General features: G+C 69.4%; 55 protein-coding genes, 4 tRNA genes and 1 pseudogene (1 of these 60 cut by a window edge). 16 read left to right on the top strand and 44 right to left on the bottom strand.

Annotated elements, in window-relative coordinates:
* From secE to R4I43_RS14875, 9 genes are all read right to left on the bottom strand, one after another.
* Positions 1-205 carry the 5' portion of a preprotein translocase subunit SecE gene (gene secE, locus R4I43_RS14915; RefSeq protein WP_324266218.1) on the bottom strand. The gene continues 170 nt to the left of window position 1, outside the view, so 205 of the gene's 375 nt are visible here — the first part of the coding sequence; its start codon is at positions 203-205; the stop codon falls past the left edge of the window.
* Positions 206-235: 30 nt separating this feature from the next.
* Positions 236-308: transfer RNA gene (locus tag R4I43_RS14910), tRNA-Trp, on the bottom strand.
* Between the two features lie 178 nt (positions 309-486).
* The gene (locus R4I43_RS14905) at positions 487-912 is read right to left on the bottom strand and encodes a MaoC family dehydratase (RefSeq protein WP_324266217.1); all 426 of its coding nucleotides are present in this window, start codon (positions 910-912) and stop codon (positions 487-489) included.
* Complete coding sequence (locus tag R4I43_RS14900) at positions 909-1,358, bottom strand: MaoC family dehydratase N-terminal domain-containing protein (protein WP_324266216.1); 450 nt, start codon at positions 1,356-1,358, stop codon at positions 909-911. Before R4I43_RS14900 ends, R4I43_RS14905 begins: the two co-directional genes overlap by 4 nt.
* 170 nt (positions 1,359-1,528) lie before the next feature.
* Positions 1,529-1,693 (bottom strand): 50S ribosomal protein L33, encoded by a 165-nt coding sequence (gene rpmG, locus R4I43_RS14895; RefSeq protein WP_132621563.1) that lies wholly within the window; start codon positions 1,691-1,693, stop codon positions 1,529-1,531.
* Positions 1,694-1,757: 64 nt separating this feature from the next.
* Positions 1,758-1,833 (bottom strand) — tRNA-Met (locus tag R4I43_RS14890).
* A 102-nt stretch (positions 1,834-1,935) separates the two neighbouring features.
* A tRNA-Thr gene (locus R4I43_RS14885) sits at positions 1,936-2,008 on the bottom strand.
* A 132-nt stretch (positions 2,009-2,140) separates the two neighbouring features.
* Positions 2,141-4,768: a putative bifunctional diguanylate cyclase/phosphodiesterase gene (locus tag R4I43_RS14880; protein ID WP_324266215.1), complete on the bottom strand. Its 2,628-nt coding sequence runs from the start codon at positions 4,766-4,768 to the stop codon at positions 2,141-2,143.
* 315 nt (positions 4,769-5,083) lie between these two features.
* Positions 5,084-6,058 carry an alpha/beta hydrolase gene (locus R4I43_RS14875; RefSeq protein WP_324266214.1) on the bottom strand — a complete coding sequence of 325 codons (975 nt, stop codon included), beginning with the start codon at positions 6,056-6,058 and terminating at the stop codon, positions 5,084-5,086.
* Positions 6,059-6,086: 28 nt separating this feature from the next.
* Between R4I43_RS14875 and R4I43_RS14870 the strand changes: the two genes are divergently transcribed.
* On the top strand, positions 6,087-6,500 hold the full coding sequence (locus R4I43_RS14870) for a TIGR03668 family PPOX class F420-dependent oxidoreductase (protein ID WP_324266213.1): 414 nt from the start codon (positions 6,087-6,089) through the stop codon (positions 6,498-6,500).
* Here R4I43_RS14870 and R4I43_RS14865 read toward each other — a convergent pair.
* Positions 6,481-6,732: a hypothetical protein gene (locus tag R4I43_RS14865; protein ID WP_324266212.1), complete on the bottom strand. Its 252-nt coding sequence runs from the start codon at positions 6,730-6,732 to the stop codon at positions 6,481-6,483. The two genes, R4I43_RS14870 and R4I43_RS14865, sit on opposite strands and share 20 nt — an antisense overlap.
* A 71-nt stretch (positions 6,733-6,803) precedes the next feature.
* Between R4I43_RS14865 and R4I43_RS14860 the strand changes: the two genes are divergently transcribed.
* Both R4I43_RS14860 and R4I43_RS14855 read left to right on the top strand, forming a co-directional pair.
* The gene (locus R4I43_RS14860) at positions 6,804-7,112 is read left to right on the top strand and encodes a hypothetical protein (protein WP_324266211.1); all 309 of its coding nucleotides are present in this window, start codon (positions 6,804-6,806) and stop codon (positions 7,110-7,112) included.
* 74 nt (positions 7,113-7,186) lie between these two features.
* Positions 7,187-7,271: transfer RNA gene (locus tag R4I43_RS14855), tRNA-Tyr, on the top strand.
* Between the two features lie 187 nt (positions 7,272-7,458).
* On the opposite strand, the gene R4I43_RS14850 is transcribed toward R4I43_RS14855, so the two are convergent.
* Positions 7,459-8,043: a TetR/AcrR family transcriptional regulator gene (locus tag R4I43_RS14850; protein WP_324266210.1), complete on the bottom strand. Its 585-nt coding sequence runs from the start codon at positions 8,041-8,043 to the stop codon at positions 7,459-7,461.
* A 68-nt stretch (positions 8,044-8,111) separates the two neighbouring features.
* Here R4I43_RS14850 and R4I43_RS14845 point away from each other — a divergent pair, with 68 nt between their 5' ends.
* Complete coding sequence (locus R4I43_RS14845) at positions 8,112-9,491, top strand: MFS transporter (RefSeq protein ID WP_324266209.1); 1,380 nt, start codon at positions 8,112-8,114, stop codon at positions 9,489-9,491.
* Positions 9,492-9,594: 103 nt separating this feature from the next.
* Here the strand turns inward: R4I43_RS14845 and R4I43_RS14840 are convergent, their stop codons facing one another.
* Positions 9,595-10,608, bottom strand: coding sequence for a tyrosine-type recombinase/integrase (locus tag R4I43_RS14840; RefSeq protein WP_324266208.1), 1,014 nt, complete (start codon positions 10,606-10,608; stop codon positions 9,595-9,597).
* Positions 10,580-10,975, bottom strand: a complete 396-nt coding sequence (locus R4I43_RS14835) for a hypothetical protein (protein WP_324266207.1) — start codon at positions 10,973-10,975, stop codon at positions 10,580-10,582. Before R4I43_RS14835 ends, R4I43_RS14840 begins: the two co-directional genes overlap by 29 nt.
* A gap of 538 nt (positions 10,976-11,513) precedes the next feature.
* Between R4I43_RS14835 and R4I43_RS14830 the strand changes: the two genes are divergently transcribed.
* Positions 11,514-11,696, top strand: a complete 183-nt coding sequence (locus tag R4I43_RS14830) for a MerR family DNA-binding transcriptional regulator (protein ID WP_324266206.1) — start codon at positions 11,514-11,516, stop codon at positions 11,694-11,696.
* Positions 11,697-12,154: 458 nt separating this feature from the next.
* Here R4I43_RS14830 and ku read toward each other — a convergent pair whose 3' ends face one another.
* Complete coding sequence (gene ku, locus R4I43_RS14825) at positions 12,155-13,093, bottom strand: non-homologous end joining protein Ku (RefSeq protein WP_324266205.1); 939 nt, start codon at positions 13,091-13,093, stop codon at positions 12,155-12,157.
* 125 nt (positions 13,094-13,218) lie between these two features.
* Between ku and R4I43_RS14820 the strand changes: the two genes are divergently transcribed.
* Positions 13,219-13,578, top strand: coding sequence for a hypothetical protein (locus tag R4I43_RS14820; RefSeq protein ID WP_324266204.1), 360 nt, complete (start codon positions 13,219-13,221; stop codon positions 13,576-13,578).
* Positions 13,579-14,240: 662 nt separating this feature from the next.
* A complete protein-coding gene (locus R4I43_RS14815) occupies positions 14,241-14,843 on the top strand; it encodes an MmpS family transport accessory protein (protein ID WP_324266203.1) in 603 nt (200 codons plus the stop codon).
* A 1,175-nt stretch (positions 14,844-16,018) separates the two neighbouring features.
* Here R4I43_RS14815 and R4I43_RS14810 read toward each other — a convergent pair.
* Positions 16,019-16,402 carry a VOC family protein gene (locus R4I43_RS14810; protein WP_324266202.1) on the bottom strand — a complete coding sequence of 128 codons (384 nt, stop codon included), beginning with the start codon at positions 16,400-16,402 and terminating at the stop codon, positions 16,019-16,021.
* Positions 16,403-16,536: 134 nt separating this feature from the next.
* On the opposite strand from R4I43_RS14810, the gene R4I43_RS14805 reads away from it, so the two are divergent.
* From R4I43_RS14805 to rfbA, 3 genes are all read left to right on the top strand, one after another.
* Positions 16,537-16,929, top strand: coding sequence for a VOC family protein (locus R4I43_RS14805; RefSeq protein WP_324266201.1), 393 nt, complete (start codon positions 16,537-16,539; stop codon positions 16,927-16,929).
* A 47-nt stretch (positions 16,930-16,976) separates the two neighbouring features.
* A complete protein-coding gene (locus R4I43_RS14800; protein WP_093414257.1) occupies positions 16,977-17,468 on the top strand; it encodes a YajQ family cyclic di-GMP-binding protein in 492 nt (163 codons plus the stop codon).
* 70 nt (positions 17,469-17,538) lie between these two features.
* Positions 17,539-18,414, top strand: coding sequence for a glucose-1-phosphate thymidylyltransferase RfbA (gene rfbA, locus R4I43_RS14795; RefSeq protein ID WP_324266200.1), 876 nt, complete (start codon positions 17,539-17,541; stop codon positions 18,412-18,414).
* On the opposite strand, the gene htpX is transcribed toward rfbA, so the two are convergent.
* Positions 18,411-19,286 carry a zinc metalloprotease HtpX gene (gene htpX, locus R4I43_RS14790; RefSeq protein WP_324266199.1) on the bottom strand — a complete coding sequence of 292 codons (876 nt, stop codon included), beginning with the start codon at positions 19,284-19,286 and terminating at the stop codon, positions 18,411-18,413. The two genes, rfbA and htpX, sit on opposite strands and share 4 nt — an antisense overlap.
* A gap of 195 nt (positions 19,287-19,481) precedes the next feature.
* On the opposite strand from htpX, the gene R4I43_RS14785 reads away from it, so the two are divergent.
* A complete protein-coding gene (locus tag R4I43_RS14785) occupies positions 19,482-20,390 on the top strand; it encodes a YceI family protein (RefSeq protein ID WP_324266198.1) in 909 nt (302 codons plus the stop codon).
* A 49-nt stretch (positions 20,391-20,439) separates the two neighbouring features.
* Here the strand turns inward: R4I43_RS14785 and ddaH are convergent, their stop codons facing one another.
* Positions 20,440-21,294 carry a dimethylargininase gene (gene ddaH / locus R4I43_RS14780; protein ID WP_407691250.1) on the bottom strand — a complete coding sequence of 285 codons (855 nt, stop codon included), beginning with the start codon at positions 21,292-21,294 and terminating at the stop codon, positions 20,440-20,442.
* A 74-nt stretch (positions 21,295-21,368) separates the two neighbouring features.
* Between ddaH and R4I43_RS14775 the strand changes: the two genes are divergently transcribed.
* Complete coding sequence (locus tag R4I43_RS14775) at positions 21,369-21,812, top strand: Lrp/AsnC family transcriptional regulator (RefSeq protein WP_324266197.1); 444 nt, start codon at positions 21,369-21,371, stop codon at positions 21,810-21,812.
* A 10-nt stretch (positions 21,813-21,822) separates the two neighbouring features.
* Here R4I43_RS14775 and R4I43_RS14770 read toward each other — a convergent pair whose 3' ends face one another.
* The 20 genes from R4I43_RS14770 to R4I43_RS14675 form a co-directional block, all read right to left on the bottom strand.
* On the bottom strand, positions 21,823-22,782 hold the full coding sequence (locus R4I43_RS14770) for a sunset domain-containing protein (protein WP_324266196.1): 960 nt from the start codon (positions 22,780-22,782) through the stop codon (positions 21,823-21,825).
* Between the two features lie 137 nt (positions 22,783-22,919).
* Entirely contained in the window at positions 22,920-23,948 is a 1,029-nt protein-coding gene (locus tag R4I43_RS14765) for a polyprenyl synthetase family protein (RefSeq protein WP_324266195.1), read from the bottom strand.
* Between the two features lie 45 nt (positions 23,949-23,993).
* Positions 23,994-25,535, bottom strand: coding sequence for an NADH-quinone oxidoreductase subunit NuoN (gene nuoN / locus R4I43_RS14760; protein ID WP_324266371.1), 1,542 nt, complete (start codon positions 25,533-25,535; stop codon positions 23,994-23,996).
* A gap of 26 nt (positions 25,536-25,561) precedes the next feature.
* Positions 25,562-27,139, bottom strand: a complete 1,578-nt coding sequence (locus R4I43_RS14755; RefSeq protein WP_324266194.1) for an NADH-quinone oxidoreductase subunit M — start codon at positions 27,137-27,139, stop codon at positions 25,562-25,564.
* A gap of 49 nt (positions 27,140-27,188) precedes the next feature.
* Entirely contained in the window at positions 27,189-29,171 is a 1,983-nt protein-coding gene (gene nuoL / locus R4I43_RS14750) for an NADH-quinone oxidoreductase subunit L (RefSeq protein ID WP_324266193.1), read from the bottom strand.
* Positions 29,172-29,194: 23 nt separating this feature from the next.
* Positions 29,195-29,494 (bottom strand): NADH-quinone oxidoreductase subunit NuoK, encoded by a 300-nt coding sequence (nuoK, locus tag R4I43_RS14745; protein WP_093414272.1) that lies wholly within the window; start codon positions 29,492-29,494, stop codon positions 29,195-29,197.
* Positions 29,491-30,450 (bottom strand): NADH-quinone oxidoreductase subunit J, encoded by a 960-nt coding sequence (locus R4I43_RS14740; protein WP_324266192.1) that lies wholly within the window; start codon positions 30,448-30,450, stop codon positions 29,491-29,493. Before R4I43_RS14740 ends, nuoK begins: the two co-directional genes overlap by 4 nt.
* A complete protein-coding gene (gene nuoI, locus R4I43_RS14735) occupies positions 30,447-31,013 on the bottom strand; it encodes an NADH-quinone oxidoreductase subunit NuoI (RefSeq protein ID WP_324266191.1) in 567 nt (188 codons plus the stop codon). Before nuoI ends, R4I43_RS14740 begins: the two co-directional genes overlap by 4 nt.
* Positions 31,000-32,307, bottom strand: a complete 1,308-nt coding sequence (gene nuoH, locus R4I43_RS14730; protein WP_324266190.1) for an NADH-quinone oxidoreductase subunit NuoH — start codon at positions 32,305-32,307, stop codon at positions 31,000-31,002. The genes nuoI and nuoH overlap by 14 nt, the downstream gene beginning before the upstream one ends.
* Positions 32,304-34,814, bottom strand: coding sequence for an NADH-quinone oxidoreductase subunit G (locus tag R4I43_RS14725; RefSeq protein ID WP_324266189.1), 2,511 nt, complete (start codon positions 34,812-34,814; stop codon positions 32,304-32,306). The genes nuoH and R4I43_RS14725 overlap by 4 nt, the downstream gene beginning before the upstream one ends.
* Positions 34,811-36,109: an NADH-quinone oxidoreductase subunit NuoF gene (nuoF, locus tag R4I43_RS14720; protein WP_324266188.1), complete on the bottom strand. Its 1,299-nt coding sequence runs from the start codon at positions 36,107-36,109 to the stop codon at positions 34,811-34,813. Before nuoF ends, R4I43_RS14725 begins: the two co-directional genes overlap by 4 nt.
* Before the next feature lie 8 nt (positions 36,110-36,117).
* Positions 36,118-36,873, bottom strand: coding sequence for an NADH-quinone oxidoreductase subunit NuoE (gene nuoE / locus R4I43_RS14715; protein ID WP_324266187.1), 756 nt, complete (start codon positions 36,871-36,873; stop codon positions 36,118-36,120).
* Positions 36,870-38,198: an NADH-quinone oxidoreductase subunit D gene (locus R4I43_RS14710; protein ID WP_324266186.1), complete on the bottom strand. Its 1,329-nt coding sequence runs from the start codon at positions 38,196-38,198 to the stop codon at positions 36,870-36,872. Before R4I43_RS14710 ends, nuoE begins: the two co-directional genes overlap by 4 nt.
* 19 nt (positions 38,199-38,217) lie before the next feature.
* A complete protein-coding gene (locus R4I43_RS14705; RefSeq protein WP_324266185.1) occupies positions 38,218-38,979 on the bottom strand; it encodes an NADH-quinone oxidoreductase subunit C in 762 nt (253 codons plus the stop codon).
* Positions 38,980-38,984: 5 nt separating this feature from the next.
* Positions 38,985-39,656, bottom strand: a complete 672-nt coding sequence (locus tag R4I43_RS14700) for a NuoB/complex I 20 kDa subunit family protein (protein ID WP_324266184.1) — start codon at positions 39,654-39,656, stop codon at positions 38,985-38,987.
* 82 nt (positions 39,657-39,738) lie between these two features.
* Positions 39,739-40,104 carry an NADH-quinone oxidoreductase subunit A gene (locus R4I43_RS14695; protein WP_324266183.1) on the bottom strand — a complete coding sequence of 122 codons (366 nt, stop codon included), beginning with the start codon at positions 40,102-40,104 and terminating at the stop codon, positions 39,739-39,741.
* A gap of 193 nt (positions 40,105-40,297) precedes the next feature.
* A complete protein-coding gene (locus tag R4I43_RS14690; protein ID WP_324266182.1) occupies positions 40,298-41,596 on the bottom strand; it encodes a geranylgeranyl reductase family protein in 1,299 nt (432 codons plus the stop codon).
* Positions 41,597-41,784: 188 nt separating this feature from the next.
* The gene (locus tag R4I43_RS14685; protein WP_324266181.1) at positions 41,785-42,084 is read right to left on the bottom strand and encodes an AtuA-related protein; all 300 of its coding nucleotides are present in this window, start codon (positions 42,082-42,084) and stop codon (positions 41,785-41,787) included.
* Positions 42,071-43,360 (bottom strand): acyclic terpene utilization AtuA family protein, encoded by a 1,290-nt coding sequence (locus R4I43_RS14680; protein ID WP_324266180.1) that lies wholly within the window; start codon positions 43,358-43,360, stop codon positions 42,071-42,073. Before R4I43_RS14680 ends, R4I43_RS14685 begins: the two co-directional genes overlap by 14 nt.
* Complete coding sequence (locus tag R4I43_RS14675; protein WP_324266179.1) at positions 43,361-44,632, bottom strand: CitMHS family transporter; 1,272 nt, start codon at positions 44,630-44,632, stop codon at positions 43,361-43,363.
* 97 nt (positions 44,633-44,729) lie between these two features.
* On the opposite strand from R4I43_RS14675, the gene R4I43_RS14670 reads away from it, so the two are divergent.
* Complete coding sequence (locus R4I43_RS14670) at positions 44,730-45,647, top strand: LysR family transcriptional regulator (protein WP_324266178.1); 918 nt, start codon at positions 44,730-44,732, stop codon at positions 45,645-45,647.
* Positions 45,648-45,665: 18 nt separating this feature from the next.
* Here the strand turns inward: R4I43_RS14670 and R4I43_RS14665 are convergent, their stop codons facing one another.
* Positions 45,666-46,355, bottom strand: coding sequence for a demethylmenaquinone methyltransferase (locus tag R4I43_RS14665; RefSeq protein WP_324266177.1), 690 nt, complete (start codon positions 46,353-46,355; stop codon positions 45,666-45,668).
* A 32-nt stretch (positions 46,356-46,387) separates the two neighbouring features.
* A complete protein-coding gene (locus tag R4I43_RS14660) occupies positions 46,388-47,518 on the bottom strand; it encodes a glycosyltransferase family 4 protein (protein WP_407691254.1) in 1,131 nt (376 codons plus the stop codon).
* Between the two features lie 170 nt (positions 47,519-47,688).
* Here R4I43_RS14660 and R4I43_RS14655 point away from each other — a divergent pair, with 170 nt between their 5' ends.
* Positions 47,689-48,540 (top strand): inositol monophosphatase family protein, encoded by an 852-nt coding sequence (locus R4I43_RS14655; RefSeq protein ID WP_324266175.1) that lies wholly within the window; start codon positions 47,689-47,691, stop codon positions 48,538-48,540.
* Here the strand turns inward: R4I43_RS14655 and R4I43_RS14650 are convergent.
* The 3 genes from R4I43_RS14650 to R4I43_RS14640 all read right to left on the bottom strand — a co-directional run bounded on the left by R4I43_RS14650 (position 48,533) and on the right by R4I43_RS14640 (position 50,698).
* Positions 48,533-49,036: a hypothetical protein gene (locus R4I43_RS14650; RefSeq protein WP_324266174.1), complete on the bottom strand. Its 504-nt coding sequence runs from the start codon at positions 49,034-49,036 to the stop codon at positions 48,533-48,535. The two genes, R4I43_RS14655 and R4I43_RS14650, sit on opposite strands and share 8 nt — an antisense overlap.
* A 125-nt stretch (positions 49,037-49,161) precedes the next feature.
* Positions 49,162-50,094 carry a 1,2-phenylacetyl-CoA epoxidase subunit PaaC gene (gene paaC / locus R4I43_RS14645; protein ID WP_324266173.1) on the bottom strand — a complete coding sequence of 311 codons (933 nt, stop codon included), beginning with the start codon at positions 50,092-50,094 and terminating at the stop codon, positions 49,162-49,164.
* 106 nt (positions 50,095-50,200) lie between these two features.
* A complete protein-coding gene (locus tag R4I43_RS14640) occupies positions 50,201-50,698 on the bottom strand; it encodes a DUF3592 domain-containing protein (RefSeq protein ID WP_324266172.1) in 498 nt (165 codons plus the stop codon).
* A gap of 88 nt (positions 50,699-50,786) precedes the next feature.
* Between R4I43_RS14640 and R4I43_RS14635 the strand changes: the two genes are divergently transcribed.
* On the top strand, positions 50,787-52,076 hold the full coding sequence (locus tag R4I43_RS14635) for an isochorismate synthase (protein WP_324266171.1): 1,290 nt from the start codon (positions 50,787-50,789) through the stop codon (positions 52,074-52,076).
* Between the two features lies 1 nt (position 52,077).
* Here the strand turns inward: R4I43_RS14635 and R4I43_RS14630 are convergent, their stop codons facing one another.
* Both R4I43_RS14630 and menD read right to left on the bottom strand, forming a co-directional pair.
* Positions 52,078-53,580: a M1 family metallopeptidase gene (locus R4I43_RS14630; RefSeq protein WP_324266170.1), complete on the bottom strand. Its 1,503-nt coding sequence runs from the start codon at positions 53,578-53,580 to the stop codon at positions 52,078-52,080.
* A gap of 252 nt (positions 53,581-53,832) precedes the next feature.
* On the bottom strand, positions 53,833-55,515 hold the full coding sequence (gene menD / locus R4I43_RS14625; RefSeq protein ID WP_324266169.1) for a 2-succinyl-5-enolpyruvyl-6-hydroxy-3-cyclohexene-1-carboxylic-acid synthase: 1,683 nt from the start codon (positions 55,513-55,515) through the stop codon (positions 53,833-53,835).
* A gap of 133 nt (positions 55,516-55,648) precedes the next feature.
* Here menD and R4I43_RS14620 point away from each other — a divergent pair.
* A pseudogene (locus R4I43_RS14620) lies at positions 55,649-55,780 on the top strand (1,4-dihydroxy-2-naphthoyl-CoA synthase); the annotation flags it as partial.

Raw genomic sequence — 55,780 nt, 5'->3', positions numbered from 1 at the left:
AGCGTCCGATCTTCCGGAACAGCGAAACCCGACCCTGCCGGCCATCCCGCGAGGGCGTCGGCCGACCCTTCGACTCAGTTGTGCGCGCCGGACCGGAGCCCGACTCGGAACGGGCGGAGGCACGACGCTCGCGCCGCGCCGCGGCGCTGGACGGACGAGCGCCCTCGCGCGCCCCGTCCTGGCCCTGCTCGCGGTCCTCGCTCACGACCATCCTCCGCTCACCGTCGCATCGACGCAGGGGTGACAGGACTTGAACCTGCAACCTGCGGTTTTGGAGACCGCTGCTCTGCCAATTGAGCTACACCCCTCTGCGGCCCGTGGAGCCCGACCGCAAAGTCGGGACGCCCTTCACCGTCCCTGAAACTCTGGGTTTCAAGGTGCTCGGGCATCCCAGGTTCGAAAGTGTACGGCACGTCGGGAACGCGCTTCCAACGGCACCCCCCGTGTTGGCGAGAAGACGACTTCGCCGCTGGTGAGCGCGGTGCGTCACGCCGGGATACGGACCGTGGCCGAAGCCCCGCCGAGCACGCCCTGCTCCGCCGACTTCGCCGTGATGTTGACCTTCACCGTGCCGTCTTCGTTGATCTTCGCGACCTTGCCGCTGAGCTCCACCACGGCGCCGCTGCCGTCGTCCGGGACGACGACCGGCCGGGTGAACCGCACCCCGTAGCGCACGATCGCGCCGGGATCGCCGGTCCAGTTGCTCACCAGCCGCCCGGCGACGGCCATCGTGAGCATCCCGTGGGCGATCACGTCCGGGAGGCCGACCCCCTGGGCGAACCGCTCGTTCCAGTGGATCGGGTTGAAGTCCCCCGAGGCCCCCGCGTACCGGACGAGGTCCGAGCGCACCAGCGGCACGCTCAGCTCCGGCAACTGGTCCCCGACGGAGATCTCCGAAAGCCGCACGTTCACGCCTCAGGCCCCCTCACCACGAGCATCGACGTGGCGGTGCAGACCTGCTCGCCGTCGGTGGTCGCGATCTCCGCGCGCACGGTCAGGAAGTCGTTGCCCGCGCGCGTCTTGATGTCGTCCACGTGCGCGACCGTCACCAGCCGGTCCCCGGCGCGGATCGGCCGGTGGTGGACGAAGTCCTGCTGGCCGTGCACGACCCGGCTGTAGTCCAGCCCCAGCTGCTCGTCGTCGACGATCTGGTCCTGGGCGGCCATCGAGAGGATCACCGCGAAGGTCGGCGGCGCGATCACGTCCTGGTAGCCGGCGGCCTTGGCGGCGTCGATGTCGACGTGCAACGGCGAGTCGTCCTTGATCGCGCGAGCGAACTCTCGGATCTTCTCCCGCCCCACCTCGTAGGGCTCGGTCGGCGGGTACTCACGTCCGATGAATGACTGGTCAAGCGGCACGAGCGAAGGCTACTAGGTCTGATCTGAAGCGGCGTAGCCGCTTGCTCCTCCTGGCGACCACCCCACCCGCACCGCCAAGCGAGGTGACCACTTGACATCCACAACGAGAAGAGCCCGTCCCCGTGTACCGGGGGCGGGCTCTTGAAGGCGTTCGCGAAGGAACCGCTGTGTCAGCGGGTCTCCTTGTGGAGCTTGTGCGTGCCGCAGTTCATGCAGAACTTCTTCATCTCCAAGCGGTCCGGGTTGTTGCGCCGGTTCTTGTTGGTGATGTAGTTGCGGTTCTTGCACTCCTCGCACGCCAGCGTGATCTTGGGTCGAACGTCGGTGGCGGCCACGGGGGTGCCTTTCTCTCGGTCGTAACGGGGCGGTTCGCTGGAGAGATCCTCGCGAACCCGTGACTGGTAGCGGTGGCCGGACTTGAACCGGCGACACAGCGATTATGAGCCGCTTGCTCTACCGACTGAGCTACACCGCCATGCCGAGGCCGCGGTGTGCACCGGTTGCCTCAAGCGACGCAGGATATCCCACGCAAAACAGCCACAGCACCCAGTTTACCGAGCACCGCGGCTGTCTTTCGAGCCCCAATACGGAATCGAACCGTAGACCTTCTCCTTACCATGGAGACGCTCTGCCGACTGAGCTATTGGGGCGTGCCCTTGCGGAGCGATTAGAACTTTACACACCCTCGGAGACCCCCGAAACAGGGGGGTACCTTTTCGCGAAAACGCAGGTCACGGCCGCCTTTTCAGGCGACACCCCACCGGATCGGGTTAAATCGGACATCAGTGCAGGAGTGTGAGCACGGTCTCCTCGCGGCTGCCGCGATCGCGCTTGGTGCGGGCCTGCAGCCACGCCTCGAAGCGCTCCTCGGACAGCGGGCGGGAGATCAGGTAGCCCTGGGCCACGTCGCAGCCCATGCCGACCAGCTGATCGCGCGCGGCGTCGTCCTCGACGCCCTCGGCGACCACCGCGAGGTCCAGCGAGTGACCGAGCTCGACGATCGTGCGGACCACCGCGAGATCGCTGAGATCGGTCCCCATGCCCAGCACGAAGCTCTTGTCGATCTTGACCTCGTCCACCGGCAGCTGCCGCAGGTAGGCCAGCGACGAGTAGCCGGTGCCGAAGTCGTCGACCGCGAGCACCACGCCCATCGCGTGCAGCCGCCGCAGGACCGGCAGGGACCGCTCCTTGTCGGCCATCACGCTGGACTCGGTCAGCTCCAGAGTGAGCAGCTCCGGCGGGATGTCGTGGCGCTCCAGCGCCTCGGCGACCCGGTCCGGGAAGGTCTCGTCGGCGAGGTTGCGCACCGACAGGTTCACCGCCACCGACATCCGCAGGCCGCGGTCCAGCCACTGCCGGATCTTGATCAGCGCGCACTCCATGACGAACGCGGTGAGCGCGTCGACCAGACCGGTGGCCTCCACCAGCGGCACGAACTCGTCCGGGTCCAGCCGCCCGTACTCCGGGTGCGACCAGCGCACCAGGGCTTCGGCGCCGACGACCTGACGTTCCGGCAGCGCCACCTTGGGCTGGTAGTGCACCTCGACCTGACCGGTGTCCAGCGCCTGCCGGAACTGCGTGACCAGCTGGAAGCGGCGCAGGAACACCTGGCCCATCGCCGGGGCGTAGCAGCGCACCCCGTCCTCGCCGTTGCGCGCGGCCCGCACCGCCACGTCGGCGCGCTGCAGCAGCGTGTCGACGTCGGTCTCGGCCTCCCCGTCCTCCGGCGCCGAGGAGGCGTAGCCGGCGACACCGGCGGCCTCGACGACGATACGGTCCAGCGGGTAGGACATGGCGATCACGTCGCAGAGCCGCAGCGCCACCTCGTGCGCCTGCTCCTCGGTGTGGTCGAGCAGCAGCATCGCGAAGGAGTTGGCCTCCAGGCGGGCCAGCGGTGCGTCGCCGAGGGCCTCCCGCATCCGCTGCCCGGCGGCGACCACCATCCGGTCGCCCCAGGTGTAGCCGAGGGCCTCGCTGACGGTGGTGAGCAGGTCCAGGTCGACCCGCAGCACCACGGCGGCTCGACCGTTGCGCAGTTCCTCGCCGGAGATCTCGCGGAAGCCGGTGCGGTTGAGCAGCCCGGTCAGCGGATCGTGGTAAGCGTCGTGCCGCAGCCTGGCCAGCAGCCTGCGGTTGTCCATCGCGGTGGCCAGGTGGCTGGCCAGCGTGTGCAGCAGCCGCACGTCGGCGCGGCCGAACCCGCGCCAGCGGCTGACCCGGTCGTGCACCTCGACGGCGCCGAGCAGCTGGCTCGCGCCGCGCAGCGGCACCACCAGCGCCTCGTAGGCACCGCGTTGCCGCAGCACGCGGCGGACCTCTTCGGGCGCTTCGAGGGTCCGGAAGGACCGCACGTGGCTGCCCGGCAGTTGCAGCAGCGGGTCGTCGCGCAGCGCGTCCGGCGCTGCCTGGATCGCGCCGTCCGGCAGCGGTTCGCCGGCGACGAGCGTGGTGACCTCACCGCGCGGGTCCAGCCGGAGCCGCAGCACCACCCGGGTGGCGTTGAGCTGCTCGCGGATCCGCTCGGCGACGGGTTCCCACTCGCCCACCGGAACGGCCCGCTCGCCGACGGGGTCGGGTGAGGTCGGCGCGCCCTGCCCGGACCGGGCCACGCTGAGGCTGACGTCGCTGAGCGCTTCCAGGTCGCGCTGCTCGCGCAGCAGGTCGGAGTAGGCGCGGTAGAGGCCGATCACCGCGACGGCGACGAGCCCGACCAGCAGCCAGCCCCACGGGGTGCCGATGGCGACCTCGTAACCGATGAGGCCGACGGAGGTGTTGAGCAGTCCGACGGCCAGGGTCCGCCCGGCCAGCCGCGCGCCCGCGGCGACCTTCATCGCACCGCCGAGCACCGTCAGGGCCGCCAGCGCGAACCCGCAGCTGATCAGCGGAGAGGTCAGGGTGCCCAGGACCGGGCCGAACCAGTCGGGGGCGACGCCGACGAGCGCCTGGTTGACCATGTTGGCGACCGCGAACGGCACCGCGATCTCCAGGCAGAGCACGCCGGCGTTGTAGACGACGTGGGTGGCCGCGCGCCTGCCCACCTGGGCGCCGAGCCCGGCCAGCAGGTTCGCCGCGAGCACCACCTCGAACGGCGCGGTGAGCAGTCCCAGCAGCAGCGGGATCTCGGTGAACGAGATCGTCCAGCCGACGCGCTTGACGTCGACGTCGATGGTCAACTGCTCGGCCAGCAGGAAACCGACGGCCAGCAGCGGTCCGATGAACAGCAGTTCAGGGCTGTAGCGACTGGGCAGGCCGCCCGCGGTGAGCAGCGAGACGAGGACGCCCGCCGCCAGCACCACGAAGGAGAAGATCGCGAACGTCCGGCGACGCACCGGATCGACTTCGGCTCTGACCGGAGGCCTGGCTGGTTCCAGGCCGGAATGCGGACCAAGGGAGCGGTGACGCTCGATCATCCACGCTCCTCCCGCTGGCGATACGGCCGTACCACACATGTCCGTCCGCCGATCGTGACTCACGCGAGCACGGATGGCCAGGGTTGAATGGACCTCCCGGCACACTCCGGATGCACGCATCAGATGAGTTCAACCGGCGGGTGGTGTGCTGGCACTTTCCTTCAGCACCTGCTTGACCTGCGGGAATTGTGCCGAACGCGGTGGAGCACCAGGAACGCTTGGGCTCCTCACAGCTGGCCCGCGACTTTGTGAGGATTACCGCAACAACACTGCACGACGGTAACGGTACGTGTTCGGTACGACCACACGAGGTCATCACTGGAGGTCGAACTCGTCCAAGAAGTCACGCACAGCGCGGTCCAGGTCGGCCAGTCCGGACTCCTCGACCGGCAAGTGCCCCGAGCCGCGCAGCACCGCCGCGCGGGTCGGCGCGGCGATCCGGTCGAAGAACTCGTCCGACAGCAGCGGTGGCGTCCAGCGGTCCTCGTCGGGGTGGGCGAGCAGCAGCGGTGCCGCGGTGAAGCGCTCGGGAGGCACGGCCGGTGCGGTGGCCAGGCAGCTGCGCGCGAACCGCAGCGAGATCCAGCCGCCGCCGGCGAGCTCGTCGGCCCAGACGAGGTTGGCGTACTGGCTCTGGTTGGACACTGCGGCGATGTTGACCAGCCAGTGCACCGGCACCCGGGCGGCCGACACCGGCTCGCGCACCAGCGACAGCAGGCCAGCCCAGCGCGCCATCTCGGGCCGCGCGGCCAGCACGCGGCGGACTTCGTCGCGGCTCGGGTCGGCCAGGCAGGTGGCGATGACCCCGTCGACCTGCGTGTTCGCCGCGACGTCGTAGGCCAACCGGCCACCGGTGCTCACGCCGAGCAGCACGATCGGCCGGGAATCGCGGGACCGCTCGTGCTCGACGAGGTCGCGCACGCACGCCACCCAGTCCGAGTACTTCGCGCCGAGCAGCGGCGCGCCGGTGAGCCCGAAACCGGGCAGGTCGGGAGCGATGTACTCGAGGTCGGCCAGCGCGGGCAGCCTGCCGTAGGGCGCGAGCAAGCGGCCGTAGGTGCCGACGCCGTGCAGCGCGATGACCTTGGCGGGAGCGTCGGGGCGGTCGACGCGGTCCACGTGCACCTTGAGCCCGCGCCACCGCCACCACTGCTCGTCGGGCGCGTTGTCGGCGTTCAGGCGCAGCGCGCCCGGGAAGAACGCCTGGTAACGCTGCCAGTGCAGGTGGTCGCGGTAGCCGGGGCCGACGTCGGTGGCGGACCCTGGGGTGGATGGAGCGCTCGAAGGCACACTTCGAACATACGGAGTCCGGGAGACCATGCGCATCAGCCGAGAGCAGGCACGTGACCGGTTCACGCGGGCCAGGGTTGCCCGCCTGGCCAGCGCAGACGCCCTCGGCAGGCCGCACGTGGTGCCGATTGTGTTCGCCGTCTCAGGGGATGAGCTGATCACAGCGGTCGACTGGAAGCCGAAGTCCTCGGCGACGCTGCGCAGGATCCGCAACATCGAGGAGAACCCGCAGGTGTCGATCCTGGTGGACCACTACGACGAGGACTGGGCGCAGCTGTGGTGGGCCCGCGCGGACGGCACGGCCTCGGTCCGCGAGAACCACCCGCTGCTCGACGCGCTCATCGCCAAGTACCCGCAGTACCAGGGCGAACCACCGGGCGGGAGCTTGGTCGCGGTGCAGGTGCAGCGCTGGTCGGGCTGGGCTACGAGCTCTGAGGTTTGATCCGCACGACGTCGGAGTCCAGGTCCAGCGGACCGGCACCGGATTCCCGCTCGTCCTCCTTGGCCACCTCGACCCAGGCGAGGTGGTCGAGCTGGTGCTTGACACCCACGTTGAACAGCCCTTCGACCTCCATCGCCGCGCCACCCACGCGGGAGGGCTCCGGCTTGGGCGCAGGCGCGGCCGCGCGCAGCTCTTCGCGCCGCTTCGCACGCGCCGCCCGATCGATGGCCATGCATCCACGCTAACCCGACGAACCGCCGCACAGCACCGTCGGCGCCAAGTGGCCAGCAGTAAGGTCGCACCGTGCTCGACCCGTACCACGTCCAGGTGGAGACGGCGGACCTCGCGGATCTCACGCGAGCCCTCCAGCTCCTCGACACCAGGGCGGACCTCAACGACCGCTACCGCAAGATGCTGCACGAGTCCCTGGCGATGCTCGCCGAACCGCAGATCCGCCTCACCCAGGCCCGCGGCCTCGCGAAACGCCTCATGGTCCTGATCAAGGCAGCGGGCCCGGACTTCCCCGCAACCCTCACCGCAGACGCCCGCGAAACGCTGGCCGCAGGCGAAGCCAAGGCCGACGACCTGGTCTTCCGCCCAGAGGAAACCTGACCCGGGACCCCGCCGAAGAACCCCGCGAAGCGGTCTGTATGCTTTTTCCCGCAAGCCAGCACGCTGGCGAGCACGCCGGGTTGCCCGAGCGGCCAAAGGGAGCTGACTGTAAATCAGCCGGCATTGCCTTCGGAGGTTCGAATCCTCCACCCGGCACCAGCAGGAAAAAGACCCCGTGACCAGCATCAAAGCGGTCGCGGGGTCTTTGCTTTGCAGTCCGGCTGTGTCCGGCGTCGTCCGGCCGTGTACGACCGTCCACGGCAAATACACGGCAAAGCTCAGGCCTGGGCTAGCGCTAGCCGTTGCCGGGGCAGGCGGTTCTTGACAGCCGCCGACACGTCCGGAGTTATGGAGATAGCTGCGGTTCGAGTCGTGCCAGGTAGTTCTTGATGAGCGTCTGCGCGTCGAGCTCCGAGAGCTGTCCTGCCATCAGCAGTGTCCCGAGTCCGTGAGCCAGCCCCATCACTTCCAGGGCGAGGCGACGTGCAGCTGTGGCGCTGAGGTCGTTGGATTGCAGGACGCCAGCAAGATGATCAGCAAGCCCACTCAGGTGCTTCTGGTAGGCCTGTCCGGCCATGCCGGGGTTGGTGATCGCCAGCCCTTCCAGGGAGACCCCAAGGCGATGGAAATCTTCGCTCGCCGAATCGGTCGGTAGTGCCTCGTCGAAGAACGCCTTGATGACCTCGAGTGGGCCTTCGCCTTCCCCATGTCGTCGGGCTCGGGCGTGCCAGCGTTCGACGCTTTTGTCGGCTAGTCGGTCGAGCGTGGCGCCGAGGAGCTCGTCCTTGGTGCTGCCGTAGTACTGCACGAGTCGGAGGGAGACATCTGCTTCGGCGGCTACGGCTCTCATGGTGACGGCGTTGACGCCGCCGCGAACCAGGAGACGCTCGACGGCCTCCATGATTTCGGTCCTGCGTCCGGACTCTTCCATCAAAAGGCTCCCTCCATCTCCACGATGATACGTTCGTATCAAATGATACAAGCGTATCAAGGAGGGCTATGTCGTCTCTGTTGCGACGGCTGGGGCTGTGGACGTCTTGTCTGGCTCAGCTCATCGTGGTCTTGGACATCTCGGTGGTGAACGTCGCGCTGCCTTCGATCCAGGCCGATCTCGGGCTCGGAAGGGTTTCCGCATCGTGGGTGGGGATGGCCTACAGCCTCGGATTCGCCGGATTGCTGCTGGCCGGCGCGCGGTTGGCTGACGTCGTGGGCACTGCGAGGCTGCTCGCTTGGAGCGTGGGGGCATTCACGCTGGCGAGCCTCATCGGAGGCCTCTCGACGGAAGGCTGGGTGCTCATTGCCGCCCGTGCCGCACAGGGCGTCTCTGCCGCCGCAGCGTCCCCGGCGACGTTCACCTTGCTAACAACCACCCATGCAGAAGGTCCTGAACGGACACGAGCCATCGCGGTCTGGACCGCCGTGAGCCTGGCGGGCGGAGGGCTGGGCAACATCGCCAGCGGTGTATTCACCGAGCTGGTCTCGTGGCGAGCCACGCTGTTGATCAACCTGCCCATCGGGGTCGGCGTTGTCATCGCGGCACTCGTTCTGCGCCGACGGGCCAGCGACCAGCGCGGCGCGGGGCGTATCGACCTGATCGGCGCAGTGCTGGCAACGGCCGCGTTCACGTGTGCCACCTATGCGCTGTCCATCGCCGGCGAACGGTCGATGAGCGGCCTTCCAGTCGTCGCCGTATCGGCCGCGGCCGCGCTGTTCATCCTGCTGGTCCTGCAGCAGCGCCGCACGCGCCACAAGCTCGTGCCGATCAACCTCGCACGAGACCGGCTGATTGTCCTCGGCAACATCGCGACAGCATTGACAGGCGCATGCTTCCAAGTCAGCCTGTGGTACTTCTTGACCTACCGGATGCAGTCTCAGTTCGGCTATTCGCCGACCCAGGCCGGTCTGGGCTTTCTCCCGCTCACTGCCAGCATGTTGGTCGTGAACCTCTGGCTCACTCCCCGCCTAATGAAACGACGCGCGCCCCGGTCGATGATCGTGGCGGGGGTCTTGATCACAGTTCCGGGTCTGATCTGGCTCACGGTCCTTGACCACGGTCCCTTCGCCCTCACCATCCTGGCGCCCACCGTCGTGATCGGAATCGGCGGCGGCCTGATGAACACACCGCTAGCCACGCTCGTCACCACAGGTGTCCGTCCCGAGCACGCCGGCGCAGCCTCTGGCCTGATGAACACCGCGAAACAGTTCGGTGGCGCGATCGGCCTCGCAGCCGCGACCACCGCCGCCGCCATCACCGGCACTGACAGAGCTGCTTTCGTCCTCATGACGGTGGCGCTTCTCGCAGTCATCGCTGCGGTGGCCACGATCCCCTCCCACCGCAGCGGGTCGCAGCGGGTCATGACGCCAGGGGCAGCGTCATGACCCGCTCCAACGCGCCGCCCAGCGTCGAGGGCCGCCGACTCATCGAGCGATGCAAGTCGCGGCCAGCCGCTCGATTCCACGTCGGCGTCACCAACGTCCAGCGTCATACAGCTAGCGCCTGTTCCACTCGCTGGCGGGCTGCCTGCTCGCCGCCGTCCAGACACTTCGCGTAGACGCGAAGCAGCACGCCAACGCTGTGGCCGGCCCATTCGGCGACACGAGTCGGCCCGACCCCGCCGTTGAGCCAGGTGGACACCGCAGCATGACGTAGGTCATAAGGCCGTTTCCCGAGCGGCGAGTGAGCCTGTTCAGGAGTGAGGGCGGTTTCCCGGGCCTTAGCCCAGGCCCGGCCGTAGACCGTGCTGGAGATCCGCCCTCCGTTCCGCCGTCCTCGGAAGAGACGGCCGTCAGCGGCGGTCCCGAACTTGTCGAGGTGGTCGTGCAGGTACTGCGTCAGCTCGGGCGGACACGGCACCTGACGACCACTGCCGTCCTCCCGGTGCTTCAGCGACCGCTGCTCGCTCCGGATCCGCGAGTCAGTCCACTCTGCTCCGATCTCGGGGGCCGACTGCTCAAGAAAGAGCTCACCCCACCCTGACCGCGGCAGCGACAAGTTGTGCTTGCGGAGGTTCGCGGCCTCCTCCGGACGAAGCGCCGCGAAGTACATCAGAGCGAAGAACGCCTGCAGTCGTTCATTCACCTCACCAACCGCTCCGAGGAGCTGTCGGGCCTGCGTTGGGTTGACGACGCTGCGTCGGTCAACCTGCTGCATCCGTGTCCGGTGTTTCTTCACCCGCACCTCCGTCAAAGGGTTCTCCGCCAGCACCTTCGTCTCGACCGCGTAATCCAGGGCGTTGCCGAGCGTTGTCCGCCGCAGACGGATCGTGTCCGCGGCTGCCCGGGCACCGTCGAGCTTGAGATCGAGGGCCGCCAGGAGCCGTCGAAGCACGTCCGGTTCAGAAAGCTCAGCCACCTGCCGGCTGTTGTCCTGAACCCACCGGAGCCGTCGCGTGGTCTCGGCCGGGTGCTCGTCGTCTCGCCAGCTGGGGTTCAGGCCGCGCCTCAACGCCGCACGCACGGCCTTCTGGTCACGCTCTGACGGCTGGGTCTTCAGCATCCAGATCGTGCAAGCGTCGTAGCACCTCGCCCAGCTCGCCGGAGCTGACCGGCTCATCGCTCTCTTCGATGAATTCCCAGAAGGTCACGACGAGATCCCCGACGGTCACGAACTCGCGGTCGGTCGGGGCAAGCTGAGCTGCGGGGAACTGGTGAGAAGCGAGCCAGGTAGCGATGCGCGCTTCCTTGCGGCCGGCCGTGATTGACCGCCCCACGCGGGCAATGATCGGGGCGGAGGCGAGGCGGAACATCGCGTTCTCGCCCATGCGCACCAGCTCGGCACCACTGGGGTCGACGCCGGCGCACTCGCAAGCGGTCTCCAGAACTTGGCGGGTGGTCTGCGGCGTGAACGTCGCGTTCTCCATCAAGCGCTGCTCCTCCTCGGCTCGCTCCAGCAGGCTACGGCCCGACCGCGCGGCTGCCTAGGCGACATACGGTCCTTCCCATGCCAGGAAGCGGCAGTGCCGCCACCGGCGTTCTCATGGACAGCTGAGAGCTTCATAGACGGACTGAAGGGCCCTTCCCTAGGGGTTGGGCCGCACGTCCGCAATCATCCGAGCTAGCCCGCCTCTTCATCATGCGGTGCTTGAGCCACCTGCTTGGCACTCCTCGTGCTAGTCGAGTCCGGGCGAATAGAGAGAGCCAGCTGGTGAGCGCTACGAACGTGCCAGTCGAGTGCATCCAGACCCATCGCGCCAAGGTCCACTAAAACGCGACCGCAGCGGTGCCCTTTAACCGGGCAGACGTACCACTCCCGATTGTCGATCAGTACAACGTCTAGCTCCACCTCGCCCACCCCAAATCGGACAACCGTGGCAATCGTGGTGAATGCGAGTATAGAGCTTGATCACTGCATACATGGCAGATGATGAGCGTTCACTCGAAGGGACGCATACGGTCCGATTCGTGGCGGACGAGCTACTGACATCAGGTCAGGTCGCGAAGCGTCTCGGAATCAACCCGAGCACGCTCGCCCGCTATGTCCGCGAAGGGAAGCTCAAGCCGTCGTTGACTCTGCCGAGCGGACACCACCGGTGGACCTGGGAAGACGTGCTTGAACAGCTGAGAGCCCAGCAAAGCGAGAACTAACCGCGCGAGCGGGGGTTCACCGCGTGCGCTGGCACCCACCACAGGTGCCGAACCCCGCCAGCTCCAGGTGCCACGCCTCGCTGCAGACGAATGCGGACCTCGCCCCACCAGCGACCGCCAGTGTCTCGCCGCCAGGCGACCAGCTCTCCGTCCACGGTCGCCGTCATGTCCCATCCGTCGGGCAACTCTGAGCCGGGCTCTGCAGGTCGGATGGCGAACACGACCGAGAGGTCCACGCGGACCGGGACCGGTGGGCGTCGCTCCCGATCGTCACCCGGCAGCGAGGCCGGATGCGCTTGGACGCGTTCGAACATGTGGTCTAGTATTGCCGATGTGTGCCTCGACAGCACACCCGTTCACCGAGGTAGGGGAAGTGCCGACGGTGGACACGACAGCGCCCCGCGCCACCTGACCAAGGCGACGCGGGGCGCTTCGTCGTCCGCTCGCCCCTGCCGCGTTCACCCGGTCTCACGCTGCCCAGCGCTGCGCGCCTGGCGGGCCTGGTCGAGGCTGACTCGCAGCGCCTCTTCCAGATCCGCGGCTTCCTGCGAGCGGGGCTCCGGGACGGCGATCTGGCGGTTGGCGAGCTTGGCGTCGATCAGTGCCTGCAGAGCCTCGCGTGAGTGGTCCCGGTAGGTCGCGGGGTCGAAGGTCGTGCTCGACAGCGACAGCACCAGCTGTTCGGCCATCCGCTGCTCCTGCTCGCGGGTCTGCGGAACCTGGTCGGTGAGCCATTCGAAATCCGGTTCCCGCACCTCATCCGGCCACAACAACGTGACCAGACTGATCCCCGGCCCATAGGGCCGCAGCAGTGCTAACCGCTCCCGAGTCCGGATCGCCACCCGCCCCAACCCCACGTGACCGGTGTCGGTCATGGCGTCGCGCAGCAGGCTGTAGGCGCTGAGCGCGACCTGGTGTGGCTGCAGGAAGTACGAGCGGTCGAACAGGATCGGATCCACCGCGCCGGCCGGGACGAACTCGGCCACCTCGATGGTGTGCGCACTGGGCAGCGGCAACTCCGCCAGCTCGTCCTCGGCCAACACGACCATGCGGCCGTCGGGCAGCTCGTAGCCCTTGGCGATCTCCTCCCACGGCACCCGACGGTCCTCAGCGGTGCAGACCCGCTCATGGCGCACCCGGGCCCCATCGGTTCGGTGCACCTGCCGGAAGCTGATCGAACGTGACTCCGTCGCCGCCGCCAACCCGACCGGGATCGCCACCAGCCCGAAACTGATCACACCGTTCCACAGCGTTCTCACAGCGCAAGCCTGCGCCCGGCTGGCTGGCCCTCCCAAGGCCCTTCGACCCTTCACACCCCCGACGCCATCTGCCGAGACTGGACCCGAGGTGATTACCGATGCGTAATGCTCTCGTCGCCTTAGCCCTGGCGGGCTCATGCCTGTGCCTCGGGGCTCCAGCCGCTGCTGCCGACCCCTCGGTTCAGCCTGCCCAGTCACAGAGCTCGGCGGTTCAAGAGAAAAGGGGCAACTGCTTTGCGACGTATCGGACCAAGCAGTCGCGCGTGCAGCTGTGCAAAGTCTCCGGGCAGATCTACTACCGCGGCTCTAGCGGGGCCGGGTCGATCACCCTGCCTGCCCATCGCATCTCCGCCGGGACATACGAGACCGAGGAGAACGACGGCCACGTCTACACCATCAACTCCAAGGAGTTGGTAATCACCCGCGACGGCGAGGTGATCTCCGAGCAGCCCGTGATCTCCAAGAAGAAGAACAAGTCCACGACGCAGAAGCCCAGTTCGAAGACCCCGCGCGACGAGGGCTCCTTCAGCTACCAGGCTCCGGGCACCAGCTGCGTGCAGAAGGGCAACACCACCACCTGCACCACGCCGTACGGCAGCTACAGCTACAGCTACCAACGCTGATCTTTCATCCGAAAAGGGAGCCGTACCAAGAACCCTCGTTGCCGAGCCTGACGCTGCAGGTCGGCGCCTCGCGCGGTGCCAGCCAGCACGCGGTCGAGCTGGCCGTGGACTGCGGCATGGACCGCCAGTGGCGCGCGATGGTCGAGACGATCCGCGGTGCCATCACCGACGCCCTCGGACCCGACGCTGCCCGAGCTGGGCGCGAACGCCGTCCCGCACACCTCGATTGGCTACGGCACCGGCGACGGCGACTCCGGAGCGATCACCAGCTCGCTTGGTGCTGGTGCTTCTTCCGGGGTTGGTGCGGAAGAAGTGCGGAGAAAGTTGGTGTGGGGACCTGTTTCCGCGCTTCTTCCGTAGGGGGCGCGGCGAAAGCCTCCGCCTGGTTTCGCCTGGTCAGGGTGGCTCGTCGGGCACTTTTAGTCCGGCCCGCCCCCTCAGGCATGGCGCGGCGCAATCCCTGATCACGACACGCTGGGCGACGACGGACTTAGGACCCTGGCACTACCGCTAGGGCCATGTGCTCCATTAACCCAGAAGCGGGATGTAACAAACCTCCGATTCTTCGCGCACGCACGCACACAGAATTGGAATTGGTCATGACTTCCGCTACTCCTCCTGCGGGGCAGGTCCCTCACGTCCCGGGACACGCTGGGTACGGCGTGACTGCCCTGGTCACAGGCATCATTGGAATCGTTTTGTCCTGGATTCCGTTCGTCGGGTTCATCGGATTCATCCTCGGCCTGATCGCCGTTGTTTTCGGGGCTCTCGGGTGGGCCAAGGCCCACAAGGGCGAGATCTCCAATCCGGGGGTGACCAAGGTCGGGTTCTTCCTGGGTGTGGCCGCCGTGGTGTTCTCCATCATCGCCTGGGCGAGCTTCGCCAGTCACATGGACAAGACCTTCAACACACCACCGCCAGCGGCTCCGGCCGGACCGCCCGCCGTCCCCCAGGAAGGGCCGGCGCCTGCTCCCGTTCAGGCCGGACCCTCCTACGCGGAGGTCTTCGGTGACGGGCAAGCGATGGTCTCGGTCTTCGACCAGGGGCACAGCTCCAACACCGTGGAGTTGCCACACCGGGTGGATCTCAAGGAGGGCTACGTCTCCGTTTCGGTGAGCCGGTCCCCGTCCGTTGAGTCATACATGGAAGGCGGCCAGGGCGATTCCGGCTCGGTCGGCTGCCGCATCATCCGTAACGGCGAGGTGGTGGACGAGCAGAGCGCTCAGGGCCAATTCGCCTCGGTTTCCTGTTCGAAGATGTACTGACCCTTTCCCACATGACTGAGCTGAGCGAGTGGATCGGTGCCCGCGCCGTAGACCACCGGTGACGGGCCGAAAGCGCTGTTCGACGCAGCTGCGCTGTGACTGGGCGAACGCAGGAGGTTGCTGCGGGGAGCGTCGAGGCAGGGCCGCTTCACACGTCGCCGCGAGGGCGTCCCGCACAGGACGCGATCAACGGTGGTGCGGATAGTAGAGCGTCATCTGTGCCAAAACCTGCGAAGCAGCAGAGCCGAACGGCGACCAGGGGCCCGACGAGGCTTTAGCGCTGTTCTTCGTTCCGATGTTCCTCAGACCCCTAGCCGAGCCTGCAGAAGCTCGTCCAGGATAGACACCGACGAGTACTGAGAGACCGCAAGTCGGGTGTCCAGGGCTTGCTTCCCAACAACGGATCAGCCCCTCGTCCAGCCTCGCCCGCATCTCGGCGGTCACGTGCGTCTAGCGCCGCTGGACCGATGTGTCCGTGTGACCGATCCGTTCGTCGGCCAGCACGGCCGGCGTGCCCAACTCCTCCATGAGCGTCCGGTGCGAATCGCCTGAGCAGGGGAGACGCTGTGATCGGGCGAGCGGAATGGACGCGTCATAGGAGTCGGCACGTGACCATGCACGGCAAATGCGCGTCCAAACGACGGAAGACGGCGACAAAAAGCCTGGTCAGGAGGCAACTGGCCGAGAGCCTGTAAATCAGCCGGCATTGCCTTCGGAGGTTCGAACCCTCCACCCGGCACGAGCAGGAAGAAGACCCCGTGACCAGCGAAAGCGGTCACGGGGTCTTTGCTTTGCGGTCCGGCTGTGTCCGGTGCGGTCCGGCCGTATAGGACGATCCACGCCGAATACACGCCCAAAGATCAGGCCGGGCCTAGTGCCTGTTCCACTCGCTGACGGACCGCGTGTTCCCACGGCTGGCTGGCCCTCCGGAGGCCCTTCGCCCCTTCACGCCCCGGACGGCATCTGCGGAGACTGGTCTTGAGGTGATTACACATGCGTAATGCTCTCGTTGCCGAGCCTGGTGCTGCAGGTCGGCGCCTCCCGCGATGCCAGTCAGCACGCGGTCGAGCTGGCCGCGGACTGCGCCCTGACCGCCAGTGGCGCGCGACGGCCCGGTCGTAGACCGCGCTGGTGGCGCAATGGAGACCGGGCTGCGGTCGCCCCACCACCGGGGTTCAGCCTCGGACCTGCCGCGGTGACGCGCTCGCCGCGTCGGGGGGCTCAGCGAAGGCGATCGCGTTTCCATCCGGATCGGAAATCTTCACGTGGCGCACGCCGTTCAAGTAGGTCTCGATCGGGTTGTGCTCGATGCCCTGTCTGGTGAGGCGCTCGAGGAGCGCGTCGAGCCCGGCGACGGCGAAGGTGATACGACCCGCGCCCGCCTGCGGAGCGTTCGGCTCGATGAAGAGCGTGGCATGCTCGGCGACGTCCCAGAGAACCTCATCGCCGACGCGCATGTCCGGTGCTCGTCCGAAGAACCGCGTGTACCACTCAATGCCGGCGTCAAGATCGGATACTGGGACCCCGGCGATGAGGTCGGTGATAGTCCCATCCGTCACTCCTCCTGGTGGCCTCACTCATTGGTCGATCAGGCACATCAGTTTGGACCGACTGCGACGGAGAGAATCATCGTTGTCGCCGGAGGACTGCTCGTCGGAGTCTTCTCGTCGGGGAGTGGGGTGAGGATGGGTGGATGCAGATCTCTCTGGTTTCGCTCGTCGTGGCGGATTACGACCGGGCTGTTGAGTTCTTCGTGGGTGTTCTGGGGTTCGAGTTGGTGGAGGACTCGCCTTCGTTGACCAACGACGGGCGGGAGAAGCGGTGGGTCGTGGTGCGGCCTCCGGGCGCCGGGACCGGGTTGCTGCTGGCGAAGGCCGACGGGGACGCTCAGGTCGCGGCCGTGGGGAACCAGACCGGGAGTCGGGTGGGGTTCTTCCTGCAGGTGGATGACTTCGAGGCGACCCACCGGCGGATGGTCGAGGCCGGGGTGGAGTTCCTCGGCGAGCCTCGGACCGAGCCCTACGGGCGGGTCGTCGTCTTCCGCGACATCGCGGGTAACAAGTGGGATCTCCTCGGACCCCGGTAGCGTGTTCAGGCAGACCTGAACAGCGGCTCAACTGGGAGGTAGTCAAGGTGGCAAACCCGTCCTTCGACGTGGTCAGCAAGGTGGATCACCAGGAGGTGGACAACGCGCTGAACCAGGCGGCCAAGGAGCTGGCCAACCGGTTCGACTTCCGGGGCACCGGGACCAAGATCTCCTGGTCCGGCGAGGACGCCGTCGTCCTGGAGTCGGAGACCGAGGAGCGCTGCAAGGCCGCGATCGACGTCTTCAAGGAGAAGCTGATCAAGCGGAACATCTCGCTGAAGGCCCTGGACATGGGCGAACCGGCGAGTTCCGGCCAGATCTACAAGGTCACCGGCAAGATCGTGCAGGGTATCTCGCAGGACATCGCGAAGAAGATCTCCAAGAAGGTCCGCGACGAGGGGCCCAAGGGCGTGCAGGCGCAGATCCAAGGTGACGCGCTGCGCGTGTCCGGCAAGAAGAAGGACGACCTGCAGGCCGTCATCTCGCTGCTGAAGTCCTCGGACTTCGACGTGGCCCTGCAGTTCGAGAACTACCGGTGATCAGCGTCCCCCTCCGCGCGCAGCGCTCGTCGCTGCGCGCAGGGCGGGAAGCTGCTCGGGAAGGGGCTTCGTGAAGGGGATCGTGCTGGCCGGCGGCAGCGGGACGCGGTTGCACCCGCTCACCCAGGCCGTGTCGAAGCAGCTTCTCCCGGTCTACGACAAGCCGATGATCTACTACCCGATCTCGGTGCTGATGCTGGCCGGGATCCGCGACGTCCTGCTCATCTCCACCCCGTCGGACCTCCCGCTGTTCCGGCGCTTGCTGGGCGACGGGTCGCAGTTCGGGCTGGACATCTCCTACGCCGAGCAGCCGCAGCCCAACGGGCTGGCCGAGGCGTTCGTGATCGGGGCCGACTTCGTCGCCGACCAGCCGGTGGCGCTGGTGCTCGGCGACAACATCTTCTACGGCCAGGGCTTCTCCGGGATCCTCCGCGACTGCGCTCGTGACCTGCGCGGATGCACCCTGTTCGGGTATCCCGTGCGGGACCCGCAGCGGTACGGGGTCGGGGAGGTCGACGGCGACGGCAAGCTGCTGTCGATCGTGGAGAAGCCCGCCGAGCCCAAGTCGAACATGGCCATCACCGGGCTGTACTTCTACGACAACGCCGTCGTCGACATCGCCAAGGGGCTCACGCCGTCGGCGCGCGGCGAGCTGGAGATCACCGACGTCAACCTCGCCTACCTGCGCGAGGGCCGCGCGCACCTGACCGAGCTCGGCCGCGGTTTCGCCTGGCTGGACACCGGCACCCACGACTCGCTGCTGGAGGCCGGGCAGTTCGTGCAGGTGCTCGAGCACCGCACCGGGGTGCGGATCGCGTGCCTGGAGGAGGTCGCGCTGAAGATGGGCTTCATCTCCGCCGAGGCCTGCTACGAGCTGGGCGCGAAGCAGGCCAAGTCCGGCTACGGCGAGTACGTCATGGAGGTCGCCCGCAAAGCGGGTGCCTAGTGGATCGGCGGCAGCTGCCGCCCGGCCATCCCCTCCAGGCGGGAGATCCGGTCGGCCATCGGCGGGTGCGTGGAGAACAGCTTGGTCAGGCGCTCGCCCGGGCGGAACGGGTTGGCGATCATCAGGTGCGACTGCGACACCAGCTGCGGCTCCGGGGCTAGCGGAGCCGCCCTGGTGCCCCTCTCCAGCTTGCGCAGCGCCGAAGCCAGGGCCAGCGGATCGCCGGTGAGCTGAGCGCCCGAGGCGTCGGCCTGGTACTCGCGGGACCGGCTCACCGCCATCTGCACCACCGCCGCCGCGATCGGGCCGACCAGCGCGACCAGCAGCATCGCGAACGGGTTCGGGCGGTCCTCGTCGTTGCCGCCGAACATGCCGAAGAACATCCCGAAGTTCGCCAGGAACGTCACCACGCTGGCCAGCGCACCGGCGACGCTGGAGATCAGGATGTCGCGGTTGTAGACGTGCGAGAGCTCGTGCCCGAGCACCGCGCGCAGCTCGCGCTCGTCGAGGAGCTCCAGGATCCCCGTCGTGCAGCACACCGCCGCGTTGCGCGGGTTGCGGCCGGTGGCGAACGCGTTCGGGGCGCGGGTCGGGCTGACGTACAGGGCGGGCATCGGCTGCCGCGCCGACGTCGCCAGCTCCCGCACGATCCGGTACATCGCCGGCTGCTCGGCCTCCGACACCGGCCGGGCGCGCATCGAGCGCAACGCCATCTTCGCCGAGTTGAAGTAGGCGAACCCGTTCATGCCCAGCGCCACCACCAGCGCGATGACCAGTCCGGCCCGTCCGAAGATCGCACCGACCATCAGCACCAGCGCGCTCATGCCGCCGAGCAGCACTGCGGTTTTCAGACCGTTGAAATGACTGCGCACCTCTGCCTCCGCCCGTGATTCAACTGGAAAACGCTCGGGCCCGACGGCTGGTTCCGCTGAACGGATGTGCCGAATGCAACTCCACCCACCGATCGGATGAAATTGGGCTTCGATCTAGGCTGAAAGGTCTAGCAGATGAATCTGAAAGTCATCCTCCGGTTCCCCCTCCCGGAGGATGAGCAGAAGGGATCCCCAATGGTTTTCGCCAAGCTGCGCCGACTGCTGTCGGCCAGCCCCGGCACCCCGGCGCGCTCCCCCCGCGGCGGTATTTCCCTGCACCCCACGCCGCTGGACAGCGGTCTGGTGAGCGGTCAGGTGCACGACGAGCGCGGCGCGCTCCTCCCCGGCGCGAGCGTCACCCTCGTCGACCGGCTGAACCAGGTTATCGGAGAGTCGAAGACCGATTCCTACGGCGGTTTCGCGCTCTCCGTCGCCCCCGGCACGCATCGGTTGTCGATCAGCTCCGGCGGCTACCGCCGGTTCAGCACCCGAGTTCAGGTGCAGGTCAACCAGCACTCCCCGCTCGGCAGCATCGGCATGCAGGCCGACGACTCGCTGGAGCTGCCGCAGCCCGGCCGGTACCGGTTCGACCCGTACCACACCGAGATCCGGTTCGTGGCCCAGCACATCGGGATGTCCAAGATCCACGGGATGTTCAAGGAGTTCGACGGCGTGATCGAGGTCGCGCCCCGGTTCGAGGACTCCCAGATCGAATGCGTGATGGAGGCCGCCTCCATCGACACCGGCGTGAAGATGCGCGACGACCACCTGCGGTCCGCGGACTTCCTCGACGTCGACTCGCACCCGAAGGTCTACTTCCGCAGCGAGCGGCTGACCCACGTGCGCGCGGACCGCTGGAACGTCAGCGGCCGGCTCACCCTGCGCGGCACCACCAGCCCCGTCGACCTGGAGACCGTCTACCTGGGGCAGCGCAGGTTCCAAGGCCCGGGCTTCGACGGCGACCTGCGGGTCGCCTGCGACTCCAAGGCGATCCTGCGCCGCGAGGACTACTCGGTGAACTGGCAGGCGACACTGGCCAAGGGCATCGCGGTGGTCGGCCCGACGATCAGCATCGAGCTCGGCGTCCAGGCCGTCATGGAGTGACGAGGTGCGGAACGGCTGCGCAACGTCGTTGCGCAGCCGTTCCTCTAGGTCAGGAGTGCAGCTCCATCGTGCAGCACTTGGGACCGCCGCCGGACTTGCGCAGCTCCGAGACGTCCAGCCGGATCACCTCGTAGCCGCGGTCCTCCAGCTGCTTGGCCAGGCCCGTCGCCTCGGTCGGCAGCACCACGTGGTGGCCGTCGGAGACGCCGTTGAGACCCAGGCACGCGGCGTCGGCCTCGTCGGCGATCACCGCGTCCGGGAACATCCGCGCCAGCACCCGCCGGGAGCCCGCCGAGAAGGCTTCCGGGTAGTAGGCGATCTGCGCGTTCGGCCCCTTGTCCAGCACGAACAGGGCCGTGTCCAGGTGGTAGTAGCGCTCGTCGACCAGGTTCAGCGAGACCACCGGAACCCCGAGCGCCTCCTGCGCCTCGGCGTGCGCGGCGGGGTCGGTGCGGAAACCGGTCCCGGCCAGCAGGACCTCGCCGGTCCAGGCGAAATCGCCCTCCGCCTCGTTGATCCGGGTCGGCATCACCAGGTCGCGGTGGCCGTGCTCGACGAACCAGCGGCGGAAGTGCTCGGCCTCGGCCGCGCGCTCGGGCGCGCGGAACTTCGACCCCAGCACGCGGCCCTCGATCACCGTCCCGGAGTTGGCGGCGAAGACCATGTCGGGCAGGCCGGGCTGCGGCTCGATGGTGTCCACGGCGTGGCCGAGCCGGAGGTAGGTGTTCTTCAGCTCCTCCCACTGCTCCATCGCCAGCGCCGCGTCGACCGGCTCGTCCGGGTTCATCCACGGGTTGATCACGTACTCGACGGTGAAGTACGTGGGCGGGCACATCAGGAAGTGGCGGGTGGTGGCCTGCTCGGCCGCGAGCGTTTCGGCGGGTCGCGCCGCTGTTGCCGTCATGAATCGAAATCTAAGCGCTATGGATACCCACCATCAACGCTGCTCCGTTCGCCCCTTGCGGCAGAATGTTGCGTATGGACGCCTTGGACCAACGAATCATTTCGCACCTGGTCGCGGACGCGCGAGCGAGCTACGCGGAGATCGGATCGGTCGTGGGATTGTCCGCGCCCGCGGTGAAGCGGCGGGTGGACAAGCTGCTCGACCAGGGCGTTCTGCAGGGCTTCACCGCCGTGGTCGACCCGGAGGCGCTCGGCTGGGGAACCGAGGCCTTCGTGGAGGTCCACTGCCACGGCAACGTCCCGGCGCACCGGATCCGGACCGGGCTGGAGCCGCTGCCGGAGATCGTCGCCGCCTACACCGTCTCCGGGCAGGCGGACGCGATCGTGCACCTGCGGGCGGCCGACATCCACCACCTCGAGGAAGCGATGGAACGGCTCCGGGAGGTCGACTTCGTCTCCCGCACGGTCTCCACCGTCGTCCTCTCCCGCCTCCTGGAGCGCCAGCCCCAGGCCGACTGACCTCGGGGCGTCAGGAGCCGCGGCTGGTGGAGCGCCAGGACTCGAAACCGGCGATCTCGGCGTCGGCGGGCGTCCGGAACCAGACGTCCGCGGTGATCTGGTCGTACTGCGGCGAGTCCGGGGTGTGGTACTGGCGGGAAGCCGAGTGGCCCTTGATCATCGGGCCGGACGAGCCGGTGGGCGAGGGCTTGGCAGGAGCGGGAGCGGCCTGCGGAGCCTCGGGGGGCTGTTCCGAGGGGGGTTCCCACTTGGTGTCGCGCCCAGGGTGGGGGCCGGCGCCCGGCGTCCGGCGAGGCAGCGGAGCCGACTCGTCCGGGTTGTCCACGAGCTTGATGTCCGCCGGGTTGTCCTGCTCCGGCGGAACCGCGGGGATGACCTGGGTGGCGTCGGCGCCGACCGGCGGCGTGTAGGGCTCCTGGGTGTCGGCCGACTCCGGCTCGAACAGGGAGCGGAGCTGTCCCGAGAGCTGACCGGAGTCCTCCTCGTCGGCTCCCCGCGGGAACTGCGACGGGCGCGGCTCGGCCCGGGTCTCCTCGATCTCGGGGTTGCGGAACCACGTGTTGTCCCCGGCAGGCTCGGGTTCCGGGACCGGCTCCGGTTCCGGCTCGGGGAGGCGCTGCGTGTCGGCAGGAGCGCTGCGGACCGCCTCGGGCGCCACCCACGGGCGGGGCTTGCGGTCCCACTCGTCGAGCTGCTGCTCCTCCGGGGCTTCCCACTGCCGGGGCTGTTCCAGCAGGTCCAGCGGGGCCTGCTGGTGCTCGACCGGCTCGTCGGCGTACGCGGTGTCCTCGTACTCCTCGTACACCGGCTCGTCGTAGACGTGCACGGGTTCGGCGTAGCGCGGCCGGGCCAGCTCCGCCTTGAGACTGCGGCGCAGCGGCCGGACGAACAAGGCCCAGGTCACGAACGCACCCAGCAGGAAAGCGGCGAGGCTCCACAGCCACACCTGGGTGAACAGCCAGGTGATCACGAGAGATGTCCCTCCTCCGAGGCTCGAGCAGCTCCGCCGGTCACTCCCGGGTTCCTACCACGCGTGCGACGTCGCCCGGTACCTCTTTGACCCGCTCGTGACTCGGACGGCGAGTTCAAGACAGACGGCGCAGCACGTCACCAGGTGCGGGCGACCACGTAGTCGACCAGCGAGGACAGCGCCTCCCGGGCCGGCACGTCGGGCAGCGACGCGAGCTCCTTGCGCGCGTCGTCGGCGAACTCCTGCAACGTCCCCCGAGTCCGCTCCAGGCCTCGGGAACCGCGCAGCAGCTCCAGCGCCTCCGCCACCTCGGCGTCGGAGGACAGCGGACGACCCAGCAGGTCCCGCAGCCGCTCCGGGCAGTTCTCGTCGGCAAGCGCGTAGAGCATCGGCAGCGTCTTGACGCCCTCGCGCAGGTCGGTGCCCGGAGTCTTGCCGGACTCGTTCGACGGCGAAGCGATGTCGATGATGTCGTCGGAGATCTGGAACCCGGTGCCGATGAGCTTGCCGATGCGCTCCAGCGACTCGATCGTCGCCTCGTCGGCCCCGGAGAACCAGGCGCCGAACCGGCCGGCGGTCGCGATCAGCGAACCGGTCTTCTCGTAGATCACCTTGAGGTAGAACTCGACGGCGTCGTCGCCTTCCCGGACGCCCTCGGTCTCCCGCATCTGGCCGGTGACCAGCGCCTCGAAGGTCGCCGCCATCCGGCGGACCGCTTCGGCGCCGAGGTCGGCGATCAGCTGGGAGGCCTTGGCGAACAGGAAGTCGCCGGTGAGGATCGCGACCGAGTTGTCCCAGCGGGCGTTGGCGCTGGTCGCGCCCCGCCGCATGGTGGCCTCGTCCATCACGTCGTCGTGGTAGAGCGTCGCGAGGTGGATCATCTCCACCACGGCACCGGACTTGACCACCTCGTCCGTCGTGGGGTCGCCGAACTGCGCGGCGAGCAGCACGAACAGCGGCCGGAACCGCTTGCCACCCGCGTCCACCAGGTGCAGCGAGGTGCGTGTGGCGAAGTCGAGGTCGCTGCGCACCTCGTCGTGCAGCAACTGCTCGACGCGAGCCATGCCCTGCTTGACCGAGCTGGCCAGCTCGGCGTCGGTGATCTGGAAACCACCCAACCCGGCTGCGTTCAGTTCACTGATCGGGTCATCCGCTGGCCTGCTCACGTCACCGTCGCCTTCGCTCCCCCACAATCGCCCTACGGGCGAACTCTACGACACGAAGCCCCCGACGTTCGCCCAGTCCAGAGCCAACGTCGGCAGCACGCCCAGCAACAGCGTCACGACCACGCCCAGCGTGATCGCCGCCGTCGTGAACGCCCCCGGCACGCTGACGGTGGGGCCGTCCGCAGCCGGTTCTTGGAAGTGCATCAGCACGATGACACGAAGGTAGAAGAAGGCCGCAACTGCACTGGCCACCAGGGCCACCACGACCAGCGGTGCCATGCCGTCGGTCAGCGCGGCCTCGAAGACCACGAACTTCCCGACGAAACCGCTGGTCATCGGGATGCCGGCGAGGGCGAGCAGCAGGAACGTGAACACCCAGGCGACCAGGGGCGAGCGCTTCGCCAGACCCGCCCAGTCCGAAAGGTGAGTTGCCTCACCGTCGGAACGGCGTACGAGGCTGATCACACCGAACACGGCGATCGTGGTGAACCCGTAGGCCAGCAGGTAGAACAGCGTGGCCGCCAGACCGCGGTCGGACAGCGCGAGCGCGCCCAGCAGCATGAAACCGGCGTGCGCCACCGACGAGTAGGCGATCATCCGCTTGATGTCGCGCTGGGTCAGGCCCAGCACCACACCGATGACCATCGACACCACGGCGATCGTCCACACCACGCCGCGCCACTCCCAGCTCGACGCCTCGAAGGCGACCTGCAGCACGCGCAGGATCGCGCCGAACGCGGCGACCTTGGTGCAGGCGGCCATGAAGCCGGTGACCGCGGTCGGCGCGCCCTGGTAGACGTCCGGGGTCCAGGTGTGGAACGGGCCGACGGAGGCCTTGAACAGCAGGCCGACCAGCAGCAGCCCGAGTCCGGCGAACAGCAGCGTGTCCGAGCGCTCCGAACCGGCGGTGGCGTCGGCGATGGCCTGCAGCTTCACCGAACCCGCGTAGCCGTAGAGCAGCGCGAGGCCGTAGAGGAAGAACGCGGAGGCGAACGCGCCGAGCAGGAAGTACTTCACGGCCGACTCCTGCGACAGCAGCCGGCGGCGCTTGGCCAGCCCGCACATCAGGTACAGCGGCAGGCTCAGCACTTCCAGCGCGATGAACATCGTCAGCAGGTCGTTGGCCGCGCAGAACACCATCATCCCGCCGAGGGAGAACAGGGCCAGCGGGAAGACCTCGGTGCGCATCCCGGTCGTCGACGCGGCCGCACGGCTCATCGTCCCGGGGCCTTCGGCCGGGTTCGCCTCGGCGACGAACGCACCGCCCGGCTCCACCGAGCGGTCGGCGATCAGCAGCACCGAACCCAGGCCGAGCGCCAGCAGCGTGCCCCACAGGAACAGCGTCGGCGGGTCGACGGCCAGCGCGTCGGACAGCGTGGTCACACCGGTCCCGGCCGACCGCGCGAACACCGCCAGCGCGATGCCGGCGATGACGATCGAGGCGAGGCTCAGCCCGACCTGCACCGACCAGCGCTGGTGCCGGGGCAGGAACGCCTCGACCAGGATCGCCACGCAGGCGGCACCGAGGATCACCAGCACCGGAGCGATCGCCGCGTAGTCGATCGGCGGAATCTCGACGGAACCCAGCTGGCTCGGGAATCCCTTGACCACTGTCAGTTACCTCCCTGCGAGGTCACGGGGTCGGTGACGCCGACCTCGCTGATGGTTGCCGCGACCGACGGGTTGATCACGTCCAGCACCGGCTTCGGGTACACGCCGAGCCCGATGATCAGCACGATCAGCGGGGCCAGCACGGCGATCTCCCGGGCGCCCAGGTCGGCGAGCCGCAACCGGTGCGCGCCTTCGCGGTTCGGGTCGGTCACCGCCCCCGGACCGGTCGCGGTGCCCAGCAGCGCGTCGCCGCGCACCGGGCCCTGCATCGTGCGCTGGTACAGCCACAGCACGTAGACCGCGGCCAGCACCATGCCGATCGTGGCCAGCACCGTGAACACCGGGCGGGTCGGGAAAGAGCCCACCAGCACGAGGAATTCGCTGACGAACGAGTTGGTCCCGGGCAGCGACAGCGTGCTCAGCCCGGCGATCAGCAGCGTGCCCGCCAGCAGCGGGGTCACCTTCGCCATGCCGCCGTAGTCGGCGATCCGGGTCGAACCGCCGCGCACGATGACCATGCCGATGACCAGGATCAGCATGCCCGTGGCGATGCTGTGGTTGATCATGTACGACACCGCGCCGACGTGCGCCTGCGAGGTGAACGCGAAGATGCCCAGCGCGATGAACCCGAAGTGCGCGATGGAGACGTAGGCGATGAAGCGCTTGAGGTCGCTCTGCCCGAAAGCCTGCAGCGAGCCGTAGAGCACCCCGACCACCGCCAGCACCAGCACCAGCGGCGCCAGCTGCTGCGAGGCCTGCGGGGTCAGCGGCAGGCTGTAGCGCAGGAAGCCGAAGGTGCCGACCTTGTCCAGCACGCCGACCACGATCACCGCGACGCCGATCGGCGCCTGCTGCGCGGCGTCCGGCAGCCAGGTGTGGAACGGGATCAGCGGGGCCTTGATCGCGAACGCGACGAAGAAGCCCAGGAACAGCCAGATCTGCACGTTCACCGGCGCGTCGGACAGGATCGGGACGAGCTTGGCCCAGTCGAAGGTGCCCTCGCCGGTGACCTCCGCGCTGTAGCTGTAGGCGCCGATCGCCGACGCCAGCATGATCAGGCCGCCGAGGAACGAGTACAGGAAGAACTTCACCGCGGCGTAGGTGCGCTTCTCACCGCCGTAGCCGCCGATGAGGAAGTACATCGGGATCAGCATGATCTCGAAGAGCACGTAGAACAGGAACACGTCGGTGGCGGCGAAAACCGCGACGGTCAGCGCCTGCTCGAGCAGCAGCAGCGAGAAGAACCCGCCGTGCGTGCGGCCCTCCGGCAGCCGTTCACCCCAGCTGTAGGCCAGCACCAGCGGCGTCAGCACGGCGATGACCGCGATCATCACCAGCGCGATGCCGTCCACGCCGAACGAGACGTTGATGTCGAACGACGGGATCCACGGGATCGAGCTGGTCAGCTGCAACCGGGGGCCGGCCGGGTCGTAGGCGGACCAGGCGGCCGCGGCGATCACGAGCTCGGCGAGGGAGAACCCGAGCGCGGTCCACTTCGCCGCGCCGGTGTTGCCGCGCAGCAACGCCACCACCACCGAGCCGACGATCGGCAGCAGCACCAGGGCGAGCAGCAGGGTCATCGGATCTCCTCCCGGAGCTCACTGGGCTGAACAGATCCACACAAGGTCGTCATGTCGGGATCCCCACTGCCATCAGGGCGGCGATCACGACGATGCCGCCGAAGAGCATGGACAGGGCGTAGGACCGGACGAACCCGGTCTGCCAGCGGCGCATCCGGCCGGAGCTGAACGTCAGCAGCGAGGCGATGCCGGAGACCGTGCCGTCGACGCCCTGGCGGTCGACCACGAGCAGCCCCTTGGTCAGGCCGAAGGTGGGGCGCACCGCCAGCAGGTCGTTGAGCTTGTTGCCGCCGAGGTCGGCGCGGGCCGCGCGCACCACCGGCGAGACCTTCGCCGGGCGCTCGACCGGAACGGGCTTGCGCCCCACCACCAGCCACGCGACCAGCGCGCCCAGCGCCGAAAGACCCACCGTCAGAACGGGGATCAGCGAGTGCGGGATGGCGGTGTGGTGGGCTTCCTGCAGCTCGCCCAGCGACGGCGACAGGAACGTCACCAGCCGGTCGCCGCCCGCCAGGAACATGCCTGCCGCGACCGAACCGACCGCCAGCACGATCATCGGCGCGGTCATGATCGCCGGCGACTCGTGCGGGTGGAAGTCCTGGCCGTTGCTCGCCTTGAGGTCCTTCCAGCGCTTCTCGCCGAAGAACGTCATCAGCACCAGGCGGGTCATGTAGAACGCGGTGATGCCCGCGCCCAGCATCGCGGCGCCGCCGAAGACCCAGCCGCGCCAGCCCTCCTGGCCGAACGCCGCCTCGATGATGGCGTCCTTGGAGTAGAAGCCGGACAGGAACGGGAACCCGATCAGCGCCAGGTAGCCGAGCCCGAAGGTGCCGAAGGTGATCGGCATGTACCGGGCGAGGCCGCCGAACTTGCGCATGTCGACCTCGTCGTTCATGCCGTGCATGACCGAACCGGCGCCGAGGAACAGCCCGGCCTTGAAGAAGCCGTGGGTCAGCAGGTGCATGATGCCCAGCGCGTACCCGGCCGGGCCGAGCCCGACGGCCAGCATCATGTAGCCGATCTGGCTGACCGTGGAGTACGCGAGGACCTTCTTGATGTCGTCGTAGGCGCAGCCGATGACGCACCCGACCAGCAGCGTCACCGCGCCGACGATGGTGACGGCCAGCTGCCCGCCCGGCGAGAGCGAGAACAGCGGGTTGGAGCGGGCCACCAGGTAGACGCCCGCGGTGACCATCGTCGCGGCGTGGATCAGCGCCGAGACCGGGGTCGGGCCCTCCATCGCGTCCGGCAACCAGGCTTGCAGCGGGACCTGGCCGGACTTGCCGCAGGCGCCGAGCAGCAGCAGGAGCGTGATCGCCAGCAGGACGCCCGGCGAGAGCTCACCGGCGCGGGCGAAGACCTCCGCGTACTGGGTGGTGCCGAGGTTGGCGAACAGCAGGAAGATCGCCAGCGCCAGGCCGACGTCGCCGACCCGGTTCATCACGAACGCCTTGGTCGCCGCCGCCGCGGCCGAAGGACGGCCCTGCCAGAAGCCGATCAGCAGGTAGGACGCCAGGCCGACGCCCTCCCAGCCGAGGTAGAGGGTCACGAAGCTGTTGCCCAGCACCAGGATCAGCATCGCGGCGACGAACAGGTTCAGGTAGCCGAAGAACCGGCGGCGCTCGGTGTTGGCCGAACCGGTGCGGCCCTGCTGGTCGTGGCTCATGTAGCCGATCGAGTACAGGTGGATCAGCGAACCGACACCCGTGATCAGCAGCACGAACACCATCGCCAGCGGGTCCAGCCGGAGCCCGAAGTCGACCTGCAGCGCGTTGACCGGGATCCAGGAGAACAGGTGCAGTTCGCGGACCTGCTCGCTCTCAGGACTGCCGGCGACGGAGGTGAACAGCCAGAGCCCGTAGACGAACGAGGCGATCACCGTGGCCGAACCCAGCAGGTGCCCCCAGCCGTTGGCCCGTCGTCCCGCGATCAGCAGGATCGCGGCACCCACCAGCGGGAACGCGACCAGCAGCCAGGCGTAGGACTGCGCGGGACCGGTCGCGTCGGCGACCCCCGCTGCGGTTTCAAGCATCTTTGCCGTCACCACGCGCCCTCTCAGTACTTGAGCAGGTTGGCGTCATCGACCGAGGCCGAGCGACGCGTCCGGAAGATCGACATGATGATGGCCAGGCCGACGACCACCTCGGCGGCCGCGACGACCATCACGAAGAACGCCATGACCTGCCCGTGCACCGTTCCTTCGATGCGGGCGAAGGTGACCAGCGTCAGGTTGACCGCGTTGAGCATCAGCTCGACGCACATGAACACCACGATGGCGTTGCGCCGCACCAGGACTCCGACCGCGCCGATCGAGAACAGCAGCGCGGACAGCAGCAGGTAGTACGTGGGGGTCACTGGTGAACCTCCTCGGTGGCGTGCTCCGAGCGCGCGGTGGCGTGCCCGTTGCCGTTCGCCCCGCCGGGCGCCGGGATCTCGGGCCCGGTTTCGACGACCGGCTCACCGGACTTGCCGGAGCTGGTCTGCTCGGGCAACTCCGGCTCGCTGGTCAAGGCGTGCGCGTCGGGTCCTGGTTCGTTCCCGGCGACCGCGCGGCGCTCCTCGTCGAGCTGCTCCGCGGGCAGGTTCTCCAGCAGCTCCGACAGCGACTCGGGCGCGACCGAACCGTCCGGCAGCAGCGCGGGCACCGCGACCGAGTTGGCCGTGGCGTACACGCCGGGGCCGGGCAGCGGCGACGAGCGGTCGCTGCGGAAGCGGGCGTTGGCGCGCTCCCGCTGGCTCAGGCGCGGGCCGCGGCCCTTGCCGCCGTAGGCCAGCACCATCGCGCCGACGGCCGCGGTGATCAGCAGCGCGGAGGTCAGCTCGAACGGGAACAGGTAGTCGGTGAAGATCAGCCGGCCGAGACCGCCCGCGCCACCACCGGCGGGCTGCCAGGGGTCCAGCGGCGGCGCCACCTGCACCGAGGTCAGCGACCGGGCCAGGCCCGACACCAGCAGCGCTGCCAGGCCGATTCCGCCGAGACCGGCCCAGAGGCGTTGTCCGCGCAGGACTTCCACCACCGAGTCCGAGGAGTCGCGGCCGACCATCATCAGCACGAACAGGAACAGCATCATGATCGCGCCGGTGTAGACGATGATCTGGGTGAAGCCCAGGAACGGCGCGCTCTGACCCATGTAGAGCACGCCCAGGCTCAGCATCGTCAGCACCAGCCACAGCGCGGAGTGCACCGCGTTGCGGGCGAAGACCATGCCGAGCGCGCCCAGCAGCGACAGCGGGCCGAGGACCCAGAACAGCACCGCTTCCCCGGTGCCGACCACGTCACCGCCCTGCGCCAGCACGATTTCGGTGCTCATCGCGCATCCACCTCCGGACCGGATTCCACCGTCGTCCCGGTCGGAACCCCTCGCTGCTTGGCGAGCGCGGGACCGTTGACGTAGTAGTCCTGCTCGTCCTCGCCGAGGCGCATCGGGTGCGGCGGCTGCTCCATGCCGGGCAGCAGCGGCGCCAACATGTCCTCCTTGGTGTAGATCAGGTCCTGGCGGTTGTCGTCCGCGGTCTCGTACTCGTTGGTCATCGTCAGCGCGCGCGTCGGGCACGCCTCGATGCACAACCCGCAGCCGATGCAGCGCAGGTAGTTGATCTGGTAGTCCATGCCGTAGCGCTCACCCGGCGAGTAGCGGGCCTCGTCGGTGTTGTCCCCGCCCTCCACGAAGATCGCGTCGGCCGGGCACGCCCACGCGCACAGCTCGCAGCCCACGCACTTCTCCAGCCCGTCCGGGTGCCGGTTGAGCTGGTGGCGGCCGTGGAACCGGGGCGCGGCGACCTTCTTGACCTCGGGGTACTCCTCGGTGACGACCTTCTTGAACATCGTCGAGAAGGTGACGCCGAAGCCCTTGATCGGATCAAACATTCCCATGTGGCGCCTCCTCGCCTTCCGGACCCGCGAGTTCGCCGGAACCGGTGCCGCTGCGCACCGGGGTGCGCCGCGGCGGGGTCTTGGGGACTTCCAGGTCGAGCGGCGGCACCGGGAACCCGCTGCCGGCCATCGGCACCTCGTCCGGGTCCTTGGCCGGCTTGCGGTCCGGGATGAGGAACGTGGCCGCGACCAGGATCACCACCACGATCGCGCCGCCGATCATGAACTGCTGGGTGCTGACCGCTTCGGAGTTGCGCAGCGCGCGGATCACGGTCACCGCCACGATCCACACCAGGCTGACCGGGACCAGCAGCTTCCAGCCGAGGTCCATGAACTGGTCGTAGCGCAGGCGCGGCAGCGTGCCGCGCAGCCAGATGAAGAAGAACAGGACCCCGATCGTCTTGCCGAGGAACCACAGCACCGGCCACCAGCCGGTGTTGAGCACCCCGTCGCCGATCAGCGACAGCGGCCACGGCGCGCGGTAGCCGCCGAAGAACAGCGTCGTCGCCAGCGCCGAGACGGTGACCATGTTGATGTACTCGGCGAGGAAGAACAGCGCGAACTTCAGCGAGGAGTACTCGGTGTGGAAGCCGCCGACCAGCTCGGACTCGGCTTCCGGGAGGTCGAACGGGGCGCGGTTGGTCTCACCGACCATCGACACCAGGTAGACCAGGAAGCTCACCGGCAGCAGGGCGAAGAACCAGCCGTGCTCCTGCGCCTCGACGATGCCGGAGGTCGACAGCGTGCCCGCGTACATGATGACCGCGACGAACGACAGGCCCATCGCGATCTCGTAGGAGATCACCTGCGCCGCCGACCGCAGCGACCCCAGCAGCGGGTACGGGGAGCCGGACGCCCACCCGGCCAGCACGATGCCGTAGACGCCGACCGAGGCGCAGGCCAGCACGACCAGCAGGCCGACCGGCAGGTCCACCAGCTGCAGCGCGGTGCGCTCGCCGAAGATGGTGACCTCGGGGCCGATCGGCATCACCGAGAACGACACCAGCGCGGGCGTCGCGGAGATCGCCGGGGCCAGGAAGTACACCCACTTGTCGGCCATGACCGGCCGGATGTCCTCCTTGAACGCCAGCTTCAGGCCGTCGGCCAGCGACTGGAGGATGCCGAAGGGGCCAGCGCGGTTCGGGCCGGGCCGGTGCTGCATGCGGCCGATGACCCGGCGTTCCGCCCAGATCGTCAGCAGCGTCATCAGCACCAGGAAGACGAAGATCGCGACGACCTTGATCAGGATCAGCCAGATCGGGTCGTCGGCGAGCAGTTCGGCCGTTCTGGTCATGCGTTCCCCCCGCGGTGGTGGGCGGAATTGCCGTTCGTCTCGGGTCCTCCGCTCGCCGGGGCGAGGTCGACCAGCGCACCGTGGCCCGCGCCGAGGGCCTCGTGGACCCGGGCCTTCCCGGAGTCGGTTGGCACCCACACGACGTCGTCGGGCATGTCGGCGATCTCGACCGGCAGCACGATCTTGCCCCGCTCGGTGCTGATTTCGAGGCGCTGCCCGGAACTGATCTCGACGCGCCTGGCGGTGTCCGGCGAGAGGATCGCGACCCGGTTGCGGGCGGTGCCCGCCAGGTTCGGCTCCTCGACCTGCAGCGAACCGTTGTCCAGCAGCTGCCGCCAGGTCGCCAGCACGGCCTGGCCGGGGCTTGGTCGCGGTGCGTGCGCGACGGGCTCGTCCGGGGCGTCGGTGCGGCTGCCGGTGTGCGTGCCGAGCCGTTCGAGCTCGGCGCTCGCGGCGGCCGGGCTCTGGGTGAACAGGTCGGCGTCCATCTCCACCGCGAGGGTGTCCAGCACCCGGCAGTCCGGCAGCGCACCGGTGCCGTCGATGGTGGTGCCGAAATCGCGGCGGCGGCCCTCCCAGTTGAGGTAGCTGCCGGTCTTCTCCGCGCTGGGCGCGATCGGCAGCACCACGTCGGCCCGCTCGGTCACCGCGCTGGGCCGGAGCTCGAGGCTGACCACGAAGTCGGCCGCTTCCAGGGCCTTCCGGGCCAGCGCCGGGTCGGGCAGGTCGTCGGGGTCGACCCCGCCGAGCACCAGGCCGGACAGCGCGCCGGAGGCGGCCGCGGTCAGGATCTCGGTGGCGTCGCGGCCCGCGGCGGCCGGCAGCGAACCGGGGGCCATGCCCCAGGTGCGCTCGACCTCGGAGCGGGCGTGGTCGTCGACGACGGGACGAGCACCGGGCAGCAGCGTCGGCAGGGCACCCGCCTCGATGGCGCCGCGCTCCCCGGCGCGCCGGGGGATCCAGGCGACCCGGGCCCCGGTGCGCTGGGCGGTGCGCAGCACCTCGGAGAGGAGGCCGGGCACCTCGGCGGCGCGCTCGCCGACGACGAGCACCGCGCCCTGCTGCCGGATCGCCTCGTCCACATCGGACGGCAGCGACTCCAGCGCGGCGGCCTCACCGCCGGGGACGCAGGGCACCAGCGAGCCGGTGCGCACCGGGCCTCCGGCGTGGGTGATGACCGTGGTCTTCTCCACGCCCGGCGAGGTGCGCGGCGCGATGTGGAAGACCTGCGTCCCGCCCGTCCGGGCTGCCTTGCGCAGCCGCAGGAAGACGATCGGCGACTCCTCCTCCGGCTCGAACGCCACGCACAGCACGGCCGGTGCGGACTCCAGATCCCGGTAGGTGACACCGGTTTCCGGCGTCACCCCGACCACCGCGGACTCCAGGAACCGCAGCTCCTCGGTGGAGTGCGGGCGGGCCCGGTGGTCGATGTCGTTGGTGCGCAACGCGACTCGCGCGAACTTCGAGTAGGCGTAGGCGTCCTCGACGGTCAGCCGGCCGCCGGGCAGCACCCCGACCCCGCGCGCGTCACGCGCCTCGGCCAGGCCCTCGGCCGCCGCCTGCAGCGCCTCGGTCCAGGACGCCTCGCGCAGCTCGCCGTTGACCCGGACCTGCGGCCGGGTGATGCGGTCGGCGGCGTTGGCGTAGCGGAACGCGAAGCGGCCCTTGTCGCAGATCCACTCCTCGTTGACCTCCGGGTCGTCCCCGGCCAGCCGGCGCATCACCTTGCCGCGCCGCCAGTCCGTCCGGGTCGCGCAGCCCGAGGCGCAGTGCTCGCACTGCCCCGGCGTGGAGACCAGGTCGAACGGCCGCGAGCGGAACCGGTAGGCCGCGCTGGTCAGCGCGCCGACCGGGCAGATCTGGATGGTGTTGCCGGAGAAGTAGGACTGGAACGGCTGCTGCTCGCCGATGCCGATCTGCTGCAGCACACCGCGTTCCAGCAGCTCGATGAACGGGTCACCGGCGATCTGCTTGGAGAACCGGGTGCAGCGCTGGCACAGCACGCAGCGCTCGCGGTCGAGCAGGACCTGCGAGGAGATCGGCACCGGCTTGGCGAAGGTCCGCTTGGTGTCGTGGAACCGGGACTCCGCGCGGCCGTGCTTGAGCGCCTGGTTCTGCAGCGGGCACTCGCCGCCCTTGTCGCAGATCGGGCAGTCCAGCGGGTGGTTGATCAGCAGCAGCTCCATCACGCCCTGCTGCGCCTTGTCGGCCACCGGCGAGGAGTTCTGCGTCTTGACGACCATCCCGTCGGCGACGGTCATGGTGCAGGAGGCCTGCGGCTTCGGCATGGCCCGGCCGTTCATCTCGACCTCGACCAGGCACTGCCGGCAGGCGCCCGCCGGGTCCAGCAGCGGGTGGTCGCAGAACCGCGGGATGGTGATGCCCATCCGCTCGGCGGTCCGGATCAGCAGCTCGCCCTTGGGCGCCTCGACCTCGATCCCGTCGATGGTGAGCCGGACGTAGCCCTCCGGGACCGGGCGGGCTTCGGATTCGGGTGCCAGGGTCATCGGGCCGCTCCTACCAGCTCCGGAGCCTTCTCGTTCTTCTCACACAGCGCGAGGAACTCCTCGCGGAAGTACTTGATGCCGCTGGTGATCGGGCTGACCGCGCCGTCACCGAGGGCGCAGAACGAGCGGCCGAAGATGTTGTCGCAGACGTCGAGGAGGGTGTCGATGTCCTCCTCGCTGCCGCGCCCGTCGACCATCCGCTCCAGCACCTGCGCCAGCCAGTACGTGCCCTCCCGGCACGGCGTGCACTTGCCGCAGGACTCGTGCTCGTAGAACTGCGTCCACTTCATCACCGCCCACGGCACCGACACCGTCTCGTTGAACACCTGGACGGCGGTGGTGCCCAGCATCGAGCCGGCTTCGGCCGCGCCCTCGAAGTCCAGCGGGACGTCGAGGTGCTCGGCGGTGAACAGCGGTGTCGAGGAGCCGCCCGGGGTCCAGAACTTCAGCGGGACGCCGTCCTTCATGCCGCCCGCGAGCTCCAGCAGCTGCCGGAGCGTGGTGCCCATCGGCGCCTCGTACTGGCCCGGGTTCTCGACGTGGCCGGAGATCGAGTAGATCTTCGGGCCCGGCGACTTCTCGCTGCCCATCGTGCGGAACCAGTCCGAGCCGCCGTTGACGATGAACGGCACCGAGGCGATGGTCTCCACGTTGTTCACCGTCGTCGGGCAGGCGTAGAGCCCGGCAGCGGCGGGGAACGGGGGCTTGAGCCGCGGCTGACCGCGCTTGCCCTCCAGGGAGTCCAGCAGCGCCGTCTCCTCACCGCAGATGTAGGCGCCCGCCCCGGCGTGCACGACGATGTCCAGGTCGAAGCCCGAGTCCAGGATGTTCTTGCCGAGGTAGCCGGCGGCGTAGGCCTCGCGGACCGCGTGGTTGAGCCGCCGCAACGGGTGCAGCGCCTCGCCGCGCACGTAGATCATGCAGTGGTTGGCGCGCATCGCGTAGCTGGCGATGATGCAGCCCTCGATCAGCGAGTGCGGGTCGGCCATCATCAGCGGGATGTCCTTGCAGGTCCCCGGTTCGCCCTCGTCGGCGTTGATGACCAGGTAGTGCGGCTTGACCGGGTCCTTGGGCATGAAGCCCCACTTCACGCCCGCCGGGAAGCCCGCACCACCGCGCCCGCGCAGACCGGAGGCCTTGACCAGCTCGATCAGCTGGTCCGGATGGGCCTGCAGCGCCTTGCGCAGCGCGGTGTAGCCCTCCAGCTGCTCGTAGGTGTGCAGCGTCCAGGAGTTCGGCGACAGCCACCGCTTGGTCAGCACCGGGGTCACCGGGCTGGTGCTCGGTTCGGTCATGGCCACCCTCACTTCTTCTCCGGCAGCGGCGGGAGTTCCGCGTCATCGGGCATGCTCGGCGCGGTCCAGCCGCGCTCCTGGGCCAGCGCGGCGCCCCGGTTGGTCTCGGTCGCCTGCGACGGCCCGGTCACGGTCTCGTCGAGGTCGTCGAAGAACCCGGCCAGCTGGCGCTCGGCACCCCGGAAGTCCGAGAGCTCCGGGCCGCGCGTCGGCTTGGGCCTCTCACCGCGCTGCAGGGACTTGACCAGCTCCAACGCCTGCTCGGACGTCTGGTTGTCGTAGTACTCGTAGTTGACCTGCAGCACCGGCGCGAAGTCGCAGGCCGCAAGGCACTCGGCGTGCTCGAGGGTGATCGAACCCTCGGTGCCGGGCTCACCGGCGGTTCCCTCGTGCCCGACGCCCAGGTGCTCGCCGAGCGTCTTGTAGATCGCATCGCCGCCCAGCGCCGCGCACATCGTGTTGGTGCACACGCTGACCAGGTGCTGCCCGCACGGCTTGCGCTTGTACATCGTGTAGAAGGTCGCCACGGCGCTGACCTCGGCCACCGACAGCGCCAGCTCCTCGGCGCAGAGCTTGATGCCCGCCGGGCTGACGTGCCCCTGCACCGACTGCACGAGGTGCAGCATCGGCAGCAGCGCCGACCGCGACTCCGGGTACCGGGCGATGATCTGCTTCGCCTCGGCCCGGGTGTCCTCGCCGAACACCGAGGTGTCGACCGCGCCGGTCTGCTCCTCGGTGGTGGTGAACTCGAACTGCTCGGTCATCGATCCACCCCGCCCATCACCGGGTCGATGGAGGCGACGGACGCGATCACGTCGGCCACCAGTCCGCCTTCGGCCATCGCCGGCATCGCCTGCAGATTCACGAAACTGGGTTCGCGCACGTGCACCCGCATCGGCCGGGTGCCGCCGTCGGAGACCAAGTGGACGCCCAGCTCGCCGCGCGGCGACTCGACGGGCGCGTACGCCTGGCCGGGCGGAACGTCGAAGCCCTCGGTCACCAGCTTGAAGTGGTGGATCAGCGACTCCATGGACTGGCCCATGATCTTGCGGACGTGCTCCAAGGAGTTGCCCATGCCGTCGGCGCCGATGCTCAGCTTCGCCGGCCAGGCGATCTTGGCGTCCTCCACCATGTGCGGGCCGGACTCCATCTTGTCCACGCACTGCCGGATGATCTTCAGCGACTCGTGCATCTCCTGCACCCGCAGCAGGTACCGCGCGTAGCAGTCACCGTCATTGCTGGTGGGCACCTCGAAGTCGTATTCCTCGTAATCGCAGTACGGTTCGACCTTGCGCAGGTCCCACGGCAGTCCCGCGGCCCGCAGCAGCGGGCCGGTCACGCCTAGCTGCAGCGCGCCGTCCAGCGGCAGGTAGCCGACATCCTGGAGCCGCTGCTTCCAGATCGGCTGACCGCTGAAGAGCTTGTCGTAGTCCGGCAGGCGGGTGTCCATGACCTTGATGAACTCGCGCACCTTGTCCTGCCAGCCCTCCGGCAGGTCCTGCGCGACGCCACCGGGCCGGACGAACGCGTGGTTCATCCGCAGACCGGTCAGGAACTCCAGCAGGTGCAGGACCTCTTCGCGCTCGCGGAAGCCGTAGGTCATGCCGGTGGTCGCGCCCAGCTCCATCGCACCGGTGGCCAGGAAGACCAGGTGCGAGGAGATCCGGTTGAGCTCCATCAGCATCACGCGCATCGTCTGCGCCCGCTTCGGCGCCTCGATGCCCAGCAGCTTCTCGATGCCCAGGCAGTAGGCGGTCTCGGTGAACAGCGGCGCCAGGTAGTCCATGCGCGTCACGAAGGTGACGCCCTGGGTCCACGTCCGGTACTCGGTGTTCTTCTCGATGCCGGTGTGCAGGTAGCCGATGACCGAGCGGGCCTTGGTGACCGTCTCGCCCTCCAGCTCCAGCACCAGGCGCAGAACGCCGTGCGTGGACGGGTGCTGCGGGCCCAGGTTGATGACAACCCGCTCCTCGCCGCCGGTTTCGTCCAGGAACTCGTCCCAGTCGCCGCCGGTGACGGTGAAGATGCGGCCCTCGGTGGTGTCTCTCGACTCGGCGGGGTACGCGCCGGTGAGTGATTCGGTGGTCATTGCCCACACCTCTCCGCGATCACGAGTAGGCCCTGCGCTGGTCCGGCGGCGGGATCTCGGCGCCCTTGTACTCCACCGGGATTCCGCCGAGCGGGTAGTCCTTGCGCTGCGGGTGACCGTCCCAGTCGTCGGGCATCAGGATCCGGGTCAGCGCCGGGTGTCCGTCGTAGATCAGGCCGAACATGTCCCAGGCTTCGCGCTCCTGGAAGTCGGCGGTCGGGTAGACCGGCACGACCGACGGCAGGTGCGGGTCCTCCACGTCCACGGCGACTTCGAGCCGGACGCGACGGCGGTAGGTCATCGACGTCAGGTGGTAGACCGAGTGCAGCCGCTGCGGCGCGTCCGGCCCGTAGTCCACACCGGACACCGAGCTGCACAGCTCGAACCGCAGCGCCGGGTCGTCGCGGAAGATGCTGCAGACCTCGAGGAGGTGCTCGCGGCGCAGGTAGAAGGTGATCTCGCCGCGGTCGACGGTCACCTGCTGCACGGTGTCGGCCGGGATCCCGTTGGCGCGCAACGCGTCGAACAGCGCGTCGGCGACCTCGTCGAACCAGCCGCCGTAGGGCCGCTCGGCGGCGGGCGGCACGTAGGCCGGCAGGTGCAGCCCGCCGTAACCCGAGGTGTCGCCGGTGCCGCGAACGCCGAACATGCCCTGGCGGTCCCGGCCCGCGATGGGCGCTCCGGCCCGGGCCGGTTCGGCGCCGGTGGGCGTCAGGTCTCCCGAGCGCTCGGCGCTGGAACCGGGTTCGCCGGGAGCCGGGGTGGTTTCCTCGTCCGCCATCGAAATCACCTACCCGCCTTGAGTTCCGGACGCTCGGGCGCGCTCTCGAAGGCGCCGATCTCGTCGGATCCGCCCATCTCGCGCCGCTGCGCGGCCTGCTGCCGTTCGGCGCGCTTGCGCTGCGAGGCGTTCTTCGGCGCGTACCGGACGGAGGAGGCGATCATCGGCGTGCGATCGCCGCGCTCGAGCTTCTCCTGCGCGCGCTTGGCGTTGATCGGCTCGTCCATGATCTTGGCGTGCAGCTTGAGGATCGCGTCGAGCAGCATCTCCGGGCGCGGCGGACATCCCGGCAGGTACATGTCCACCGGCACCACGTGGTCGACGCCCTGCACGACCGCGTAGTTGTTGAACATGCCGCCGGTGGAGGCGCACACGCCCATCGCCAACACCCAGCGCGGCTCGGGCATCTGGTCGTAGATCTGGCGCAACACCGGGGCCATCTTGTTGGTGACCCGACCGGCCACGATCATCAGATCGGCCTGTCTCGGGGTGGCGGAGAAGCGCTCCATGCCGAACCGCGAGATGTCGTAGCGGGAACCGCCAACGGTCATCATCTCGATGGCGCAGCAGGCCAGCCCGAACGTCGCCGGCCACATCGACGTCTTCCGGGTCCAGTTGACGAGCTTCTCCACGTTGGCCAACAGGATGCCGTTGGGCAGCTGCTCTTCGAGCCCCATCGCCGGCACTCCTTCCCGCGTCCTTGCGGCTAGTCCCTGCAGTTCGTCCCAGGCGCCCGGCGTACCGGGCGTCGCGCTCCGATCAGTTCCAGTCCAGGCCGCCTCTCCGCCAGACGTAGATGTAGGCGAAGCCGACGGTCGCTATGAACAGCACGATCTCGACGACGCCGAACAACCCCAGGGCGTCGGCCGAGACCGCGAACGGGTAGAGGAAGACCATCTCGATGTCGAAGAGGATGAACAACATCGCGGTCAGGTAGTAGGCGACGGGCATCCGGCCGCCGCCGATGACGGGCTGCGGCGACGGTTCGATGCCGCACTCGTAGGCGTCGAGCTTCGCCTTGTTGTAGCGGCGGGGACCGACGAGCGGTGCGATCGCGACCGAGAACACCGCGAATCCCAGCGCCAGCGCGAACAACAGCACCAACGGGATGTACGGGTCGAGCACCTTTGCTGCCCTCCAACCGGTTCCGGGTGTTGTGTTCCGGAACACACATCGTCAGTCCCCGCCGAGACGCAGGTCACGCCTCAGGCATTCGGTGCGCACTCTATGCGGTCGGCCGAATCGGCTCCGTAGTGAGGCGAACCTAACTTTATGACTTGTCTCACCCTTGCCCGGACATCTGACCAGACACTCACGGTCACGCGCTAGGGGTGACGCGAGTAGTGGCGCTGATCACACGATCCATGACGTCCCCACCCTTCTCGTCGTAGAGATTTGCCAGCAGCTTCAACACGAAACGCATCAACGTCTGGCGCGGCAGACCGTGCTTGGTGGCCATCCGCATCACGGTGGGATTGCCAATCAACTTGCTGAAGATATTGCCGAGCCGGAAGTAGCCGCCGAGCTCTTGCTGCACGGCCGTCGGGTACCGGCGCAGCGCCTGCTCGCGGGAGAACGAGGTCGGTCGGGCCATCGCGTGCACCGCGCACTCGGCCGCCAGCCGCGCCGACTGCATGGCGTAGGCGATGCCCTCACCGTTGAACGGGTTGACCATCCCACCCGCGTCGCCGACCAGCAGCAGGCCGTCGCGGTAGTGCGGGGTGCGGTTGAAACCCATCGGCAGCGCCGCGCCGCCGATCTTGCCGGTGGCGTTGCCCTCCCGGAATCCCCACTCCTCGGGAGTTCCGTCCAGCCAGGACCGCATCAGCTGCCGGTAGTCGGTCTTGCCGTAGGCCGAGGAGGTGGACAGGATGCCCAGCCCGACGTTCACGGTCCCGTCGCCCATGCCGAAGATCCAGCCGTAACCCGGCAGCAGGCGCGGTTCGGCCGGGTCGGACTTGTCCCACAGCTCCAGGTGCGACTCCAGGAACTCGTCCTTGGTGCGCGGGCTGGTGTAGTACCGGCGCACGGCCACGCCCATCGGGCGGTCGTCGCGCTTCTCGAGGCCCACCGACAGCGCCAGCCGCGCCGACACCCCGTCGCAGGCGAGCACCAGCGGCGCCCGGTAGGTGACCGGCTCGCGCTCGGGCCCGGTCTTGGCCTCGACCCCGACGACCCGGCCGGTGCGCTCGTCGGTGATGGCTCCGCTGACGCTGGTCTGCTGGAACAGCCGGGCCCCGGCGAGCTGGGCGTTGCGGGCCAGCAGGTCGTCGAAGTCGTTGCGCGGGCGGACCACGCCGTAGGGCGGGAAGTCGGACAGGCTCGGCCAGTCGAGCTCCAGGCTGACTCCGCCGCCGACGACCCGCAGGCCCTTGTTGTGCAGCCAGCCGGCTTCTTCCCGGGTGTCGATGCCCAGGTCGATGAGCTGCTTGACGCCCCGTGGCGTAATCCCGTCGCCGCAGACCTTCTCCCGCGGGAAGACGCTCTTCTCCAGCAGCAGGACGTCCAGTCCCGCCCTGGCCAGGTACGTCGCAGCCGTCGAGCCGGCCGGTCCGGCCCCGACGACGATCACGTCGGCGTCATCGTCCGGTCGGCGGCGGCTGGTGGCGCTGGTCATGACACTCCTCGAACTAGTGCAGTGCTCGGTGCGAAACCCGCTTGTGAACGAGTTCACTAATTGCGAGTCTAAGCCGCTGCACCAGCGCTATCGACCCTTTCGCCTAGGCCACCCGAGTGAGGAAAGCCGCCATCCGGTCCTGCTCCCGCGGCCTCGGCGCGGGTCACCACCGCACGTGCCCCGGGAGCTCAGAGGTCCAGCGCGAGCAGCCGGGAGCTGAGGGTCTTGCCGTGGGTGTCCAGCGCGAGCGAGGTGGTCACGCCGCCGTCGAGCGCCTGGTGGCAGGTGAACTGCAACGCCTTGAGCAGCGGCAGCTCGTAGCGGGTGACCTCGCCCCTGACCTGGCCGGCGAGGTGGTCCCGGACCCGACTCGCGGTGAGCTCCCGGCGGAGCCGGTCGTAGTCGGCGTCGTCGAGCGGGAACACCGACAGGATCGAGGTGTCGCCCTTGTCGCCCGCTCGGCAGTGCGCGATCTCATGCAACCGCATCCGCCACCTCCAGGGTTGTGACCTGCGATTTCACGTCCGACCTGGGGATCAGCGCGGAGACGATGCCGATCACCTCGCGCACGTCGGTGCGGACGCCGCCCCCTCCGGCCGGGCCGTTGGTGTAGAGCGATTCGACCTCGTGGCAGACGATCTGCGCGGCCATCCGGGCCTCCGCCATCGCCGCCACCCGCAGCCGGCACTCGCCGTCCGGATCGCCCACCGCCCCCAGCACGTCCGCGCGCACCCGCAGCCCGGTCCCGCACAACCGCCGGGTGACGACGTCGGCGGCAAGCCGGGCCCGGTCGGCCGCGCCCGGCCCGGCGTAGCTGATGCCGCACTCGGCGCGATGACCTGCGCGGTAGCCGACGCTGACCTTCAGCTCACCGGGCTTGGCACGCCCGAGCGCTCCGCTGATGCGCACCCGATCGGTACCGGCCCGCTCGGCGCGGACCTCGCGGAAGTCCAGGACCACGTCGGGCGTGCGGTACCCGGTCGGGTCGGTGACCTCGTAGAGCAGCTGCTCGCGGACCGTCCCGACCGTCACCACCCCGCCGCTGCCCGCGGGCTTGCCGATGGTCGCGCTGCCGTCCGCGGCGATGTCGGCGAACGGGAAGCCCAGCTCGGCCAGGCCCGGCACGTCCTTGACGCCCGGGTCGGCGAAGTAACCGCCGGTGACCTGCCCGGCGCACTCCAGGACGTGCCCGACCAGCGTCGCCGCGGCGGTGCGCGGCACGTCGTCGAGGTCCCAGCCCATCCGCTGCGCGATCGGTGCCACGAACAGCGACGGGTCGGCGACCCGGCCGGTGATCACCACGTCCGCGTCCAGCGCGGGCAGCAGCGCATCAGCGCCGAGGTAGGCGTTGGCCGAGACGATCTCCCCGTGCCCGGCCAGCGGAACCCCGTCCTCCAGCGCCGGGATGCCCGGGTCGATCCGGTCCAGCACGTCGTCGCCGGTGACCACCGCGATCCGCCCGGTCAGACCGGCAGCCGCCATCACCTCGCGGGTGACCTCGCCCGCGCGCAGCGGATGGGCCGCGCCCATGTTGGTGATCACCCGTGCTCCGTTCGCCACCGCGACCGGCAGCAGCCGCTCGAAGCGGGCGCGCAGCAGCGGGTCGTAGCCCTGGTCCGGATCGCCCAGCCTGCGCTGCTGCCCGAGGGCGATGGTGCGTTCGGCCAGGCACTCCAGCACGAGGTCGTCCACCCCGGCCCGCGCGAGCTGCACCGCCGGTTCGACCCGGTCCCCGGCGAAGCCGGCTCCACTCCCGATCCGCACTCACAACACCCCCGTGAGCAGGGCGACCGCGGTCATCACCAGAGTGGTGCCGAAGGCCCAGCCGAAGATGAACCGCTGGTGGTCGCCGAGGTCGACCTTGGACATGCCGAGCAGGATGAACGTGGAGGCGGTCAGCGGGCTCAGCGGGAAACCGGTGGTCATCTGACCGAGGATCGCAGCCCGCCCGATCGCCGCCGGGTCGCCGCCGAGCGCGGCGCTGGTCTCGGCCAGCACCGGGACCACGCCGTAGTAGAAGGCGTCCGGGGTGAACACCAGGCTCAGCGGCATCCCGGCGATCGCGGTGACCACCGGCAGCACCGCCCCGCCCGCGTCCGGGATGACCGCGACCAGGCCCTCGGCCATCGCCTTGATCATGCCGGTGCCGGTGAGGATGCCGGTGAACACGCCCGCCGCGAAGATCACCACGACGACCAGCACCACGTTGTAGGCGTGCTTGGCGAACAGCTCCTGCTGGCCCTGCCAGGACGGGCGGTTGACCAGCAGCGCGACCAGGAAGGCCACCAGGAACAGCACTTCCAGGTCGGCGAGCTGGGCGAGCAGGCAGCCGACCAGCGCGAGCGTCAGCACCGCGTTGACCCAGAACCGCACCCGGTCGGCTCCGGTCAACCGGACCGGCTCGACCGCTTCGAGGGCGACCACGCCGAGCCGCTTCCGCTCGGACCGGCCGATCAGGTACGCGGCCACCAGCACCCAGCAAATCCCGGCGATCATCGCAGGCAGGACGGGCAGGAACAGCTGCGCGGAGTCGAGCTTGAGCGCGGCCATCGCGCGGGCGGTCGGCCCGCCCCACGGCACCATGTTCATGACCCCGGCGCCGAGGCAGACCACGCCCGCCAGCACGATCCGCCGCATGCCGAGCCGCTGGTAGATCGGCAGCAGGGCGGAGACGGTGATCAGGAAGGTGGAGGCGCCGTCGCCGTCGAGGGCGACCAGCAGGGTCAGCAGCGCGGTGCCGACGGTGATCTTGAGCGGGTCGCCCTTGGCCCAGCGCAGGATGCGCGTGACGGCGGGGTCGAACAGGCCCGCGTCGATCATGAGGCTGAAGTAGAGCACCGCGAAGGTGATCATGATGGCCACCGGGGCCACGGTGACCAGGCCGTCGGCCACGAGCTCGCCGAGCTTCGCGCCGTGACCGCTCAGCAGTGCCGCCGCGATCGGCACCAGGGTGAGCGCGAACAGCACCGACACCCTGCGCGAGAGCACCAGGGCGAGGAACACGCCGATCGTCAGGAATCCGCTCGCGGCGAGCATGGGCTACCTCCGAACACCGCCGTTGGGCCGGACGGAAGAACTGTGATCCACCTCGCTCATGCCGGTCAAGCAATGAAAATTGATAGATTCATGCGGCATGAGCATGGATCTGACCGTGCAGCAGCTCCGCCTGGTGCTCGCGGTGCACGACACCGGCGGGTTCACCCCGGCCGCCGAGCGGCTGCACCTGGCGCAGTCCTCGATCAGCCGCGCGGTGCGCGACGTGGAGCGCAGGCTCGGCATCACGTTGTTCCGAAGGACCACCCGGCACCTCGTCACGACCCCGGAAGGAGCGGAGTTCTGCCTGGTCGCGCGGCGGGTGGTGGATTCCTTCGACGCCGGGCTCAACCACTTCCAGGGCTTCCTCGCCGGCACCCGGGGCCGCGTCCGGGTCGCGGCGCTGCCGTCGATGGCGGCGATCCTGCTGCCACCGGTGGTCTCGGCCTACCGCGCCGAGCACCCGGACGTGGAGCTGTCGATCGAGGACGGCATGTCCGACGAGGTCCTGGCCAAGGTGCGCGCGGGCGAGGTCGACCTGGGCGTCACGGTCGTCGCCGAACCGCTGCCGGACCTGGCGGTGCACCCCATCGCGACCGACCGGATGTGCGCGGTGTTCCCGCCGGACCACCGGTGGGCGGCGCGCGCAACGCTGACCTGGTCGGAGCTGGCGACCGAACCGCACATCGCCTTCGGCACCGACTCCAGCATCCGCCAGCACGCCGACCGCGCCTTCACCCAGGCCGAGGCCCACCCTCGCGTGGTCCTGGAGTCCAGCAACATCACCGCGGTGGCCGGCCTGGTCGCGGCGGGTCTCGGCACGGCGGTCATGCCCGGCACGGTCCTACCGCTGGTCGCCTTCGCGGGCCTGGCCCACGTGCCCCTGGTCACCCCCGAAACCCACCGCCGCATCGCGGTGATCCGCACACCGAACCACCCGCAACCTCCGGCCACCAGCGCCTTCACCGACGCCCTCACGGCGACCAGGACCACCACGCCGGAAACCACGTGGTTCTGACCGCGCTGCGGAGACCGGTCAGGCGGGGTTCTTGGCGTGGTGCACGGCCACGACGCCGCTGGTGAGGTTCTTCCAGGTCGTGTCGACCCAGCCCGCCTCGGCGATCAGCTCGGCGAGGGCTCGCTGGTCAGGCCAGGAGCGGATGGACTCGGCCAGGTAGACGTAGGCGTCCGGGTTGGAGGAGACCGCGCGGGCGATCGGCGGCAGCGCGCGCATCAAGTAGTTCATGTAGACGCCGCGGAACGGCTGCCAGGTGGGGGTGGAGAACTCGCAGACCACCAGGCGCCCGCCGGGGCGGACCACGCGGCGCATCTCGCGCAGGCCCTCGACGGTGTCGGCGAGGTTGCGCAGGCCGAAGGAGATCGTCGCGGCGTCGAAGGCGTCATCGGCGAACGGCAGGTGCAGCGCGTCGGCGGCCACCAGCGGCACTCCGCGGCCCTTGCCGACCGAGAGCATGCCCAGCGAGAAGTCCGCCGCGACGCAGTAGGCGCCGGAACGGGCGAACTCGACGGTCGACACACCGCTGCCGGCGGCCAGGTCGAGGACCTTCTCGTCCTGCTGGGGCGCGAGCAGCTGCCGGGTCACCTTCCGCCAGCGCCGGTCCTGCCCGAAGGACAGCACGGTGTTGGTCAGGTCGTAGCGGCGCGCGACACCGTCGAACATCGCAGCGACTTCGCGAGGGTTCTTGTCCAAGCCTGCCCGAGACACACCCGAAGCGTACGTGGCGGGCGATCGCGCCTTCAGGCAGCCGCCGACTCGGCGTAGCCGCTGACGGCCGCGTAGTGGTCGACCAGCTCGCGGCACAGCGCGGGCCAGGTGCGACCGGCCACCGCGTTGCGCGCGTGGCCGCCGAAGCGTTCGCGCAGGGCCGGATCGCGCAGGTCATCGATGGCCTCGCGCAGGGCCGCGGCGTGCTCGGCGTCGTCGTGCGCGGGCAGCAGGTACCCGGTGCGGCCCACGTCGACCAGATCGCGCGGCCCGCCCGCGTCCGGGGCGATGACCGGGACGCCGGAGGCCATCGCCTCCTGCACCGCCTGGCAGAACGTCTCGTGCGGACCGGTGTGCACGAACACGTCGAGGCTGGCGTAGATCCCCGCCAGCTCGTCGCCGGTGCGCTGGCCGAGGAACGCCGCGTTCGGCAGCTCCGCGCTCAGCCGCTCGCGTTCCGGGCCGTCACCGACGACGACCACCCGCACCCCCGGGTTCCCGTCCAGCTCGGCGAGCCGCTCGATGCGCTTCTCCGGCGCCAACCGGCCCACGTAGCCCACCAGCAGCTCACCGCCCGGCGCCAGCTCGGAGCGCAGCCGCGCATCGCGCTTGCGGGGCGTGAACCGCTCGGTGTCCACGCCGCGACCCCAGCGGTGCACGCGCGGGATCCCGTGCTCGCGCAGCGTCTCCACCGCCCACGTCGAGGGGGCCAGCGTGCGGTCGGCGTGGCAGTGCAGGCGGCGGATCCACTTCCAGGCGGCTTTCGCGGTCAGCCCCAGCCCGTAGGACTCGGCGAAGCCCGCGACGTCGGTCTGGTAAACGGCGACCGTCGGAACGCCGAGCCGGCGGGCGGCGTTGAGCCCGCGCGCTCCCACCACGAACGGCGAGGCCAGGTGCACCACGTCGGGCTCGAAGTCCTGGAGCCCGCGCAGCACGCGGCGGCTCGGGAACCCGATGGGCAGCGAGGACACGATCGGCAGGTCCATCGCGGGCAACCGGATGACGGGGAAGCCCGCGTACTCGTCCGGACCGGGCCCGGGGGCGATGACCAGGGCCTGGTCGCCTCGACGACGCAAGTGCTCCAGCACCCGCAACACCGAGTTCGTCACTCCGTTGATCTGCGGCAGGAAGCTCTCGGTCACGATCGCGATGCGCACGCACATCACGGTCGCCGCCGGTTCCGGCGAGCAGCCGACGCCCATGTGACGCGACCGCCAACGACAACCGAAGAGCGCCCCAACTCCGCACCGGCCCGCAAACGTGGCCTGCGGCTCCACGGCCGGTCACCTCTGCGTTGCTGGGCGGTCACCCGTCGCGCGGAGGCTGGGGAGGCATGACGGCCCTGCCTACTCCTCCCGCCCAGATCGAACCGGCCCTGGTGTCACGGGCTTTCGAGGTCGCCGGTCGGCTGGCCAACGACGCCGCCGACGTGATCATCGCGACCGCGGGACGAGGGGCCCGGCCCGAACCCAGCGAATCACCGTTCGACTGGGTCACCGACACCGGCCGCACCCTGGAGCGGCACACCCGCCGCATCCTCGCCGACGAGTTCCCCGGCACCCCGGTGTTCGGCGAGGAGTTCGGGGAGGAACCGACCGGCCCGCCGCAGCAGGGCGGCTCGAAGTTCCGCTGGTCGGTCGACCCGGTGGACGGCACCGCCAACTACGTGGCCGGACTGCCGTGGTGCGCCTACAGCCTGGCGATGCTCGACGCGCACGGGCCGGTGGTGGGCGTGGTCGCCGACCCGTACCGCACGCAGATCTACGCGGCGGCGCGCGGCCGGGGCATGCGGGCCAACGGCACGCCGGTGCGGTTGCCCGACCGCTGCGAGATCCGCGGCGGCATCGTGTGCACCGAACTGACCAAGAACGGCCCCTGGCCCGGCATGGACCGGTTCATCACCAACGCCGCGAGCGCTCAGGTCGGCGTGCGTTTACTCGGCTCACCGGCGCTGGCCATCACCCAGGTCGCGCTCGGCCACACCGTGGCCGCCGTGCTCGACGACTACCAGGAGTGGGACGTGGCGGGGGCGATCGCGCTGGCCGCCGAGGCCGGCGCCACGATCCTCAACCGGCGCGGCGAACCGGATCCGTTGCCCCGGGACGGTCTGCTGGTCGCCGCGCCCGGTGCCGCCGCGGAGGTGCACGAGTGGTGGGCGCAGGCCGCCGAGGTCCCGGCTAGCTGACGGGTTCGGGCAGCACCGCGGAGATCGGGCGCAGCAGCGGGAACCGGCCGCGCAGCTCCTGGACCCGCTCCGGATCGGGGTCCTCGACGAGTTCGAGCACCTCGCCGGTGACCGCGCCGAAGCGCTGTTCGGCGCCGCTGAGCTCGTTGCGCACCTTGCGGGCGATCTCGACGTCCCGGGACGTGTCCCCCAGTCCCCGGCCGAGCTCGACGAACACGCGCAGGTTCGGCAGCTCGGCGTCCATCCGGCGCACGATCGTCTGCAGCCGGTTGCGGGCCTGCTGCGAGGACATCGCCTCCACCGCCCGGCTCGCCCGCAGCACGGCCTGCTCGCAGTGCTGCACGAACGGTTCCCAGGCGTCCGGCTCGCGCTCGGGCAGCGGTTCCCGTTCCTGGGGAGCCGGTTCTTCGCGGCGTCTGCGCACCGCGAGCACCACGCCCGCCCCGGCGCAACCGGCCATCAACGCCATGAGCACCTGCAACCAGATCTCGTCCATCCGAGTTGCGCCCTTCCACTAGACCCCGACAGGGGAACGCGGAAGACCCCCAGGCATCTGCTCCCGCCGTTCCGATACCCCTCGATCACTGTGCTCCCGGGCGGGGCTCATCGGCGTGCGGGGAACTACTCATCTTCGATTGCGTTTCCGAAACTTCGCCCGTTCCTCGGCCGCTCCGGGACCCGGTTGCCGGCCAGTCCTGCCCTGGCCAGGTACTGCATGTCGGCCAGCAGGAACTCCATGTTCCCGGTGTGCGCGCCGTCGCGACCCCCGGGCCGGGTGAACTCGCCGAACTCGGTGGGCGCCGGCGACTTCAGGCGGGCGATGGAGAGCACCTCGTCGAGGGTCTGCCCGACGCGCGTGCGCACGCGGGAGGGATCGACGCCGCAGCCCGCGGCGGCCAGCCGCGCCTCGACCGGGTGCGGGGCGAACAGCTCGGCGGCCAGCGGCCACACCAGTTGCAGCCCGGCGCTCATCAGCTGCGGCCCGCCCGGGCCGGAATCGCCGAGCCTGATCACCCACTGGGCGGCGTGGTCGCGGTGCTGGGCGAGCTTGTGCAGCGACCGCGCCGCGAGCGTCGCCAGCACCGCGTCCCGGCTGCTGGTGAGCTCCTCGAAGACGGCGAGCCGCCAGGTGGTGAACAGCAGCAGCCGCGCGACCGTGGCCGGGAAGTCGCCGCCGGGACCGGGGCCGCAGTCGACCTCGGCCAGCCGCACGTTCCGGAACTCGGCGGGTTCTCGCAGGTAGGCGAGTTGGTCCTCGTCCTGGTCGCCGTTGATCTCGGCGGCCCTGCCGAACAGGACCCGAGCCTGCCCCAGCAGCTCGTGCGCGATCTCGCCGAGCGCGGCGGACTCCTCCAAACCGGCGCGCACCCCCCACTCGGAGAGCCGGTGGGCGAGCACCAGGGCGTCGTCGCCGAGCATCGTGCAGTAGAGCGCCAGGTCAGCCGGGTCCGCATCGGACGGGAGCGCGCGGTCGACCGCGGACAGCACCGGAGCGCCAAGCACCCACTGCGGCTGTACCTGTGACGAATCGGAGAGCGTTCTGGGGGTGTTCATGGGCAACGACCTCGCAGACGCGGGGCCGGCCTTTCGACTTGTCGGCCACCGACCCCCTTCGGCGAACCCCAGTTTCGCACCGGCCCAGACCTGCTCGGAAGGGCCTTCAGACCTGGTTCGATCTCCTGAGCAGCCAATACGTGGGCAGCAGCACTGCCCAGAGCACCGCCAGCGAGCTGAAGACCGGCAGCAGCGAGATGACCGCGTTGCGCCCGGCGACGCGCACCAGATCGGGGTTCCGGGAGTCGTACTCGACGCGCACGGTCTGCCCGACCTGGAGGTCGGTGGGGTAGAGCACACCGTTCGGCGGGATGTAGACGCGGCCGTCCTCGGTGTTGAACCGCACCACGGTCCGGGTCAGCGAGGTGTCCACGACCTCGGCGACCGCCTGACCTCGGGATTCCACGATCGTGCGGTCGTTGATGAAGCAGGCACCGATGATCGACAGCCCCATGACCGTCAGCAACAACCCGGCGATGAGAACCCCACGGGCCACCCGGCGGCGGACTCGCGCAGGCGAAGTTTTCGACACCGCCTGGTCACCCTCCGTGTCTGAGCTGGTCACCGAGTCGGCCGCGCCCTGGGTCACCGCGTCGCCTGCCACGGTGACCGATTGTAGGGGTCCGGGGCCGTGTCGAGAGCCACGCGGCCGCTCAGCCCACTCGATTCCCCACGCCGAATACGCTCCAAGCGTGGCGACTACATCCCGGCGGCTGACGGCGCGCACCCGCAGGCTCGATCCTGCCGACCCGCGGCACGACCGGCCGTTGCTGGACCTGCTGCCCGGTGGCGAGTCGGTGAGCTGGGTCCGCGAGGGCGAAGGCCTCGTCGGCTGGGGCTGCGCGGCACGCCTGGACACCTCCGGCTCGGATCGCTTCACCGACGCCGACGCGTGGTGGCGGCGGCTGTGCGGCCACATCGACGTGGAGGACTCGGTCGGGCTGCCGGGCTGCGGGCCGGTGGCCTTCGCCAGCCTGGCCTTCGCCGACCAGCCCGGCGACTCGGTGCTGGTGTTGCCCGAGGTGGTCGTCGGCCAGCGCGACGGGGTCCGCTGGATCACCACCATCGGTGACGCCCGGGATCCGGAGCCGCAGCCGGTGCGCCAGCCCGGCACCGTGTCCTACAGCGACGGCCGGCTGTCCTCGACCGGCTACCGCCAGGCGGTGGCCGAGGCCGTCCGGCTGATGCGCACCTCCGGCGGCGAGCTGCGCAAGATCGTGCTCGCCCACGACCTGGTCGCCAGCACCTCCGAACCGCTCGACGAGCGGTTCCTGCTGCACAACCTGACCGCGCGCTACGGGAACTGCTGGACCTTCGCGGTGGACGGGATGGTCGGCGCCACCCCGGAACTGCTGCTGGAACGGCGCGGCTACGAGGTCCGCTCGCGGGTGCTGGCGGGAACGGCCTGGCCGCATCCGGGTCGCACCGACGACGAGATCGCCGCCGAACTGCTGGATTCGGCCAAGAACCGCAGCGAGCACGCCTACGCCGCGGAGTCGCTGGCCGAGCGGCTGCGGCCGTTCTGCAGCGAACTGTCGGTCCCCTCCGCTCCGTCGGTGCTGCGGCTGCGCAACGTGCTGCACCTGGCCACCGACGTGGAGGGCAAGCTCGCCGACTCGCCCGACGGTTCGGGCCTGCTGCACATGGTGGAGGCCGTGCACCCCACGGCCGCCGTCGGCGGCACGCCCACGGCCGACGCGGTGCCGCTGATCTCGGAGCTGGAGGGCATGGACCGGGGCCGCTACGCGGGTCCCGTCGGGTGGATCGACGGTGCCGGCAACGGCGAGCTCGGCATCGCGCTGCGCTGCGGGCAGATCGAACAGCAGAGCACCGCCGGAGCTGGCTCCGGCGGTGCTCGCGGTGGCCGGGTCCGGTTGTTCGCCGGAGGCGGGATAGTGCCCGGCTCCGACCCGGACCTGGAGGTGGCCGAGGTGGAGGCGAAACTCCTCCCGGTGCGCGAGGCGCTGGAAGGAGTCCGCTGACTCACCCGTGGTCGTGCAGGAGTTCGTGCGCGCGGTCGATCTCGGCGACTGCCGGGGGCGCGGGCACGTTCCCGCGGGCGGCGCTCGCGGCGACGCCGGTGGCCGGGCTCACCGCGGGCTTGCCCTTGGTGAACAGCCAGGCGTTGAACACGTCGTCGAGCCGCTTGCCGGACTTCTGCTCAGCCAGATCGATGAACTGCTCGATCGTGCCGGTCGAGTGGCGGTGCTCGGCGGCCCAGGTGCGGGTGATGTCCATCATCGCCTCGTCACCCACGACGTTGCGCAGCGCGTGCAGCGCCATCGCACCCCGGTCGTAGACGGCGTCGTGGAAGACGTTCTCGGCACCCGGGTCTCCCGGCAGGACCTGCCAAAACGGGTCGTCGGCCGGGTGGGAGTTGTAGTAGTGGTCGAACAGCTCCTGCGTCGTGCCGGTCCCCTGCGCCTCCGACCACAACCACTCGGAGTAGGACGCGAACCCCTCGTTGAGCCAGATGTCGCGCCAGGTGTCGACCGACACCGAGTCGCCGAACCACTGGTGCGCGTTCTCGTGCACGACGACCGACACGTTCGCCGCGCTCTGGAAGAACTTGTGGCTGTAGGTCGGGCGGGTCTGGTTCTCCAGCGCGAAGTTCAGGCCTTCCGCCGGGACGACGCCGCCCTGCGCCGAGAACGGGTACTCGCCGAACAACTGGCTCAGGAAGTCCACGACCTCCGGCGTGCGCTCGATGCTCGCCTTCGCCGGGCCCGCCAGCGGGCCGAGTTTGTCGGAGTAGGCGGTGATGAACGGCTGGCCGAACGCACCGGTCTTGCCGACGAACTCGTACTGGCCGATGGTCATGAACGCCAGGTAGGTGGCGGTCGGCTCGGTGTTGCGCCAGTTCCAGGTCGTCCACCCGGCCAAGGTGCTCCGGCGGGTGTTCACGCCGTTGGAGACCGCCTCGGTGCCGTCCGGCACGGACACCGCCACGTCGTAGGTGGCCTTGTCACGCGGGTGGTCGTTGCCGGGGAACCACCAGGAGGAGATCTCCGGCTGGCCGATCGCCAGCGCCCCGTCGGAGGTGCGCACCCACGGGTTGAAGCCGTTGACCTCGACGGTCGAGGGCGTTCCCTCGTACTCCACGACGAAGGTCGCCAGCTCGCCCTTCGGCAGGGTCGCAGGCGGGGTCACGGTGAGCTCCAGCCCGTTCTGGCTGAACTGCGCCGGCATCCCGTTGACGCGCACCGACTTCGCGGTGAGCGCGAAGTCCAGGTTGAACGCCGTCAGGTCCTGCGTGGCGGTCGCGACGACCGTCGCGGTGCCCTGCAGGTGGTCGTCCGCCGGTTGGTAGCGCAGCTGCAGGTCGTAGTGCGAGACGTCGTAGCCACCGTTGCCGTAACCGGGGAAGTAGGAGTCACCGGCTCCCGGCGCGCCCGGCGCTTCGCTGCCCGCCAGCGCTGGCGTGGCGAACACCGCGCTCGCGCAGCAGGCCGCGATCACCGCGCGCAGGCCCTGTCGTCGAATCACCCTGCCACCTCCTCGAACTTCTGGGTTCGATCAGGAGACTAGGCAACCACGTTCACACCCGGTGCGCTTTTCGCGCCGAGTTTTTCCCATCACCACGCGGAAAAACGCGAATGCACACCATCGGGCTAACGCCGTGCGGTGACCACAGTGGCCGGTCGCGTGCCGCTCACCTGCCGGGGAAACAGCGCGTTCACCTCCAGGCGACGCACACCGCGCGCGGCCGCAACAGCTTTCACGTCCTCCAGATGGGAATCATCCGAGCAGCGCGGAGCGGACCGCCGCGTGCAGCCGCTGGTGCACCGCGCGCAGTTCGTCCCGGTTGGCCCGGACCTCGACCACGCGCAACCCGGGCGCCGGGCGGAGCGCTTCGCGCAGCTCGGCGTGGCCCGGCACCTGAACGTGCTCGACGCCGTGCGCCGCGCACAGCTGCGCCAGGTCGGTTCCGTGCGGCGTGCCGAAGACGCGGTCGAAAGAACCGCTGTGCTCCGGACCGCCCTGCTCCAGCAGGCTGAAGATGCCCCCGCCGTCGTCGTTGAACACCACGATCGTCAGGTCCGGCCGCTGCTCGTACGGGCCGAGCACCAGGCCGTTGGAGTCGTGCAGGAACGTCAGATCGCCCAGCAGCGCGTAGGCCGGTCCGCCGTGCCCGGCGGCCGCGCCGATCGCCGTGGACACCGTGCCGTCGATGCCGGCCGCACCCCGGTTGCGGTGCACCAGCACGTCGGGCCGCTGCCGCGCGGCGAGCGCGACGTCCCTGCTCGGGTTCGACGAACCGAGCACCAGCAGCGAGTTCTCCGGCAGCGCGTCGACCACCTCGCGCGCCACCGCAGGACCGTTCGGCCACCGCTCCAGGTCGAGGGCGGCGTGCAGCGCCGCGGTGGCCTTCTGGTCGGCCTGCTGCCAACTCGTCAGCCACTGCGGGTCGATCGGCCCCGGAGCTCCGCCGGTCTCGGCCTCGAACGTCGCCGCGACCTCGCGCACGTTGTGCGCCGGCGCGGGCCAGTCGATCCCGCCGTGCGCCAGCAGCACCTCCACCCCGGCGTCGGCCAGCAGTTGCTGGACCTGCCGGAACACCGTCGGACGCCCCACGCAGAGCACCTGCTCGGGCCGGTGCTCCCGGACGAACTCGGGCAGGTTGAGCAGCCACATCCCGGTGCTGATCGCAGCCGGACCCGACACCCCGACGCCGCCGACCTCGGACAGCACCGGCCACCCGAAGCGCTCACCCCAGGCGCTGGCCGCCTCGGCGCCCCAGTCGCCGACGAGCACCAGCCCGCGACCCGCCCGCGGGCGCGACAGCGAACTCGGTGCCGCACCGTGATCGGCGGCCTCGGTCCACCGCTCGCCGTCGGGACGCCCGTCGAGCGACTCGAACCACTCGGTGTCGCCGTCGGGCACCAGCGGCTCGCGGAACGGCACGTTGAGGTGCACCGGCCCACCGCGCAAGCCGCACGCCGCCGCGCTCCAGGCGCGGCAGACCTGGCTGCGCCAGTAGGCGTTCTGCCCCGAGCGCGCCTCGGCCACGCCGAGCTCGTCGAACAGCCGCACCTCGCTGCCGTACAGCCGGTGCTGGTCGATGGTCTGGTTCGCGCCGGCCGCGCGCAGCTCCGGTGGCCGGTCTGCCGTGATCACCAGCAGCGGAACCCCCGCGTGGTAGGCCTCGCTGACCGCCGGGTGCAGGTTGCTCGCCGCCGTGCCGGAGGTGCAGAACACCGGTACCGGCCGGTGCGTGCGCGCCGCCAGGCCCAGCGCCAGGAAACCCGCGCTGCGCTCGTCGATCCGAACGTGCAGCCGCAAACGCGCAGCGTGCGCGGCCCGGTGCAGAGCGTAGGCGAGAGGTGCGTTGCGCGATCCCGGGGCGAGCACCGCGTGCCGCACCCCGTTTCGGACGAGCTCGTCGACGATGACCTCAGCCTGAGCTGTGGACGGGTTCAACCGATCACCTCTGAAATCGCCTGGCGGACAACGGAGAAGGTTCCGCGGCGACCTTCTCCGGCGTCCACGCAAGCACCGGGCGGCCGCGGGGAGGACCCCGCGCCGAGCACTTGCTACCCCTATTGTCCCAGGTGTGCAGAATCCCGTTGTGTCTGAGCTGTTTGATCCGAAGTTGTGGGAGCCGGTCGAGGGCTTCGACTTCACCGACATCACCTATCACCGCTGTGTGGAGGACGGTCCTGGCCGGGGCACGGTGCGCATCGCG

It is taken from the genome of Saccharopolyspora mangrovi, from assembly GCF_035320975.1.
GTDB classification, from domain to species: Bacteria; Actinomycetota; Actinomycetes; order Mycobacteriales; family Pseudonocardiaceae; genus Saccharopolyspora; species Saccharopolyspora mangrovi.
The sequence above is the reverse complement of the archived record's forward strand: the minus strand, read 5'-3'. Positions and strand labels throughout refer to the sequence as shown.

What these genes read in the sequence shown, in the direction of transcription:
- R4I43_RS14670 (WP_324266178.1), top strand. Translation starts at nt 44,730, where the DNA reads ATGAGCATGGATCTGACCGTGCAGCAGCTCCGCCTGGTGCTCGCGGTG.
- R4I43_RS14850 (WP_324266210.1), bottom strand. Translation starts at nt 8,043, where the DNA reads ATGGAAGAGTCCGGACGCAGGACCGAAATCATGGAGGCCGTCGAGCGT.
- nuoF (WP_324266188.1), bottom strand. Translation starts at nt 36,109, where the DNA reads ATGACCGAACCGAGCACCAGCCCGGTGACCCCGGTGCTGACCAAGCGG.
- R4I43_RS14660 (WP_407691254.1), bottom strand. Translation starts at nt 47,518, where the DNA reads ATGTGCGTGCGCATCGCGATCGTGACCGAGAGCTTCCTGCCGCAGATC.
- R4I43_RS14805 (WP_324266201.1), top strand. Translation starts at nt 16,537, where the DNA reads ATGCAGATCTCTCTGGTTTCGCTCGTCGTGGCGGATTACGACCGGGCT.
- R4I43_RS14740 (WP_324266192.1), bottom strand. Translation starts at nt 30,450, where the DNA reads ATGAGCACCGAAATCGTGCTGGCGCAGGGCGGTGACGTGGTCGGCACC.
- R4I43_RS14785 (WP_324266198.1), top strand. Translation starts at nt 19,482, where the DNA reads ATGGTTTTCGCCAAGCTGCGCCGACTGCTGTCGGCCAGCCCCGGCACC.
- R4I43_RS14755 (WP_324266194.1), bottom strand. Translation starts at nt 27,139, where the DNA reads ATGACCCTGCTGCTCGCCCTGGTGCTGCTGCCGATCGTCGGCTCGGTG.
- R4I43_RS14870 (WP_324266213.1), top strand. Translation starts at nt 6,087, where the DNA reads ATGCGCATCAGCCGAGAGCAGGCACGTGACCGGTTCACGCGGGCCAGG.
- R4I43_RS14840 (WP_324266208.1), bottom strand. Translation starts at nt 10,608, where the DNA reads ATGCTGAAGACCCAGCCGTCAGAGCGTGACCAGAAGGCCGTGCGTGCG.
- R4I43_RS14775 (WP_324266197.1), top strand. Translation starts at nt 21,369, where the DNA reads ATGGACGCCTTGGACCAACGAATCATTTCGCACCTGGTCGCGGACGCG.
- ddaH (WP_407691250.1), bottom strand. Translation starts at nt 21,294, where the DNA reads ATGACGGCAACAGCGGCGCGACCCGCCGAAACGCTCGCGGCCGAGCAG.
- nuoL (WP_324266193.1), bottom strand. Translation starts at nt 29,171, where the DNA reads ATGCTTGAAACCGCAGCGGGGGTCGCCGACGCGACCGGTCCCGCGCAG.
- R4I43_RS14710 (WP_324266186.1), bottom strand. Translation starts at nt 38,198, where the DNA reads ATGACCACCGAATCACTCACCGGCGCGTACCCCGCCGAGTCGAGAGAC.
- R4I43_RS14655 (WP_324266175.1), top strand. Translation starts at nt 47,689, where the DNA reads ATGACGGCCCTGCCTACTCCTCCCGCCCAGATCGAACCGGCCCTGGTG.
- nuoI (WP_324266191.1), bottom strand. Translation starts at nt 31,013, where the DNA reads ATGGGAATGTTTGATCCGATCAAGGGCTTCGGCGTCACCTTCTCGACG.
- R4I43_RS14865 (WP_324266212.1), bottom strand. Translation starts at nt 6,732, where the DNA reads ATGGCCATCGATCGGGCGGCGCGTGCGAAGCGGCGCGAAGAGCTGCGC.
- nuoH (WP_324266190.1), bottom strand. Translation starts at nt 32,307, where the DNA reads ATGACCAGAACGGCCGAACTGCTCGCCGACGACCCGATCTGGCTGATC.
- R4I43_RS14685 (WP_324266181.1), bottom strand. Translation starts at nt 42,084, where the DNA reads ATGCGGTTGCATGAGATCGCGCACTGCCGAGCGGGCGACAAGGGCGAC.
- paaC (WP_324266173.1), bottom strand. Translation starts at nt 50,094, where the DNA reads ATGAACACCCCCAGAACGCTCTCCGATTCGTCACAGGTACAGCCGCAG.
- R4I43_RS14880 (WP_324266215.1), bottom strand. Translation starts at nt 4,768, where the DNA reads ATGATCGAGCGTCACCGCTCCCTTGGTCCGCATTCCGGCCTGGAACCA.
- R4I43_RS14690 (WP_324266182.1), bottom strand. Translation starts at nt 41,596, where the DNA reads ATGACCAGCGCCACCAGCCGCCGCCGACCGGACGATGACGCCGACGTG.
- R4I43_RS14705 (WP_324266185.1), bottom strand. Translation starts at nt 38,979, where the DNA reads ATGGCGGACGAGGAAACCACCCCGGCTCCCGGCGAACCCGGTTCCAGC.
- R4I43_RS14675 (WP_324266179.1), bottom strand. Translation starts at nt 44,632, where the DNA reads ATGCTCGCCGCGAGCGGATTCCTGACGATCGGCGTGTTCCTCGCCCTG.
- ku (WP_324266205.1), bottom strand. Translation starts at nt 13,093, where the DNA reads ATGAGCCCGCCAGGGCTAAGGCGACGAGAGCATTACGCATCGGTAATC.
- nuoE (WP_324266187.1), bottom strand. Translation starts at nt 36,873, where the DNA reads ATGACCGAGCAGTTCGAGTTCACCACCACCGAGGAGCAGACCGGCGCG.
- R4I43_RS14725 (WP_324266189.1), bottom strand. Translation starts at nt 34,814, where the DNA reads ATGACCCTGGCACCCGAATCCGAAGCCCGCCCGGTCCCGGAGGGCTAC.
- R4I43_RS14650 (WP_324266174.1), bottom strand. Translation starts at nt 49,036, where the DNA reads ATGGACGAGATCTGGTTGCAGGTGCTCATGGCGTTGATGGCCGGTTGC.
- R4I43_RS14700 (WP_324266184.1), bottom strand. Translation starts at nt 39,656, where the DNA reads ATGGGGCTCGAAGAGCAGCTGCCCAACGGCATCCTGTTGGCCAACGTG.
- R4I43_RS14845 (WP_324266209.1), top strand. Translation starts at nt 8,112, where the DNA reads ATGTCGTCTCTGTTGCGACGGCTGGGGCTGTGGACGTCTTGTCTGGCT.